This window comes from Streptomyces sp. NPDC099050, from assembly GCF_044759865.1.
In the GTDB taxonomy this organism is placed as follows: domain Bacteria; phylum Actinomycetota; class Actinomycetes; order Streptomycetales; family Streptomycetaceae; genus Streptomyces.
Genome location: NZ_JBIWAE010000004.1, coordinates 265695 through 323228, shown reverse-complemented (window position 1 = coordinate 323228; position 57534 = coordinate 265695). Strand labels below are relative to the sequence as shown.

Annotated in this window: 48 protein-coding genes and 5 pseudogenes (2 of these 53 running past the window's edge); 26 read left to right on the top strand and 27 right to left on the bottom strand. The window is 70.5% G+C overall.

Annotated features, from left to right (window positions below; translation table 11 throughout):
- The 5 genes from fabG to ACIQV3_RS09470 form a co-directional block, all read left to right on the top strand.
- Positions 1-305 carry the end of a 3-oxoacyl-ACP reductase FabG gene (gene fabG / locus ACIQV3_RS09490; protein WP_403711374.1) on the top strand. The gene continues 457 nt to the left of window position 1, outside the view, so 305 of the gene's 762 nt are visible here — the last part of the coding sequence; its start codon lies off the left edge, out of view; its stop codon occupies positions 303-305.
- Positions 306-324: 19 nt separating this feature from the next.
- Positions 325-1086 (top strand): SDR family oxidoreductase, encoded by a 762-nt coding sequence (locus tag ACIQV3_RS09485; RefSeq protein WP_389437169.1) that lies wholly within the window; start codon positions 325-327, stop codon positions 1084-1086.
- A gap of 152 nt (positions 1087-1238) precedes the next feature.
- The gene (locus ACIQV3_RS09480) at positions 1239-2822 is read left to right on the top strand and encodes an ABC transporter substrate-binding protein (RefSeq protein ID WP_403711371.1); all 1584 of its coding nucleotides are present in this window, start codon (positions 1239-1241) and stop codon (positions 2820-2822) included.
- A 244-nt stretch (positions 2823-3066) separates the two neighbouring features.
- Positions 3067-3735 (top strand): uracil-DNA glycosylase, encoded by a 669-nt coding sequence (locus tag ACIQV3_RS09475; RefSeq protein ID WP_403711646.1) that lies wholly within the window; start codon positions 3067-3069, stop codon positions 3733-3735.
- 96 nt (positions 3736-3831) lie between these two features.
- Positions 3832-4341 carry a hypothetical protein gene (locus ACIQV3_RS09470; RefSeq protein WP_403711368.1) on the top strand — a complete coding sequence of 170 codons (510 nt, stop codon included), beginning with the start codon at positions 3832-3834 and terminating at the stop codon, positions 4339-4341.
- A gap of 58 nt (positions 4342-4399) precedes the next feature.
- Here ACIQV3_RS09470 and ACIQV3_RS09465 read toward each other — a convergent pair whose 3' ends face one another.
- Together ACIQV3_RS09465 and ACIQV3_RS09460 are read right to left on the bottom strand one after the other, a co-directional pair.
- Positions 4400-5008, bottom strand: coding sequence for a hypothetical protein (locus tag ACIQV3_RS09465; protein ID WP_403711366.1), 609 nt, complete (start codon positions 5006-5008; stop codon positions 4400-4402).
- Positions 5009-5080: 72 nt separating this feature from the next.
- Complete coding sequence (locus tag ACIQV3_RS09460; RefSeq protein ID WP_403711365.1) at positions 5081-5605, bottom strand: DinB family protein; 525 nt, start codon at positions 5603-5605, stop codon at positions 5081-5083.
- An 82-nt stretch (positions 5606-5687) separates the two neighbouring features.
- Here ACIQV3_RS09460 and ACIQV3_RS09455 point away from each other — a divergent pair, with 82 nt between their 5' ends.
- Complete coding sequence (locus ACIQV3_RS09455; protein ID WP_403711363.1) at positions 5688-6593, top strand: Gfo/Idh/MocA family protein; 906 nt, start codon at positions 5688-5690, stop codon at positions 6591-6593.
- Here the strand turns inward: ACIQV3_RS09455 and lnt are convergent.
- From lnt to ACIQV3_RS09425, 6 genes and pseudogenes are all read right to left on the bottom strand, one after another.
- Positions 6517-8196: pseudogene (gene lnt, locus ACIQV3_RS09450) on the bottom strand (apolipoprotein N-acyltransferase). The gene ACIQV3_RS09455 and the pseudogene lnt overlap by 77 nt on opposite strands.
- A 45-nt stretch (positions 8197-8241) precedes the next feature.
- The gene (locus tag ACIQV3_RS09445; RefSeq protein ID WP_403711361.1) at positions 8242-8721 is read right to left on the bottom strand and encodes a nuclear transport factor 2 family protein; all 480 of its coding nucleotides are present in this window, start codon (positions 8719-8721) and stop codon (positions 8242-8244) included.
- 69 nt (positions 8722-8790) lie between these two features.
- Positions 8791-8967, bottom strand: coding sequence for a hypothetical protein (locus tag ACIQV3_RS09440; RefSeq protein WP_243339660.1), 177 nt, complete (start codon positions 8965-8967; stop codon positions 8791-8793).
- A 114-nt stretch (positions 8968-9081) separates the two neighbouring features.
- A pseudogene (locus tag ACIQV3_RS09435) lies at positions 9082-9213 on the bottom strand (undecaprenyl-diphosphatase); the annotation flags it as partial.
- A 501-nt stretch (positions 9214-9714) separates the two neighbouring features.
- A pseudogene (locus tag ACIQV3_RS09430) lies at positions 9715-9945 on the bottom strand (transposase family protein); the annotation flags it as partial.
- A 116-nt stretch (positions 9946-10061) separates the two neighbouring features.
- Positions 10062-10829, bottom strand: a complete 768-nt coding sequence (locus ACIQV3_RS09425) for a DUF4041 domain-containing protein (RefSeq protein WP_403711644.1) — start codon at positions 10827-10829, stop codon at positions 10062-10064.
- A gap of 664 nt (positions 10830-11493) precedes the next feature.
- On the opposite strand from ACIQV3_RS09425, the gene ACIQV3_RS09420 reads away from it, so the two are divergent.
- The gene (locus ACIQV3_RS09420) at positions 11494-12636 is read left to right on the top strand and encodes a Fic family protein (RefSeq protein ID WP_403711359.1); all 1143 of its coding nucleotides are present in this window, start codon (positions 11494-11496) and stop codon (positions 12634-12636) included.
- A gap of 39 nt (positions 12637-12675) precedes the next feature.
- Positions 12676-12816: a hypothetical protein gene (locus tag ACIQV3_RS09415; RefSeq protein WP_356653499.1), complete on the top strand. Its 141-nt coding sequence runs from the start codon at positions 12676-12678 to the stop codon at positions 12814-12816.
- Positions 12817-13133: 317 nt separating this feature from the next.
- On the opposite strand, the gene ACIQV3_RS09410 is transcribed toward ACIQV3_RS09415, so the two are convergent.
- Complete coding sequence (locus ACIQV3_RS09410; RefSeq protein WP_403711357.1) at positions 13134-14012, bottom strand: undecaprenyl-diphosphate phosphatase; 879 nt, start codon at positions 14010-14012, stop codon at positions 13134-13136.
- 48 nt (positions 14013-14060) lie between these two features.
- Entirely contained in the window at positions 14061-14798 is a 738-nt protein-coding gene (locus ACIQV3_RS09405; RefSeq protein ID WP_403711355.1) for a TVP38/TMEM64 family protein, read from the bottom strand.
- Between the two features lie 49 nt (positions 14799-14847).
- Here ACIQV3_RS09405 and ACIQV3_RS09400 point away from each other — a divergent pair, with 49 nt between their 5' ends.
- The 3 genes from ACIQV3_RS09400 (at position 14848) to ACIQV3_RS09390 (ending at position 17455) form a co-directional block, all read left to right on the top strand.
- Positions 14848-15606 carry a DNA alkylation repair protein gene (locus ACIQV3_RS09400; protein WP_403711353.1) on the top strand — a complete coding sequence of 253 codons (759 nt, stop codon included), beginning with the start codon at positions 14848-14850 and terminating at the stop codon, positions 15604-15606.
- 117 nt (positions 15607-15723) lie between these two features.
- The gene (locus tag ACIQV3_RS09395; protein WP_403711351.1) at positions 15724-16596 is read left to right on the top strand and encodes a patatin-like phospholipase family protein; all 873 of its coding nucleotides are present in this window, start codon (positions 15724-15726) and stop codon (positions 16594-16596) included.
- A gap of 67 nt (positions 16597-16663) precedes the next feature.
- Positions 16664-17455 carry a spermidine synthase gene (locus tag ACIQV3_RS09390; protein ID WP_403711642.1) on the top strand — a complete coding sequence of 264 codons (792 nt, stop codon included), beginning with the start codon at positions 16664-16666 and terminating at the stop codon, positions 17453-17455.
- A 211-nt stretch (positions 17456-17666) separates the two neighbouring features.
- On the opposite strand, the gene ACIQV3_RS09385 is transcribed toward ACIQV3_RS09390, so the two are convergent.
- Together ACIQV3_RS09385 and ACIQV3_RS09380 are read right to left on the bottom strand one after the other, a co-directional pair.
- Positions 17667-18986 carry an MFS transporter gene (locus ACIQV3_RS09385; RefSeq protein ID WP_403711349.1) on the bottom strand — a complete coding sequence of 440 codons (1320 nt, stop codon included), beginning with the start codon at positions 18984-18986 and terminating at the stop codon, positions 17667-17669.
- A 61-nt stretch (positions 18987-19047) separates the two neighbouring features.
- Positions 19048-20109 carry a hypothetical protein gene (locus ACIQV3_RS09380; RefSeq protein WP_403711347.1) on the bottom strand — a complete coding sequence of 354 codons (1062 nt, stop codon included), beginning with the start codon at positions 20107-20109 and terminating at the stop codon, positions 19048-19050.
- 95 nt (positions 20110-20204) lie between these two features.
- Between ACIQV3_RS09380 and ACIQV3_RS09375 the strand changes: the two genes are divergently transcribed.
- From ACIQV3_RS09375 to ACIQV3_RS09355, 5 genes are all read left to right on the top strand, one after another.
- Positions 20205-20657 carry a DUF4442 domain-containing protein gene (locus ACIQV3_RS09375; RefSeq protein ID WP_403711345.1) on the top strand — a complete coding sequence of 151 codons (453 nt, stop codon included), beginning with the start codon at positions 20205-20207 and terminating at the stop codon, positions 20655-20657.
- 254 nt (positions 20658-20911) lie between these two features.
- A complete protein-coding gene (locus ACIQV3_RS09370) occupies positions 20912-21139 on the top strand; it encodes a hypothetical protein (RefSeq protein WP_403711343.1) in 228 nt (75 codons plus the stop codon).
- Positions 21140-21569: 430 nt separating this feature from the next.
- Complete coding sequence (locus tag ACIQV3_RS09365; protein WP_403711640.1) at positions 21570-21722, top strand: DUF2191 domain-containing protein; 153 nt, start codon at positions 21570-21572, stop codon at positions 21720-21722.
- A 392-nt stretch (positions 21723-22114) separates the two neighbouring features.
- Entirely contained in the window at positions 22115-24640 is a 2526-nt protein-coding gene (locus ACIQV3_RS09360; RefSeq protein WP_403711341.1) for a beta-glucosidase, read from the top strand.
- Between the two features lie 61 nt (positions 24641-24701).
- The gene (locus ACIQV3_RS09355) at positions 24702-25427 is read left to right on the top strand and encodes a DedA family protein (protein WP_403711339.1); all 726 of its coding nucleotides are present in this window, start codon (positions 24702-24704) and stop codon (positions 25425-25427) included.
- A gap of 55 nt (positions 25428-25482) precedes the next feature.
- Here the strand turns inward: ACIQV3_RS09355 and ACIQV3_RS09350 are convergent, their stop codons facing one another.
- On the bottom strand, positions 25483-26028 hold the full coding sequence (locus tag ACIQV3_RS09350) for a gamma carbonic anhydrase family protein (protein WP_403711337.1): 546 nt from the start codon (positions 26026-26028) through the stop codon (positions 25483-25485).
- Positions 26029-26153: 125 nt separating this feature from the next.
- Here ACIQV3_RS09350 and ACIQV3_RS09345 point away from each other — a divergent pair, with 125 nt between their 5' ends.
- Complete coding sequence (locus tag ACIQV3_RS09345) at positions 26154-26930, top strand: acyltransferase (RefSeq protein WP_403711335.1); 777 nt, start codon at positions 26154-26156, stop codon at positions 26928-26930.
- Between the two features lie 45 nt (positions 26931-26975).
- On the opposite strand, the gene ACIQV3_RS09340 is transcribed toward ACIQV3_RS09345, so the two are convergent.
- Together ACIQV3_RS09340 and ACIQV3_RS09335 are read right to left on the bottom strand one after the other, a co-directional pair.
- Positions 26976-27494, bottom strand: a complete 519-nt coding sequence (locus ACIQV3_RS09340; RefSeq protein ID WP_403711638.1) for an HAD family hydrolase — start codon at positions 27492-27494, stop codon at positions 26976-26978.
- A 203-nt stretch (positions 27495-27697) separates the two neighbouring features.
- Positions 27698-28102, bottom strand: coding sequence for a CoA-binding protein (locus tag ACIQV3_RS09335; RefSeq protein ID WP_403711333.1), 405 nt, complete (start codon positions 28100-28102; stop codon positions 27698-27700).
- A 117-nt stretch (positions 28103-28219) separates the two neighbouring features.
- Here ACIQV3_RS09335 and ACIQV3_RS09330 point away from each other — a divergent pair, with 117 nt between their 5' ends.
- On the top strand, positions 28220-28846 hold the full coding sequence (locus ACIQV3_RS09330; protein WP_403711331.1) for a YigZ family protein: 627 nt from the start codon (positions 28220-28222) through the stop codon (positions 28844-28846).
- Positions 28847-30082: 1236 nt separating this feature from the next.
- Here ACIQV3_RS09330 and ACIQV3_RS09325 read toward each other — a convergent pair.
- A complete protein-coding gene (locus ACIQV3_RS09325) occupies positions 30083-30637 on the bottom strand; it encodes an ABATE domain-containing protein (protein WP_403711329.1) in 555 nt (184 codons plus the stop codon).
- 103 nt (positions 30638-30740) lie between these two features.
- Here ACIQV3_RS09325 and ACIQV3_RS09320 point away from each other — a divergent pair, with 103 nt between their 5' ends.
- The 6 genes and pseudogenes from ACIQV3_RS09320 (at position 30741) to ACIQV3_RS09295 (ending at position 38073) form a co-directional block, all read left to right on the top strand.
- Complete coding sequence (locus ACIQV3_RS09320) at positions 30741-31034, top strand: hypothetical protein (RefSeq protein ID WP_403711327.1); 294 nt, start codon at positions 30741-30743, stop codon at positions 31032-31034.
- A 26-nt stretch (positions 31035-31060) separates the two neighbouring features.
- The gene (locus ACIQV3_RS09315; RefSeq protein WP_403711325.1) at positions 31061-32146 is read left to right on the top strand and encodes a DNA alkylation repair protein; all 1086 of its coding nucleotides are present in this window, start codon (positions 31061-31063) and stop codon (positions 32144-32146) included.
- Between the two features lie 933 nt (positions 32147-33079).
- Positions 33080-33661 (top strand): RICIN domain-containing protein, encoded by a 582-nt coding sequence (locus tag ACIQV3_RS09310; protein ID WP_403711323.1) that lies wholly within the window; start codon positions 33080-33082, stop codon positions 33659-33661.
- A gap of 749 nt (positions 33662-34410) precedes the next feature.
- Positions 34411-34620 (top strand): annotated as a pseudogene (locus ACIQV3_RS09305) (L-arabinose isomerase); the annotation flags it as partial.
- 497 nt (positions 34621-35117) lie between these two features.
- Positions 35118-36584 (top strand): family 43 glycosylhydrolase, encoded by a 1467-nt coding sequence (locus ACIQV3_RS09300; RefSeq protein ID WP_403711321.1) that lies wholly within the window; start codon positions 35118-35120, stop codon positions 36582-36584.
- A 91-nt stretch (positions 36585-36675) separates the two neighbouring features.
- Positions 36676-38073, top strand: a complete 1398-nt coding sequence (locus tag ACIQV3_RS09295) for a family 43 glycosylhydrolase (protein ID WP_403711636.1) — start codon at positions 36676-36678, stop codon at positions 38071-38073.
- A gap of 42 nt (positions 38074-38115) precedes the next feature.
- On the opposite strand, the gene ACIQV3_RS09290 is transcribed toward ACIQV3_RS09295, so the two are convergent.
- Both ACIQV3_RS09290 and ACIQV3_RS09285 read right to left on the bottom strand, forming a co-directional pair.
- The gene (locus tag ACIQV3_RS09290; RefSeq protein ID WP_403711319.1) at positions 38116-40581 is read right to left on the bottom strand and encodes a SpoIIE family protein phosphatase; all 2466 of its coding nucleotides are present in this window, start codon (positions 40579-40581) and stop codon (positions 38116-38118) included.
- 75 nt (positions 40582-40656) lie between these two features.
- The gene (locus tag ACIQV3_RS09285; RefSeq protein WP_403711659.1) at positions 40657-41139 is read right to left on the bottom strand and encodes a hypothetical protein; all 483 of its coding nucleotides are present in this window, start codon (positions 41137-41139) and stop codon (positions 40657-40659) included.
- Positions 41140-41163: 24 nt separating this feature from the next.
- On the opposite strand from ACIQV3_RS09285, the pseudogene ACIQV3_RS09280 reads away from it, so the two are divergent.
- Positions 41164-41975 (top strand): annotated as a pseudogene (locus ACIQV3_RS09280) (extracellular solute-binding protein); the annotation flags it as partial.
- A gap of 1026 nt (positions 41976-43001) precedes the next feature.
- Here ACIQV3_RS09280 and mmsB read toward each other — a convergent pair.
- The 9 genes from mmsB to ACIQV3_RS09235 form a co-directional block, all read right to left on the bottom strand.
- On the bottom strand, positions 43002-44240 hold the full coding sequence (gene mmsB, locus ACIQV3_RS09275; RefSeq protein WP_403711317.1) for a multiple monosaccharide ABC transporter permease: 1239 nt from the start codon (positions 44238-44240) through the stop codon (positions 43002-43004).
- A 3-nt stretch (positions 44241-44243) separates the two neighbouring features.
- The gene (mmsA, locus tag ACIQV3_RS09270) at positions 44244-45791 is read right to left on the bottom strand and encodes a multiple monosaccharide ABC transporter ATP-binding protein (RefSeq protein ID WP_403711315.1); all 1548 of its coding nucleotides are present in this window, start codon (positions 45789-45791) and stop codon (positions 44244-44246) included.
- Between the two features lie 87 nt (positions 45792-45878).
- Positions 45879-46961 (bottom strand): multiple monosaccharide ABC transporter substrate-binding protein, encoded by a 1083-nt coding sequence (gene chvE / locus ACIQV3_RS09265; protein WP_403711635.1) that lies wholly within the window; start codon positions 46959-46961, stop codon positions 45879-45881.
- 1160 nt (positions 46962-48121) lie between these two features.
- Complete coding sequence (gene tal, locus ACIQV3_RS09260; RefSeq protein WP_403711313.1) at positions 48122-49282, bottom strand: transaldolase; 1161 nt, start codon at positions 49280-49282, stop codon at positions 48122-48124.
- Between the two features lie 14 nt (positions 49283-49296).
- On the bottom strand, positions 49297-51396 hold the full coding sequence (gene tkt, locus ACIQV3_RS09255) for a transketolase (protein WP_403711311.1): 2100 nt from the start codon (positions 51394-51396) through the stop codon (positions 49297-49299).
- A 191-nt stretch (positions 51397-51587) separates the two neighbouring features.
- The gene (araA, locus tag ACIQV3_RS09250; protein WP_403711309.1) at positions 51588-53093 is read right to left on the bottom strand and encodes an L-arabinose isomerase; all 1506 of its coding nucleotides are present in this window, start codon (positions 53091-53093) and stop codon (positions 51588-51590) included.
- A 20-nt stretch (positions 53094-53113) separates the two neighbouring features.
- The gene (locus tag ACIQV3_RS09245; protein WP_403711307.1) at positions 53114-53779 is read right to left on the bottom strand and encodes an L-ribulose-5-phosphate 4-epimerase; all 666 of its coding nucleotides are present in this window, start codon (positions 53777-53779) and stop codon (positions 53114-53116) included.
- The gene (araB, locus tag ACIQV3_RS09240; RefSeq protein WP_403711305.1) at positions 53780-55456 is read right to left on the bottom strand and encodes a ribulokinase; all 1677 of its coding nucleotides are present in this window, start codon (positions 55454-55456) and stop codon (positions 53780-53782) included.
- Between the two features lie 150 nt (positions 55457-55606).
- Positions 55607-56644, bottom strand: coding sequence for a LacI family DNA-binding transcriptional regulator (locus ACIQV3_RS09235; protein ID WP_403711303.1), 1038 nt, complete (start codon positions 56642-56644; stop codon positions 55607-55609).
- Positions 56645-56971: 327 nt separating this feature from the next.
- Between ACIQV3_RS09235 and ACIQV3_RS09230 the strand changes: the two genes are divergently transcribed.
- Positions 56972-57534, top strand: partial view of an ABC transporter substrate-binding protein gene (locus tag ACIQV3_RS09230; RefSeq protein ID WP_403711301.1) — the 5' portion only. The gene runs 412 nt beyond the window's last position; the window shows 563 of its 975 coding nt (coding positions 1-563); it begins with the start codon at positions 56972-56974; its stop codon lies beyond the right edge, outside the window.

The following is a 57534-nucleotide window of genomic DNA, read 5'->3' as shown; positions in this document are numbered from 1 at the left end:
ACTACTCGGCGGCCAAGGCCGGCCTGCAGGGCTTCACCAAGACCCTGGCCATCGAGTTCGGCAAGTTCGGCATCACCGCCAACGCCGTCGCCCCCGGGTTCATCGTCACCGAGATGACCGCGCACACGGCCGCCCGGGTCGGCATGGACTTCGAGGACTTCCAGGCCGCGGCGGCCACCCAGATCCCGGTGCAGCGCGTCGGGCGCCCGGACGACGTGGCCAACGCCATCGCCTTCTTCACCGGCGAGTCCGCCGGTTTCGTTTCCGGCCAGGTCATGTACGTGGCCGGCGGCCCCCTCAGCTGAGAGAAGGCAGGTGCACGTCATGACGTACGACGGAACGGACAGCGGCAAGGTCGCGCTGATCACCGGGGCGAGCCGGGGGATCGGCTACGGCATCGCGGAGGCCCTGGTGGCGCGCGGCGACCGGCTCTGCATCACCGGCCGCAACGAAGAGGCCCTCAAGGAGGCCGTCGAGCGGCTCGGCGCGGACCGGGTGATCGCGGTCGCGGGCAAGGCGCACGACGAGGCCCATCAGGCCGTCGCCGTGGAGCGCACGATGGAGGCCTTCGGCCGCGTCGACTTCCTGATCAACAACGCGGGCACCAACCCGGTCTTCGGGCCGATCGCGGACCTGGACCTCGGGGTCGCCCGCAAGGTCTTCGAGACCAACGTGATCTCGGCGCTCGGCTTCGCCCAGCGGACCTGGCACGCCTGGCAGAAGGAGAACGGCGGCGCGATCGTCAACATCGCCTCCATCGCCGGGGTCTCGGCCTCGCCCTTCATCGGGGCGTACGGGATGAGCAAGGCGGCCATGGTCAACCTGACGCTCCAGCTCGCCCACGAGATGGCGCCGGGGGTCCGGGTCAACGCCATCGCGCCGGCGGTGGTGAAGACCAGGTTCGCGCAGGCCCTCTACGAGGGCCGGGAGCAGGAGGCGGCGGCGGCCTACCCGCTGGGCCGGCTCGGGGTCCCGGAGGACATCGGAGGGGCCGCGGCCTTTCTCACATCTGCACAAGCGGAATGGATCACAGGGCAAACTCTCGTCGTTGACGGGGGAATGTTCCTCAATGCCGGGGTGCATTGACCGATAATCGGACGCATTTGCCTCCGAAGGGGAGGCAAATGCGTACCGAATGGGCACGTAATCGGTCAAGTGCCGCACGAAACCTACCCATTGGTTTCGTGATGCTCTGCGGTAGGGTCTGCCGCACCCCTGGCTGATCGAGGAGCGTGCACGTGTTCAACCGGACCAGATGCCTGCAGATCACTGCGGCCCTTGCGTCCATATCCCTGCTCTCCGGATGCGGCCTGTTCTCGGACGACGGCGGCAATGGCGACCAACGGATTGTCGTCGGAACGACGAGCGCCCCCACGACCCTCGATCCGGCCGCGGCCTGGGACGGCTCCTGGGAGCTCTACCGGAACGTCTACCAGACGCTGCTGGCGTTCCCCACGGGTGCCACCAAGCCCCAGCCGGACGCCGCCTCGAGCTGCGAGTTCACCGACGCCGGCAACGAGTCGTACCGCTGCACGGTGCGCAAGGGCCTGAAGTTCTCCGACGGCGAGCCGCTCGACGCCAAGGCCGTCAAGCACTCGCTGGACCGGATCAGGACCATCGACGCCCCGTCCGGCCCCAAGGCCCTCTTCGGCAGCCTCGACAAGATCGAGACCCCGGACGCGCAGACGGTGGTCTTCCACCTGAACACCCCGGACGCCACCTTCCCCTTCGTGCTGGGCTCCCCGGCCGCGTCGCTCGTCTCGCCGAAGCAGTACCCGGCCGACAAGCTGCGCGAGGGCGACGAGGTCACGGGCTCCGGCCCGTACACCCTGGAGTCGTACAAGGAGGCCGACGAGGCGGTCCTGAACCGCAACGAGAGCTACAACGGCTTCGCCAACCGCCGCAACGGCGGGGTCACCATCCGCTACTTCGCGGACTCCAAGAAGATGATCGCGGCCCTCAAGGGCAAGGAGGTCGACGCGACGTACCGCGGCCTCTCCGCCGACGAGGTCAAGGACCTCCAGGCCCCCGCGTCGCACGACGCGGGCGTCCAGGTCGTGGAGAACGTCGGCTCGGAGATCCGTTACCTGGTCTTCAACCCCTCGGACCCGCAGGCCGCGAAGACCGAGGTGCGCCGGGCCATCGCGCAGATCGTCGACCGCGGGGCGCTCGTCTCGAAGGTCTACCAGGGCACCGCCGAGCCGCTCTACTCGATGGTCCCCAAGGGCGTCGTCGGCCACAGGACGCCGTTCTACGACTCCTACGGCCAGCCGGACGTGGCCAAGGCCAAGAAGGCCCTCAAGGACGCCGGGATCCCGACGCCGGTGCCGCTGACCTTCTGGTACACCACCGACCGCTACGGCGCCTCCACGGCGGACGAGTTCACCGAGCTCAAGCGCCAGCTCGACGAGAGCGGGCTCTTCAAGATCACCCTGCGCGGGCAGCCCTGGAAGGCCTTCCAGGAGGGCTACAAGAAGGGCGAGTACCCGGTCTTCGGCCGCGGCTGGTTCCCCGACTTCCCGGACCCCGACAACTTCATCGCGCCGTTCGTCGGCAAGGAGAACGCGGTCGGCACCCCGTACGAGTCCAAGGAGATCGTGGACGTCGTCCTGCCCAAGTCCCGCCGCGAGAGCGACCGCTCGGCCGGCGTCCACGAGTTCGAGAAGGCCCAGCAGATCTTCGCCAGCGACGTCCGGCTGCTGCCCCTGTGGCAGGGCAAGCTGTACGTCGCCGCCCGCGACGACATCGCCGGCGCGGAGCGGGCGCTCGACCCGCAGACCGTCATGCAGGTGTGGGAGCTGTACCGCAAGACCAGCTGGTAGCAGGCCCGTACGCGACCCCGCCCGTCCGCACCGCCCACCCGGGCGGGGCGGGCGGGCGCCGCGTTGTCAGTGGCCACCGGTAAGTTCTGGAGCAGTCGCGCGAAGCAGTTGCGCGAGCGCCCGTGCGTGCGCACACGCAGGCGTGCAGAAGCGCAGACGTGCAGAAGCGCCGACGTGCAGAAGCACAGAAGCGCAGACGTGAAGTCTCGAACAACGTGTACCGGAGGTTGTCGCCGTGCCCCAGATGCTGCCCGATTCCTGGCTCCCCGTCCTCGGTGGAGAGCTGGAGCAGCCCTACTTCAAAGAGCTCACCGAGTTCGTCGAGAAGGAGCGGGCGAACGGGCCGGTCTACCCGCCCCGCGAGCAGGTCTTCGCGGCCCTGGAGGCCACCGCCTTCGACCAGGTGAAGGTGCTGGTCCTCGGCCAGGACCCGTACCACGGCGCGGGCCAGGGCCACGGGCTGTGCTTCTCCGTGCAGCCCGGCGTGAAGACCCCGCCCTCGCTGCGCAACATCTACAAGGAGATGCAGGCCGAGCTGGGCACCCCCGTTCCGGACAACGGCTACCTGATGCCGTGGGCCGAACAGGGCGTCCTGCTGCTCAACGCGGTGCTCACCGTCCGCGAGGCCGAGCCCAACTCGCACAAGGGCAAGGGCTGGGAGAAGTTCACCGACGCGGTGATCCGCGCGGTGGCCGAGCGTCCCGACCCGGCCGTCTTCGTGCTCTGGGGGGCGTACGCGCAGAAGAAGCTCCCGCTGATCGACGAGGAGCGGCACATCGTCGTCAAGGGCGCCCACCCCTCCCCGCTGTCGGCCAAGAAGTTCTTCGGCTCCCGCCCCTTCACCCAGATCAACGAGGCCGTCGCCGCCCAGGGGCATGCGCCGATCGACTGGCGGATCCCCGACCTGGGCTGATGGCCGACCGCGCCTAGGCGGCATTGCAGGTGCCTCCGGCTAGCGTCTTGATGATCGGACCGGAGCAGGTCTGACGGGAACGAGCCGGAGGCCGCGTTGACGGAGCAGCAGGAGGCGTCCGAGGACGCCGTCATGACCAGGATCGGCCAAGCGGTCATCCTGCTGCACGCCGGCGACCGCGAGGAGGCCCGCAACCGGCTCGGCGAGATCTGGTCCGAGATCGGCACGGAGGGCGACTCCCTGCACCGCTGCACGCTCGCGCACTACCTGGCCGACGCGCAGGACGACCCCGCCGAGGAGCTGGCCTGGGACCTGCGCGCCCTGACCGCCGCGCACGCCGACGCCGACGGCCCCGGTCCACCGGCGGCCGTACGGGTCTTCTACCCCTCGCTGCACCTGAGCCTGGCCGCCGACTACGTGAAGCTACGGCGTCCCGAGGCGGCCCGGATCCACCTGGCGCGGGCCCGCGCCGCCACCGGCGCCCTGGCCGACGACGGGTACGGGAACGGCGTACGGGCCGCCATCGCCCGGCTGGAGCGCCGGCTCGCGGCGGAACCGGCGCAGCCGGCGGAGCGGCGCCGGCCCTTCCCGGAGCAGAACCAGTAGCCGGGCGCGGGCCTGCCGGGCCGGGGCCTGCCAAGCGCGGGCCTGCCGGGCCGGGCGGTCAGCCGCCCTGGACGCCCGCGCAGATACGGGCCTCCGGGCTGTCCGGATGCCAGCGCCCCTGCCGGCGGCCCAGCGCGCACACGTCGGCCGGCCGCACCGGCAGCTCCCGCACCAGCTCGCGCGGCACCTCGCCGCCCTCGCCGCGCGCCCGCCCGGGGCGCTGTCCGGGGTGCTGCCCGCCAGAGCGCCCGTCGGCGTGCTCCCGCTGCCCGCCGGGCCGCCGGGGCTCCGGGATGTCCGGGACCGGAGCGGCGGCCGCCGGGGCTCCGGGGCCTGCCCGCCGGCCGGTCCCGGCGGCCTCCGCGGCCGGCACCGCCGCCCGGGGGACGGCGGCCCGGCCGGACGTGGAAGGGGCCGGCCCGGCCGGTCGTCCCGGGACGGCCTCCACGGCCTCCAGCGCCTCCAGGGCGGGTGCCCGGACGGTCACCGGCGCGGCCTGCTGCCCGCCGAGGGGCTCGTGCCGGGGCTGAGCCCCCGGGGCGCCGGGGCCGGGGGCGGTCGCCGGCCCCGGCCCCGGGGCCGGGGTCACGTTCACGCAGCCGGAGACGGCCGAGACCGCACAGGCGACGCCGAGCAGCAACTTTGTCGTGGTTCGGGTTGGATGCACTCACCCAACTCTGCTGTGCGAGGCCCCCGTCCGGAAAACCCGGAGCCCGAATTCACCCCGCACGGGTGACGGCTACTCGCCCGTGGCGCCGTCGAGGTGCTCGCGCAGCAGGTCGGCGTGGCCGTTGTGGCGCGCGTACTCCTCGATCATGTGGGTGTAGACCCAGCGCAGGCTGAACACCTCGCCCCGGCGGTGGCTCTCGGGCTTGGAGGCCAGCTCCAGGGAGCGGCCGGCCGCGGCCTGCCGGGCCAGTTCGATCTCGGTCTGCCACACCTTCTCGGCCGCGGCCCAGGTGTCCTCGTCGGTGAAGTGGAAGTCCCCGTCCGGGTCCTCGTGCGTGCTGTACAGCTCGGGCAGGTCCTCGTCCAGCATGATCTCCCGGAACCAGTACCGTTCCACCTCCGCCATGTGGCGCACCAGCCCCAGCAGACTCAGTGCGGACGGCAGCAGCGGGGTGGTGCGCAACTGCTCGTCGGACAGGCCCTCGCACTTCCAGGCCAGGGTGGAGCGGTGGTAGTCCAGCCAGCCGTCGAGCATCTCGCGCTCGTCGGCCGTGGTGGAGGGTTCGGAACGGTGGGATCCGTCACTGATAGTCATGGGGCCCATCCTGGTCGAACACGCCCGTGGTCACCAGCGATTAGGCTGCGTACTCCCACAAGGAACGAACCTGGAGGTCCCGGTGAAGGTCGGCTGTATCGGACTCGGCGACATCGCGCAGAAGGCGTACCTGCCCGTCCTGACCACCCGCCCGGGGCTCGAACTGCACCTGCAGACCCGGACCCCGGCCACCCTGGAACGCGTCGCCGCCCAGCACCGCGTTCCGGCCGAACGCCTGCACACCGACCTCGACTCGCTGCTCGCGCAGAAGCTCGACGCGGCCTTCGTGCACGCCCCGACCGCCGTTCACCCCGAGATCGTGGAACGGCTGCTGGAAGCGGGCGTGCCGACGTACGTCGACAAGCCGATCGCCTACGAGCTCGCCGAATCGCGCCGGCTGGTCGAACTGGCCGAGGAGCGCGGGGTCTCGCTCGCCGTCGGCTTCAACCGCCGCCACGCGCCCGGCTACGCGCAGTGCGCCGATCACGCGCGCGACCTGATCGTCATGCAGAAGAACCGGATCGGCCTGCCCGAGGACGTACGGACCTTCGTCCTGGACGACTTCATCCACGTCGTCGACACGCTGCGCTTCCTGCTGCCCGGCGAGGCCGACCAGATCGACGTGCGGGCCGTGGTGCGCGACGGCCTGATGAGCCAGGTCGTGCTCCAGCTGTCCGGTACGGGCTTCACCGCGCTCGGCATCATGAACCGCCTCTCCGGTTCCACGGAGGAGGTGCTGGAGGTCTCCGGGCAGGACACCAAGCGCCAGGTCGTCAACCTCGCGGAGGTCATCGACCACAAGGGCCAGCCCACGGTCCGGCGGCGCGGGGACTGGGTGCCGGTGGCCCGCCAGCGCGGCATCGAGCAGGTCGTCGACTCCTTCCTGGAGGCCGTCGCCACGGGTACGACCCTCAGCGCCCGCGACGCGCTGCTGACCCACGAGCTGTGCGAGCGGGTGGTGCGCTCGGCGCTGGAGCAGGCGTCCTGAGCGGCCGCGCCGCAGGCGGCTACGCGGTCGGCGTCCGGGGTGTCCCGAGGGGCGTCACGGCGGGTTTGCCGGGCCGCACGGAGCGGGCACCCGCAGCCGCGCAGTAGAGGGCCAGAGCGGTCAGCGAGGCGCCCACGGGCCAGTCCCCGAAGCGGACGTACAGGGTCGTGCCCCGCGCCAGCGGCACCTCGTACAGCCGCGCCGTGCTCGCCGAGGTGGACAGCGCCGGCCCGATCCGCTCGCCGGACGGGCCGCGCACCTCGCTGATGCCGGTGAGGGTGGAGTGGACCATGGGGCGGCCGGTCTCGGCGGCGCGCAGAGCGGACAGCGAGGCGTGCTGGGCCGGTGCCCAGCTGTCCTGGAAGCTGGACGTGGCCGACTGGTCGACCAGCAGGGCGGCGCCCTCGCGGGCGAGGTGGCGGCTCATGTCCGGGAACGCCGACTCGAAGCAGACCAGTGGGCCGACCCGCACGTCGGCCCGGCCGGGCAGGTCCATCAGGACCGGCGCGCTGCCCGGGACGCGGTTCTCCTCCGCCGCCTTGCCGACGGAGGTGGCCCAGCCCAGCAGTTCGCGGGCCGGAACGTACTCCCCGAAGGGGACCAGACGCATCTTGTCGTACCGGTCACCGGTCGGGCCCCCGGGGCCGACGAGGACCGCCGATTTGCGGATCCCCGGCCGGTCGGCGACCCGCGCGTCCACGTTGACCAGCAGCGGAGCCCCCACCCGCGCCGACAGGGCGGCGAGCCGCCGGGCCAGGTCCGGGCGGGCCGTGAGGTCCTCGCCGACACTGCTCTCCCCCCACACCACTAGGTCCGGTCGGAGCCCGGCAGAGGTCGCCGTCGGGCGCTGCCCGGCCAGGGTCCCGGTCAGCTGCTCCCCGACGGCGAACCGCCGTTCCGCGCTGTCCGGGCCGTCCTCCACCGGACCCGGCTGTACGACGGCCACGCGCAGCACGCCGGATACCTCCGGGCGGGGCGCCCACAGCCACACCACCCCCGTCAGCACCGCGCAGCCCGTCACCCCGGCCAGCGCCGGAACCCGCGCCCCCGGCACCGTCAGCAGCAGCACCACCGCGCAGTTCACCGCCACGACCAGCAGGCCGACCAGCCAGACCCCGCCCACCGAAGCGAGCCGCAGTGCGGGTGCCACCTGCCACTGACTGGCACCGAGCAGCCCCCACGGCCCGCCCAGCCCCTGCCAGGACCGGGCCAGCTCCGACAGCAGCCAGCCCGCCGGTACGAGGACCAGCGCGGCGCCCGCACGGCCCGCGCCGGGTGAGCCGCCGAGCAACTGCCGTACCAGCAGAGCCCACGGTATCCAGAGCAGGCCCACGAGCGCCGCCACGGCGAAGAGGAACACGTGCATGCTGGGCAGCAGCCAGTGGTGGACGGCGAAGATGAAGCCGGCGCCGCCGAGCCAGCCCTCCAGGGCGGCGCGCCGGCCGGTGGGGGCCGACCTCAGCAGCAGGATCCAGGGCACGAGGGCGACGTAGGCGAACCACCACAGCGCGGGGGCGGGGAAGGCGAGGCACGGCAGGGACCCCGAGGTGACGGCCGCCGGCGCACGCCACCACGGGACCCGCTTCGAGACGGTCGCCGCCATGAGGGGCCTCCGCTCCCAGTGTGGAACAGACCTGCCGGTCGAGCGTCAGAACGACATGTGCCGCCACTTCTCGTGGACGGTGACCCGCGAGAGCCGCCAGCCGGACCGGGCGGTACGGGCGACGGCGAAGGTGTAGCGGCCCGCGGCGACGAAGTTCGGCGCGGTCACGGGGGCCGCACCGTCGTCGGGCTCTTCTCCGGCCAGCCGCATGGGATTGAGGAAGTCGGCCCGGACCTCCGCCGTGTCACCGGGGGAGCCGCCCAGGTCCGGGATCCGGATCAGCCGGTTCACGATGAGGTGCTGGCGCACCGGGAACAGCTTCATCGTCTCCGCGAGCCAGTCCGCGACCTCCCCGGCCGGTCCCTCGATCCCGCCGGCCGAGGTGTAGTCGGCCCGCCCGCCCGGGGCGAACAGGGCTCGGTACGCGTCCCAGTCGCCGTCGTCCACGGCGATGGCGTACCCCGTGACCAGCTCGTCGATCGCCAGTCGGTCCATCACGCCCGCAAGGTCCACACGCTGCGTCATCGGGTCAGTGTGCGGGCGCGGGGCGCGGAGGCCAAGGGGCGTGCGCGCTCCGGATCTTCCGGCGGCGGATCAGTGACCGGAACGTGCCTCCCGGGGACGGACCACCACGAGGTAGGCGTCGCTGGCCAGATCCATCACCACCTCCGCCGGCACGCCCTCGCGCATCCGCTGCGCCGCGTACTCCTCGGCCGGCCAACTCCCCCTCGGACTTCCGGCCGGAAACCGCTCCAGCACCACTCGACCCATGGGACACCCCCTGCTGTTCGTCTTCAGGTCTCTCCCTCCACAACGACGCGGAGGCCGCCCGGGAACGTTCCCGGGCGGCCTCCGATTCACGCGAAGCGGTGAGCGGGCGCCGTACTAGCCGGCCGACTCGCCGGCGTGGGGGCTGAGGACGCCCATACCGATCAGGACGAACAGCAGGATGCCGAGCAGCACCCGGTAGATCACGAACGGCATGAAGCTCTTGCTGGAGATGAACTTAATGAACCAGTTCAAGTAGAGGTTCTGAGCGGCTCTGACCTGCTGTTTCCACCACTCACAAGGTTGAATGGGAGAGCAGTGGGATATGGCACTTTCCAATGCTCTCCCTCGCCAGCCACGAAGCGCAGCGGCGATCTCCTGCTCCATGGTCAGGGGAACGTGCGAGTAGAGACCTTCCACGTCGGCGACCTCGTGGCCCATGTGGGTCTCCACGGCTATGCGACTGTGCCGATCTTCGTCCAGCCACTCCTTGCCGCCGTGGCGAAGCAGGTACAGCCGCTTCCCTGCGTAGGCGGTCGCAGGGACCTCCGGAAGGGGACGGCGAGAGGTGACCAGCTGGGGCTGACCCAGGCGAACCCTCTCGAATTCCCCGGAGGCCGGTCGACCGCGCGAGACCGGCTGCCAGTAGGAGTAGCTGAAGTTTGCGTTGGCCGGCAGCCCGCCGCCGATGGCCGGAAACAGGTACTCGTGGTCATGGGTGGCGAAGAGCGCCGTGAGCCTTTTTCATCTTCAGCCTGAGCTGGCCAGATGCAGGGTGAGGACAGCCTGAACAAGGCTCGTGATGCGGGTGGTCGAGCAGCGGAGCTTGCGGAGAAGCCGCCAGGACTTGAGGGTGGCGACGGCCTGCTCGACCAGGGCCCGGATCTTCGCGTGGGACCGGTTGACGGCCTGCTGGCCTTCGATCTGGCCACCCGCGCCCGCCCCGCCCGCCCCGCCCGCCCCGCGCCGCCCCGTTCGGGCCAGGGGCGGGCCCGCTGAGACCCCCCCCCAGGTTTGGAGTGCGCCGGCAAGGTCAGTGCCGGCTCCGACCACGTAGTTGCCCCGTGCCCGCCGGCCCACGTCACCTGTGCGTGGCTTTACGGCGCTCCGCTGCCTTTCGTCGTGCTGCTGCGCCATTCGATCGCCTCGGCCACTTCGTTGAACTCGACGAGGTGCTCACCGGCGCTCCGTTCGAGGACGGCTTTGACCTCTGCCGGTGTGACGCGGAAGAACTCCTTGCGGCTGTTGACCCGATTGACCCGGCGTGACGCGAACTCTTGGTGAAGACGCGTTTCGAGGCCGACTGCGTCCTTGCTGAAGATCAGTGCGTGGACATCGAATCGGAAGGGCACAGCGGCGCCGCTCAGCTCATAGATGCGTTCCAGCGGTTCGAGGCGCCGCGTCATTCCGATCTTGACCATGTTGTCGCCGAAGGCGCCGACGTTGGAGATGACGTATACGTAGCCGGTGCGGATGTTGGCCGCTCGGGCCTCCACGTCGTCCAGAGCCCCCTCGATCTCCGCGAGTTTCGCCGCCATCTCGGCTGCGGCCGCGTGATCGCCTTGGGCCCGCAGCCTGTCCAGCGCGCTCTGGTAGTGGCTCATCTCCTTGTGCAGCTTCTCCCGCTCACGATCCAGTTCCCGCTGAGCGGTTGCCTCTTCACGCTCGCGGGCGCGGGCCTCGCGCTGGGCCTGCTTCTCCTCTTCCTTGCGCTGCAGGAAGTCAGCCGTCAGACGCAGTTCCTCCACTCGGGCATCGTGGTAGGCATCAGAGATCCGGATGTCCATGGTGGCGCCCAGCTTGGCGATCGTCTCCCTGCTCTTGTACAGACGGTCGACGAGCGAGGTGAGGCGGTGTGGACGCATGCTGCGCACGGCGTGCCCCCGATCGGGCTCCTGCCGTCGCGGCGTGTGGTTACGGCGGGCCGTTCATCAGACACGGGGCACCATTCGATCAGTAGGTCGGAGCGGATGCGGGAGGCATCGATGTTCAGCGCGGGTCCCTGCTCATGGGCCATGTGCCGCAACGCGTCCGCGGCGGGCGCGGGAAGACGTGCTCCCAACAGGTGGGGTGGGCCGCCCGAGGGGTGCGGGACCGCCAGAATCAGGTACTGCGGGGAGCCGTTGGGGTTGCGGATCGCACTGGCCGCGAGCGTGGTCAAGATCGCCGGAGACTGGGCGGACGCCTGTTGCGGGATTCTCCGTACGCGATCCATTACGCCCGCATGCCCCCGCGTACCGGATCCCACTCGCGGGCGGGGTCCAGGAAAACACACATCCTGCGCGAGCGTCTGGTCACCAAGGCCCCGGCGCGAGCACGGCCTGTCCTACGACGTGGCCCTCGACCGGTGCGCCGTCGGCGGCGGACACACCGGGCGACATGGTCCAAGAAGCTGTCCGAAGGTCTGCAGTCCTGGTAGCGGTGGTCGGTGGCTTGTGTGGCAGGCGGACCTGCCTGCGTCTCTGCAGGTTGGCGTGGTCAGCGCTCTCGACTCCTACCAGAATGATAGGTAGCTGGTATCATTGAGTCATGCTGTATAAGACTCCCGTGCTCGACGCCGCAGACCTCAAGGTTCTGCACGAGGTGGACGGCCTGCGCGAGCGCCTGCGTGACGCGGTGCAGCAGGCGCCGATGAAGTGGACTCAGGATCTGCGTAAGGCGCTGACCGCGAGCGCGATCGCGGCGTCGAACACGATCGAGGGCTATCAGGTTGACGTGAAGGATGTCGCCGACCTGATGGACGGGGAGCGTGAGGTCGACGCCAGCGAGGAGAACAAGGCGGAGACCCTCGCCTACCAGCAGGCGATGACCTACATCCAGTCACTCCACGACGTCGCCGACTTCCGGTACAGCAAGGAACTACTCAACGCGCTGCACTGGATGCTCCAGGGCCACCACCACCCGCTGCGCACCGCCGGGCAGTGGCGCAAGACCTCGATCCGGATCACCGCGCCCGGTGACGAGCTCGCCACCGACTACGACGGACCCGACCAGGAGCTCGTGCCCGGCCTGACGGCCGAGCTGGTGGACTGGCTCAATGACGGCGACATCGAAGCTCACGTCCTGATCCGGGCGGCGATGGCGCACCTGAACCTGGTGAAGATCCATCCGTGGTCCGACGGGAACGGCCGTATGTCCCGTTCCCTGCAGACCCTGCTGATTGCCCGCGGCGGCGTTCTCGCACCGGAGTTCTCCTCGATTGAGGAGTGGCTCGGGATGCCCGGCAACACCTGGGAGTACTACAAGGTGCTCCGGGAGGTCGGCGGGCCGGTGTACTCGCCCGAACGCGACACGCTGCCCTGGATCAAGTTCAACCTGCGCGCCTACCACGAGCAGGCTCAGCGGGTGCAGCATCGCGTCGACCGCTCGAACCAGGTCTGGATCGAGCTGATGGAGCACGCCGACGCCAACGGGATCAGCGAGCGGCAAGTGACTGCCCTCCACGAGGTCGCGATGGTGGGCCGGGTGCGCCGCTCGCGCTACGAGCGGCAGGAAGCGATCAACACCCAGCAGGCAACCCGGGACCTGCAGGCCCTCACGAAGGCCGACGTGCTCACCGCGATCGGGCAGACGAAGGGACGCCACTACGTGGCCGGCCCCCGCTTCCCGCAGAACGTCATGGCGACCTCCCGCCGACCGCACCGCATCATCAACCCCTACGCCACCGCATAGCACCAAGGCAGCTGGACTCGGGCTGATCGAACTGCGGCGGTGAGCGTCGCCGAACACCTCGGACTCGGCAACTGGACCAGCTCCGGCAAGCTCATGGGCCTGGCCGACTGCGGCAACCCCGACCGCTACACCCTCGACTTCCTCACCGCCCGCGCTGGCGGCTCGTCGAGAAGGAGCTGAGCGCCGTGATCGTGACGGCCGCAGTGGCACTTGCCACCATCAGCCCGGACCCCGAGAAGGCGCTCGCCGGCCGTGTCCAGGGCCTGCTGGCGCGCCTCAGCCTCGACTGACCCGGGCCGGCCGCCACGCAGAAGGGCCCGCACGGCCGTGCGGGCCTTTCCGCGTCATCCCCTACTTTGCGGACGCACGCGTCCTAGTGGGGTGTATCCCGGCTCCCCAGTGGGAGATGAGTGGGAGACAAGTGGGAGATGATCATGGCGTTGTGCTGCAATCAGGCGCTAGGAAATGCTCGATAGCGCTACCTGTACGGCCCTGGATCAGCCGGCCGACTCGCCGGCGTGGGGGCTGAGGACGCCCATGCCGATCAGGACGAACAGCAGGATGCCGAGCAGCACCCGGTAGATCACGAACGGCATGAAGCTCTTGCTGGAGATGAACTTCATGAACCACGCGATCACCGCGTAGCCGACGAGGAAGGCGACGACCGTGGCGAAGATCGTCTGAGGCCATTCGATGTGCCCCGGGTTCTCCATCACGTCCTTGATCTCGAACAGGCCGGAGGCCAGCACGGCCGGGATGGCGAGGAGGAAGGAGTAACGGGCCGCGGCCTCGCGGGTGAAGCCCAGCAGCAGACCGCCGGAGAGCGTGGCACCGGACCGGGACACACCCGGGATCAGGGCCATCGCCTGGCAGAGACCGAAGATGAGGCCGTCCTTGACGCCCAGTTCCTTCAGGGTCTTGCGCTCGCGGACGACCCGGTGCCGGCCGCCCTCCTCGTCGCGCGCCGCCAGCCGGTCGGCGAAGCCGAGCACGAGGCCCATCACGATGAGGGTGGTGGCGATCAGCCGCAGATCGCGGAACGGGCCCTCGATCTGGTCCTTGAAGGCGAGGCCGAGGACGCCGATCGGAATCGAGCCGACGATCACCAGCCAGCCCATCTTGGCTTCCTGCTCGGAGCGCAGCGCCTTGGTGTACAGCGAGCGGAACCAGGTGGAGATGATCTTCGCGATGTCCTTGCGGAAGTAGATCAGTACGGCGACCTCGGTGCCGATCTGCGTGATGGCGGTGAAGGCCGCTCCCGGATCGTGCCAGCCGGCGAACGCCGCGGTCAGCCGCAGGTGGGCGCTGGAGGAGATCGGGAGGAATTCCGTAAGTCCTTGGACGAGACCGAGGATGAGGGATTCGATCCAGTTCATGTCGGGGTGCGCTCGTCCTTGTGATCGTCGGGCAGTTCGGGTCCGATGCTAGGGCCCGTGCGGTGCAGCCGTGACCACAGGGGGGTGTACAGCCGTCAGTTCCCGCGCCGGCACGGGCCGCTCGGTCCTGCGTACGGGCGCCAGCCGGTGCCGCTTGCGCCAGGCGACGACCGCCGCCCCGACCGCGGAGAGGGCGATGAAGCCGAACGAGGCGAGGAACGCGGGAGAGGTCGGGGAGGAGGCGCTGGCCCCCGCGATCACGTACGCGGCGGTGTTGGGGACCACGCCGATCGCGGTGGCGAGGAGGAAGGGGAGCCAGCCGCAGCGGGACAGCGCGGCGGCGTAGTTGGCCATCGCGAAGGGCAGACCGGGGAAGATCCGGACCGCGAGCATCGAGCGGAAGCCGTGCCGGGCCAGCTGGTCGTCGGCCGCCTGCAGCCAGCGGCCGCGGATCAGCGGACGCAGGGCGTCACGGCCCATCATCCGGCCGAGGCCGAAGGCGATCCCCGCGCCGATCACCGAGCCGCCGACCGCGGCGACCAGGCCGAACTGGGAGCCGAAGAGGGCTCCGGCGGCCAGGTTCAGCAGGGGGCGCGGCACCAGGGCGGCCGTGCACACCCCGTACGCCGCGGCGAAGAGCAGGACGGCGGTGCCCACCGGGAGCCCCGGGGGCCAGCCCTCCGAGAGCAGGCGCTGGGGCTCGTACAGCACGACGCAGACGCCGGCCGCGAGGAGCAGCACGACGAGCAGCGAGAGCCGTGTCCACGGCGCGAGGAGGAGGGACATTCCGGGAGACTAACCGACCCCCCTGTCCGAGCGCCGTAATCTGGGCCTCATGCAGTCGAACGACCGGCGGCCTCAGACCGAAGCCGGGGGCCCGCGCAGCGACCTGGCCGAGCTGCTGGTGGCGCGGCTCACGGAGTCCTACGGCGCCGCCGCCGACGTGGAGCGGGCCGGGCCCATGACCGCGTACATGAAGGACGTCTCGCCCTTCCTCGGGATCCCCACCCCGCTGCGCCGCGAGCTGTCCCGAGCCGTGACCAAGAACACGCCGAAACCGTCCGAAGCGGACTGCGCGGCCCTCGCCCTGCGCTGCTGGGAGCTTCCGGAGCGTGAATACCGGTACTTCGCCGTCGACTACCTGCGCCGGCACGTCCCGCGCTGCTCCTCCGGCTTCCTGCCCGTGGTCCGGCACCTGATCGTGACCGACTCCTGGTGGGACACCGTCGACCTGCTCGCCGCGCACACCGTCGGCCCGCTCGTGGCGGCCGACCCGGCGCTCCCCGCCGTCATGGACGGGTGGATCGGGGACGAGAACCTGTGGGTGGCGCGCACCGCCCTGCTCCACCAGCTCCGGTACGAGGCCACGACCGACACGGACCGGCTCTTCGCGTACTGCCGGCGCCAGGCGGGCCACCCCGACTTCTTCATCCGCAAGGCCATCGGCTGGTGCCTGCGCGAGTACGCCAAGACGGACCCCGGCGCCGTACGCGCCTTCGTCACCGCCGAGCGGAACTCGCTGTCCCCGCTCTCGGTGCGCGAGGCACTGAAGAACATCGGCCCCATGGGTCACGTCGACCACGACAGGGCCTAGACGTACTCGACGCCGTGGACACGTACGTGCCCGCGCCCGTGCGGTACCCGCTGTGGTGGCGGTGGCCGGCTTGCGCCAGACTGCCGTCACCACAGGCATGCGGGGAGGGAGCGGCACATGGGTAGCGGCGGCTTGCAAGGCAAGGACACGGCTCTGGTGCTCGGCGGCGGCGGGCTGACCGGCGTCGGCTGGGAGGCCGGGATGCTCTACGGGCTCGCCCGCGCGGGCGTCGACCTGACCGGCGCCGACCTCGTCGTCGGGACCTCGGCCGGCTCGGTCGTCGGCGCGCAGCTCACCTCCGGACTGCTCACCCCGCAGGCGCTGTACGAGCGCCAGCTCGGCGACCCCGGCGGGGAGCTCCCCGCGAAGCTGGGGGCCTCCCTGATCGGGCGGTACGCCGTCGCGATGGTGCGCTCCCGCGACGCGAAGTCCTACCGGCGCCGGATCGGCGCCTTCGCGCTCGCCGCCGACACGGAGCCGGAGGGCGTGCGCCGCAAGGTGCTGGAAGCCCGGCTGGTCTCGCACGACTGGCCCGAGCGGCGCCTCGTCGTCACGGCGGTGGACGCGCTGACCGGCGAACTGGCCGCCTTCGAGCGCGGGAGCGAGGCCGGGCTGGTCGACGCCGTCTCGGCCAGCTGCGCCGTACCCGGGGTGTGGCCGCCCGTGACCGTCGCGGGCCGGCGGTTCGTCGACGGCGGGATCCGCTCCGCGACCAACGCCGACCTCGCCTCCGGCTACGGGCGCGTGGTGATCCTCGCGCCGATGGCCACGGGCGCCGGGCTGATCCCCTCGCCCGCCTCGCAGGCCGCCCGGCTGAGGGAGGCCGGGGCGAAGGTGCTGCTGATCACCCCGTCGCCGCAGGCCCGCAAGGTCTTCGGACGCAACGTACTGGACCCCGCGCGCCGCGATCCCGCCGCCCGGGCGGGGCTGGAGCAGGCTGCGGAGCACGTGGAGCAGGCGCGCGAGGTGTGGGCGGCTCCGGGGGCCTGACAATGGTCCGGTGAGTGACGAACAGATCCCGGTGATCCGGGACGTGGCCCAGGGCACCGCCAAACTGATGCCGGACATCGACCGGGAGCGGGCCTGGCTGCTCACCGTGGACGGGGCGCCGCAGTCCTACGTGGATCTCGACGACCCGGAGCACCTGGAGTTCGAGTACGTACGGCGCCTCGCGCACGTCCTGGACTGCGTGGGCGAGCCGGGGGCCGCGCTGGACCTGCTGCACCTGGGCGGCGGCGCGCTGACCCTGCCGCGGTACGCGGCGGCGGGCCGGCCGGGGTCGCGGCAGGACGTGGTCGAGTTCGACGCCGGGCTCGTCGCGCTGGTCGGGGAGTTCCTGCCGGTGGCCGCCGGGAGCGGGATCACGGTGCACGTCGCCGACGCGCGGGCCTGGCTGGCCGCGGCGCCGGACGCGAGCGCGGACGTGGTGGTGGGCGATGTGTTCGGGGGATCCCGGGTGCCCGCCTCGCTGGCCTCGGTGGAGTACGCGCGGGAGGTCGCGCGGGTACTGAGGCCCGGCGGGGTGTACGTGGCGAACCTCGCGGACGGGGCGCCGTTCGGCTTCCTGCGGGGGCAGCTCGCGAACTTCGGGGCGGTCTTCGGGGAGTTGGCGCTGATCGCGGAGCCGGGGGTGCTGCGGGGACGGCGGTTCGGGAACGCGGTGCTGCTGGCTTCGCGGCGGGAGCTGCCGGTGGCGGAGCTGACGCGGGTGTGCGCGGGGGACGCGTTTCCCGCGCGGGTGGAGGCGGGGGCGGCTCTCGCACGTCTGATGCGGGGGGCCGTGCCGGTGTCCGACACCGATGCGGTGGCTTCGCCCGAGCCGCCGGAGGGGGCGTTCAGCCTCGGCTGAGGGCCGCACCGCTCCGCGGGGCGAAGTTCCCGCATCGCCCTTCGCCGCTGCGCGGGGCGAAACCCCCGCATCGCCCTTCGCCGCTGCGCGGGGCGAAACCCCCGCATCGCCCTTCGCCGCTGCGCGGGGCGAAACCCCCGCATCGCCCTTCGCCGCTGAGCGGGGCGAAACCCCCAAGCCGCCCTGCGCCCGGCCCCCGGACCCCCGCGTCTCAAACGCCGGCGGGGCTGGGCTGGGCGGGGCTGGAGTCGGCCGGGCTGGGCTTGCTGAGGTCGGGGCCGATGGGGGCGGGGGGTTTGCGGGTCATGCGGCGTACGTCCGGGACCAGGAGGACGGCTGCCGTCACGACGATCACCAGGCCCGCGCAGCCCCAGAGGGCCGAGGTGCGGCCGACCGCTGATTCGACCGGGCCGGCCAGCGCGGTGGCCAGCGGGAGCATGGAGAGCGAGCCGAACCAGTCGTAGGCGGAGACCCGGGAGAACATCTCCTCGGGGATCTCCTGGTGCATCGTCGTCATCCAGTTCACGCCGAACACCTCGATGGCCGCGCCGCTCACGAACATCACCGCGCACAGCCCCCACACCGGAAGCGGCACCGCCAGCCCCGCCGCGGGGAGCGCCAGCGGGAACACGCACAGGGTGCCGGCCAGCAGCAGGCGGCGCGGTTTCCAGGTCATCATCAGGACGGCCCCGCCGATGGTGCCGAGGCCGAAGAAGGCCAGGGCCACGCCCCACGGAGCCGCCCCGCCCAGTCGTTCCAGGGCGACCAAAGGCCCGTAGACCGCTTCGGCGGCGCCGACGACGGCCACGACGACCGAGAACTGGAGCACGATGCTCCACAGCCAGGGACGGCTCTTGAACTCCACCCAGCCCTCGCGCAGATCGGTCAGCAGGCCGCCGCCGGGAGCGCGTTCGGCGAGGTCTCCGACGTCGAGGAAGGCCCGTAGGGCTCCGGCGACGGCGAAGGCGGCCGCGTCCACGGCGAGCACCCAACCGGGGCCCATGAAGGCGACCATGGCTCCGCCGAGGGCCGCTCCGCCGACGCCGGCGCCGTTCATCGCCATCCGGAAGAAGGCGAAGGCGCGGTTGGCCTGGGGGCCGGAGACGGTGGCCATGAGCATGCCCTCGGCGGCCGGGTTGAAGAAGGCCGTACCGGTGCCGCACAGCGCCGTGAGCAGCATCATCTGCCACAGCTTCGGTTCGCCGGTCAGGACGAGGAAGGCGAAGACGGCCTGCGAGAGGCAGTTGAGGGCGTTCGCCGCGACCATGACGTGGTGGCGGGGGATCCGGTCGGCGACGGCTCCGCCGATGAGGAGGAAGAGGACGAGCGGCAGCGTGCGGGCGGCGGCCACCAGGCCGACGTCACCGGGGGAGCCGCCCGACTCCACGACCGCCCAGGTGGTCGCGATGAGCGCTCCGTGGCTCCCGAGGTTCGTGATGACCGCGGCACCCGTCAGCAGGGTGTAGTTGCGGCCGGCCCACTCGGGCTTGCGGCCGGAGGGACGGGGCGAGAGGGAGGGGAGAGAGCGCACCTCCGGACTATCCCCGTCCCGGGCCGGGAATCCAAACGGATTTCCGGCCCGTGGGCGGAGGTCAGCCCGCGTTGAGGCGGATGCTGCTCAGGATCTTCTCGTAAGTCTCCTTGCTCACTTCGCCCGGGACGCCCGCGGCGCCGTAGAGGACCCAGGTGGAGAGGTCACCGTTGGCGGTCGTGAAGCTGAAGGCGACGGACTTGCCGTCCGAGGAGCACTTGTTCTCCTTGGGCAGGCCGCTGACGGTCGCGGTCGCCATGTGCCCCTTGAGCCCGGACGAGGTCGTGTACTCCTTGGCCTGGGCGACCTTGGTGGTGCCCTTCGGCGCCTTCTGCGCGTACGCGGCGAAGGCCCAGTTGCCCGCCTCGTTGTACGCGGCCTCGGCGGTGCTCTTCGCGCCCATGCCGCCCTTGGTGCCGGTGGCGGCCAGGGAGGTCGAATCCTCCTTGCCGTCCTTGTCGGCGTCGACCAGGCACCACTCCTCCTTGAGGATGGCGGGCGCCCCCATCATGACGAGGGCCGTGCCGTCGTTCTTGGCCTCGTCCCCGAAACCGATGGACAGGCCCGAGGACTGGACGTCCCAGTCCGGCGGGACGTCGAAGGCGGTGCCGCGCTTCGGGTTGAGGACGACCTTCCAGCCGGGGATCACCGGCTTGACCTCGGCGCCGCCGCGCGGGTTGCCGCTCGGGCTCGCGGACGCGGACGCGGGGGAGGAGGCCGGGGCGGAGGGGGAGGTGCTCGGCTTGCCGTCCGCCTGGTCGGAGCCCTTGTCGTCCCGGGTCAGGACGAACGCCCCGGTGGCGGCGGCCGCCACGACGACGGCCGAGGCCGCGACGATGGCCACGGTCCTGGTCGCGAACGGGCTCCCTCCGCGCGGGGGCGGGGGCGGCGGGGTGCCGCCCCACTGGGGTACGGGGACGGTCGGGGGCTGCTGGCCCCACCCCTGGGGAGCGGGGGGCTGCTGCGGGTACCCGTAGCCGGGCTGAGGCTGCTCCCCGTACGCCGCCGGGGGCGGCTGCTGCTGGTACGGGTTCGGCGTTCCCGGCTGCTGCTGGTACGGGTTCTGATGCGCGTCCTGGGGGTTGGGTTCTCCCCCGGGCGGCTGCTGCTGTCCTGGCCACATGGCCGGTAACGATAGTGGGAGTGCGGTCGGGGATCCACGGCCGCCCCCGGGCGGGTATGGCCAAGGCCTACTACTCGTGGGTAACATCGCGTGCCATGAGCGCTGAACAGATGAACGTGGGCGAACTGCTCGCCGCGACCGTGCCGATGGCCAAGACCCTGAACCTCCAGTTCCTGGAGACCACCCCCGAGCGTGCCGTCGTCCGGCTCCCGGACCAGCCGGACTTCCACAACCACCTCGGCGGCCCGCACGCCGGCGCCATGTTCACCCTCGCCGAGTCCGCGAGCGGCGCGATCGTCCTGGCCGCCTTCGGCGACCAGCTCTCGCGCGCGGTGCCCCTCGCGGTGAGCGCGGAGATCGGCTACAAGAAGCTCGCCAAGGGCGTCGTGACGGCCACCGCCACCCTCGGCCGCCCGGTCGCCGAGGTCGTCGCCGAACTCGACGCGGGCGGCCGCCCGGAGTTCCCCGTCACCATCGCGATCCAGCGCGAGGACGAGGCCGTGACGGGCGAGATGACGGTCCTGTGGACCCTGCGGCCCAACTCGTAGCCTCTGACCTGCGGCGGAGCGTGTCGCGGACATGTGCACGGCACATCCGCGGCACATCCGCGGCGCCTTCGGGGTGACGGCGCCGGCCTTCGGGTCCAGGTGGGTCGGCCGGCCGGCCGCTCCTCCACCTCGCGCACTTCGCGGTCTGGGCGGTGGTCCACGGGAGATCGGGGCGCCCGCCATCGTCCGGGGGCCTGGTCCGCGCCGCCTCGTAAGATCCAGGACGGCGCGACGATCAACCCCGAGGAGCCTCCATGACCGCGATATGCGGCCGCACCACCCCCAAGACCCCCGAACCCTGCCCGACCGCGCCCGCGTTCCTGGTCGCCGACGAACACGGCAACGTCACCTCCTGCTGCGGCCACCACATCGGCACGGCCATGCCGGACACGGACGTCACTTACACCGTCGTCCGCACCACCGACGACACCGCGGCCAGACTCCTCGGCCGACTCGTGACCCGCGCCGGCACACCCGCCTGACGGCTCCGAAGGAGCCCACCGGGCCCACGTCGGAGTGAGCCGACCGGAGCCCTTCACGTGTCCCTTCGCGTCTCGGCCTCGCAGGGTGCCGGGCTCTCGCCGGGTGGGTTCCACGAAGGAGGAGCGGATGCTCCGGACCTCGTCCGCACGCTCCGGCCGGGGGCGGAGGAAACCGTAAGACGGCCCACGGCTTACCGCGCGTTGCGTCGGCGGCGTCGGCGTTGGCGTCTTCAGCCTCGGGGCACTGCCGCACGTGCGGCCTGGTCCCGAGGACCCCGTCCACGCACGGAGGTGAAGGACCGTGGTCCGGGCGCTGCGCCCCGCGCGTGAGCCCGCTAGAGTCCCTGATCCGACGACGGATGGAGGGGGTCCCGTGCCGGGCCGAGCCAAGATCAGCATCAGCCTCGACGCCGAGCTCGTGGTGGAGGTGATGGTCCTCGCCGGGATCGGGTCGCCGCAGGACGCGGTCGAGGCCGTCGTACGGGACTACATCGAGCGCGGCCACCGCACCGAGGCGCGGGTCCAGCTCCAGGACGAGCCCCGGCGCGAGGCCGACCTCGGGGGCCAGTCGCCCCAGGGCTGAGCTTCGGCGCCCTGCGGCCTCGCGCGGCAGCCGCCGCAGGGTTGGGGTTCGGTTCCGTGGGCCTCCGGCCGTCGCCGCCGCAGGGCTGAGCGTCGGGTCCGTGGGCCTCGGGCGGTAGTCGCCGCAGGGTTGGGCTTCGGTCCGTGGGCCTCCGGCCGTCGCCGCCGCAGGGTTGAGCGTCGGGTCCGTGGGCCTCGGGCGGCAGCTGCCGCTGGGTTGGGCGTCGGGTCCGTAGGCCTCGGGCGGCAGCCGCCGCAGGGCTGAACATCCGGTTCGCGGTGGCGCGCCTGAAGCGGGCCCGCGCGGGGGGCGGCGCACAGTGGGGGCGGGAGCGGTCCGGCGCGGGCCGCTCCCGCCACCTGACGCCGATGCCCACGCCGCAGGGAGCGCCCATGAGCGAGGCCGTGTCCAGACGCCGTGCGATCCGCTTCCTCGGGGCGATGGGCGCCGCCCTCGGCGCGGCCGGCTGCGTACCGGCGCCGCCGCCCGGCACGCAGCCCCGTAAGGCCTCCGGCTCCGCGGGATCCCCCGCCGCCGCTCCCGCGGCCGGCAGCGCCGCCCGGATCGACGCCCTGCTGGAGCGGCTCACCCTGGAGGAGAAGACCGTCCTGCTGCACGGCGGCCCGGACCCGGCCCCGCTCGGCCAGGCCGGCTACGTGCCGGGCATCGCACGCCTGGGCATCCCGGCGCTGCGCCTCGCCGACGGTCCGGCGGGGGTCCGCGTCGCCAGGCCCGCCACCGCGCTGCCCGCGCCGGTCCTGCTCGCCTCGGCCTTCGACCCGGCGCTCGCCCGCGCCTACGGGCGCGTCATCGGCCGCGAGGGCCGCGCGCTCGGCGTCGACGTGCTCCTCTCGCCGATGGCCAACCTCATCCGCACCCCGTACGCCGGACGGAACTTCGAGACGTTCTCGGAGGACCCGAAGCTGACGGCCGACCTGGTCGCCGAGGTCGTCCGCGGCATCCAGGACGAGGGCCTCATCGCCACCGTCAAGCACTTCGCGCTCAACAACCAGGAGAAGGGCCGCGACACCGTCGACGTGATCGCCGCCGAACGGACCCTCCACGAGACGGAGCTACGGGGCTTCGAAGCCGCCGTGGCCGCCGGGGCCGGCGCCGTGATGGGCGCCTACAACAAGGTCAACGGGGTCTACGCCTGCGAGAACAAGCCGCTCCTCGACGGACTGCTCCGCGGACGCTGGGGGTTCGACGGCTGGGTGATGTCGGACTGGAACGCCACCCACAGCACCGTCGCCTCGATCGGCGCCGGCCTCGACATGGAGATGCCCGCGGGCACCCACTACGGCGCCCCGCTGCGCGAGGCGGTGCGCGGCGGCTCCGTCCACGAGGACACCGTCGACCTCGCCGTACGCCGGATCCTGAGCACGATGGACCGCTTCGGGCTCCTCGCCGCCCACCCCGCCGCCCGGCCCGCCCGGGACGCGGCCGCCGGGGCCCGTACGGCACGGCAGATCGCCACCGCCGGAGCGGTCCTGCTGCGCAACGAGCGGGCGACCCTGCCGCTGACCGGCCCCGCCGCCCGCTCCGTCGCGGTGATCGGCCCCACCGGGCGGACGCCCTTCGTCGGCGGCGGCGGCAGTGCCCACGTGGTGCCGGACGCGGCCGCGGCCCCCCTCGACGAGATCCGGCGGCGGGCCGGGAGCGGCTCCACGGTGACCTACGCGCTCGGCGAGGACCTCTACGGGCGCCCGCTGCCGGTGGCGCTGCTGACGCCCGGCGCGGGCCTCGAGGACCGGGCGGTGGCCCCCGGGCGCACCTGGGGCTACGAGGGGACGTTCCGGCTGGCCGCCGACGACGAGTGGACCCTGCTCGTCCACTACACCGGGAAACGGCCGGCCGTCCGGCTCGACGGGGAGGAACTGTTCCCCGTACGGCAGGGCGTGGCCGAGCAGTTCGCCGGTGGACTGCTGGGCGCCGCGCCCGACGGCCGCTCCGTGCGCCGCCGCACCCTCGCGCTCAAGGCCGGCGAACACCGCCTCGCCGTGTTCGCCGAGGGCGGGCCGAAGGGGCAGCGGCTGCGGCTGCGGCACACCACGAAGGCGACCCGGGCCGCCGACCTCGCCGAGGCCGTCAAGGCGGCGAAGGCGGCCCGCAGCGTGGTGCTGTTCGCCTACGAGGACGCCACCGAGGGCAGCGACCGCACCTCGCTGGCGCTCCCCGGCGGCCAGGCGGCGCTGATCGAGGCGGTCGCCGCCGCCAACCCCCGCACCACGGTGGTGCTCAACACCTCCTCCGGCACGGCCATGCCGTGGCTGCCGCGTACCGGAGCGGTCCTCCAGATGTACTACCCGGGTCAGGAGGGCGCGGCCGCCACCGCCGACGTGCTCTTCGGCGACGCGGACCCGGGCGGCCGCCTCACCCAGACCTTCCCGGCCGACGAGCGGGCGAGCCCGGTCGGCGCGGACCCGGTGCGCTATCCGGGGGTCGGCGGGCGGCAGGAGTACACCGAGGGCGTGCACGTCGGCCACCGCTGGTACGACCAGCAGCGGGTGGCTCCGCTGTTCGCCTTCGGGCACGGGCTCTCGTACACCACCTGGGCGTACGAGAAGCTGGCGGTCCGGCGGGGAGGCGCGCACGCGAAGCACGGCGGGCTGCGCGTGGAGTTCACCGTGCGCAACACCGGCCGGCGCACGGGCACCGAGGTGGCCCAGGTCTACGTGGGCCCGTCCCCGGACCTGAAACTGGACCAGCCGGTCCGGGCGCTGGCCGGGTACCGGCGCCTGAGCCTCGACCCCGGCGAGGCGCGGCGGATCGTCCTGGACATCGACGCGCGCACCCTGTCCTCCTGGGATCCGGAGCGGGACGCGTGGGTGGTGGGGACGGGCCGCCGCGAAGTCTTCGCGGGGCGTTCCTCGCGCGAACTGCCGCTGCGGGCAAAGGCTGTGGTGGCGACCGGATAGGCTGCCCGTTCGGTCCGCCACAGGGGGCGGGCCGGGCGGAGAATCTCGGGAGGACGTACCGGTGCACATCCAGGAATGGCTGGAGACGATTCCGGCAGTCAGCATCTACCTCCTGGTGGGGCTCGTCATCGGACTGGAAAGCCTCGGCATCCCGCTGCCGGGGGAGATCGTCCTGGTCAGCTCGGCGCTGCTGGCCTCGCAGCAGGGACACATCGACCCCGTGGTGCTGGGCATCTGCGCGACCACCGGTGCGATCGTGGGCGACTCGATCGGCTACGCGATCGGCCGCAGGGGCGGGAAGCCGATGCTGGAGCGGCTCGGCCGGCGCTTCCCCAAGCACTTCGGGCCGGACCAGGTGGCCATGGCGGAGCGGTCCTTCGACAAGTGGGGGATGTGGGCCGTCTTCTTCGGGAGGTTCGTGGCCCTGCTGCGGATCTTCGCCGGTCCGCTGGCGGGCGTCCTGCACATGCCCTACTGGCGGTTCCTCATCGCGAACGTCCTCGGCGGGATCCTGTGGGCGGGCGGGACGACGGCCGTCATCTACTCGATCGGGATCGTCGCCGAGCCGTGGCTGAAGGGGTTCTCGTGGGTGGCCCTCGCCCTGGCCGCCGTCTGCGGGATCGGCATGACCGTGGTGGTGCGCGGACGGATGAAGAAGGCGGCAGCGGAGGCGCGGGCCGAGGCCGGCGCGGATGCCGCCGCGGACGGGGCCACGGACACGGCTGCTCCGGTGCCGGTGCCGGAGCAGGCCGCTGCCGCGGCCGGCCCGACCGTACGCACCGACTGAGGGGCACGCCCCCCGCCCGGACCCCGGGCGGGGAGCGAAGGCCGGGCAGCGCCCCTTACGCGCCCGAGGCCACCGAGGCGCCGTGCTGCTTGGCCAGTTCGGTGTACATGAGGGCGTTGACCTTGATGCCCTCGCGCTCCTCAGCGGTCAGCTCGCGCCGCACCTTCGCCGGTACGCCCGCGACCAGCGAACCCGGCGGGACGATCATGCCCTGCGGGACCAGCGCCTGGGCGGCCACCAGCGATCCGGCCCCGATCACCGCGCCGTTGAGTACCGTCGCGCCCATCCCGATCAGGCAGTCGTCCTCGACCGTGCAGCCGTGCACGACGGCGTTGTGACCGATGGAGACGCGCTCGCCGATGGAGACCGGGAACCCGGGGTCCACGTGCACGGTGCAGTTGTCCTGCACGTTGCTGTCGGCGCCGAGGGTGATGGGACCGCAGTCCGCGCGCAGCACCGCCGAGTACCAGATGCTCGCGCCCGCGCCGAGCCGCACGTCCCCGACCACGACGGAGGTGGGAGCGGTGAACGCCGTCGGGTCGATCTCGGGGTTCTTCCCGCCGACACCCATCACTAGTGCCTGGGCCACCTGCTGCGTCATGTGATCTCTTCCTCTTCCGGTACGTCGCGTCGCGCTAACGGAACCGTAGGCCACGCCGCCGGGGCCCCGGGGATGGGGTGAAGATCACGGCGCGGCACGGGCTTCCGGCGCGCTACGGTGACCCGGTGGCGAAGAACCAGAACACGTTCTCTTCTCTCTCTCCTCTGATGGCGCTCTCCTCCCTCACGGGCCTGCGCCGCCGGCTCGCCGGGCGCGCGGTCCACGCGGGCTGGCGCTGGATGCAGCGGGCCGGCGCGGTCACCGCCCAGACCCCCGGGGGGCTGCGCTTCGGCGCGATCGGGCACGGAACCCGGCTCGCGTTCCCGCAGGGCACGGTCTTCGGCGAGCCCTGGATCAGGCTCGGGGACCACTGCATCATCGGGGAACAGGTCACGCTCACCGCCGGGATGATGCCGGACCTCGACCTCGGCGCGGAGCCGATGCTGGTCCTGGGCAACGGTGTGGTCATCGGCCGGGACAGCCACGTCATCGCCGACACCCGGATCACGATCGGCAACGACACCTTCTGCGGTCCCGGGGTGTACATCACCTCCACCAACCACAGCTACGACGACCCGCACGAGCCCGTCGGCAAGCAGTGGCCGCGCAGCGCCCCGGTGGAGATAGGCCCGGGCTGCTGGCTGGGGACCGGCGCGGTGATCCTGCCCGGGGCGCGGCTGGGCCGCAACGTCGTGGTGGCGGCGGGGGCCGTCGTACGGGGCGAGGTGCCGGACCACGCCGTGGTGGCGGGGGCGCCCGCGCGGATCGTCCGCCGCTGGGACCCCGAGACGGGCTGGCAGCCGCCCCTGCGCACCCCGGCGCCGGTCCCGATCCCCGACGGGGTGACACCGGAGCAGCTGCGGGCCCTCGGCGCCTTGGCGGACGTGTCGGAGCCGGAGTGAGGCGGGCGCCTGCCGTCCCGTCGCCGGGCAGCGGGAGCCGGTGGGTCAGGGGCAGGTCTCCTCGAGCTTGACCGTGTTGAACACGATCTTCGTGCTGGCGGCCCCCGCGTCCGCGCCACGGCTCGTCGCGCCCAGTACCGGGTGCGTCGCGATCAGGTCCTGGCAGACGGCCAGTACGTCGCGCCGGTCGGCCGTGATCCAGTCACGGTCCATCGCCCAGCCCCGCAGCACCGGGTCCGGTTCGAAGGCCAAGGCCAGTCCGACCTGCTCGAACACCTCGGCGTCGGAGGGGGAGTTCCCGATGGCGAAGGAGCTCCGGCGGTGCACGGGGCCGCCCCTGGTCGCGGTGCGCAGGGCCGCGCGCTTGCCGCCCGGCAGGGCCGGGGTGGTGGTGAGGGCTCCGGTGCAGCGGCCGCGCCGGAACTCGGCCCGCATGCCGTGGGCCTCGTCGATGCCCAGTTCCGCGGCGGCGCGCCGGACGATCTCGTAGGGGCTCCCCGAGATCAGTACCGTCCGCAGCCCGGCCGCGTGCAGGAGCCGCACGAGCTCGTCGGCGAAGGGCAGGATCCTCTTCCGGGCCGCCGGCCCCGGGAACGCGGGCCCCGGGGGCCGGATCCCCGGCCCCGGCGCCCTCGTCGTGGTAGCCCGCTATCGCGTCGAGCGCCGCCCGCCCCGCCCGCGGATCGCAGACGCCGCCGGCGATGAGGGACTCCACGACGAGGGCGCCAGCGATCCCTCGGCGGCGGGCCGGTGGAGGTCCCCCGGGGCTAGAGGGCGGGGATCTCGATCGCCGGGCAGCGGTCCATGATCATGTCCAGTCCGGCCGCGCGGGTGCGGGCGAAGGCGGCCTCGTCGATCACGTCCAGCTGGAACCAGACGGCCTTCGCCCCCTTCGCGACGGCCTCGTCGGCGACCGCGCCCGCCAGCGAGCCGTTCACGAAGACGTCCACCACGTCCACCTCGAACGGGATCGACTCGAGCGAGGGATAGCCCTGCTCGCCGTGGACCGTCTCGGCCTTGGGGTGCACGGGGATCACGCGCTTGCCGTACCGCTGGAGGATCTCGGCCACGCGGTACGCGGCCCGGTCCCGGTTGTTGGACAGGCCCACCACGGCCCAGGTGTCGCCGAGCTCGGTGAGGACCTTGCGGATGGTTGCCGGATCGCCGTACACGTGTGCCGCCTCCTGGTGCTGATGCTGATGTTCGCGCTGGTGCTGCGTCTGGCCGCTGGCCACCGCCAACCCGATCAACAGAAAAGACGCATGTCGGATTCCCCGTAGGGTGGACGGGTGAAGGCAGACCAGTACGTGACGGTGGCCCGTGAGGGTGTGCACGAGTCCGAGATCAACCGCTCCCGGTTCCTGTGCGCGCTCGCGCCCGCGGCGACCGAGCGGGAGGCGCAGGAGTTCGTCGCCCGGATCCGCAAGGAGCACCCCACCGCCTCGCACAACTGCTACGCCTACGTCATCGGCGCCGACGCCTCCGTGCAGAAGGCCAGCGACGACGGCGAGCCCGGCGGCACCGCCGGGGTGCCGATGCTGCAGATGCTCACGCGCCGGGACATCCGCTACGCCGCCGCCGTCGTCACCCGCTACTACGGCGGCGTGAAGCTCGGCGCCGGCGGGCTCATCCGCGCCTACGGCGGGGTGGTCGGAGAGGCGCTCGACGTGCTCGGCACCGTCACCCGGCACCGGTACCGGCTGGTCACCGTCACCGTCGAACACCAGCGGGCCGGCAAGACCGAGAACGACCTGCGCTCCACCGGCAGGACCGTGATCGACGTGCGCTACGGGGCGGCCGTGGAGATCGAGATCGCCCTGCCCGAGTCCGACCTGCCCGCCTTCGAGGCCTGGCTGGCCGACAGCACCGCCGGGAGCGCCACCCTCACCCCGGGCGGGGAGACGTACGCGCCCTAGCGGCGGGGGGACGGGGGGAGCGCGGGGGGCGAGGGGGACGAAGGGGGCGGGACGATGCCGGGGAGGCGTTAGCGTAGAGGGGTTCAGGGTCCGGCCGGTGCGGTCCGGCCGGCGGGGTCATCCAGCAGGGGGAGACGGTATGCACGGCGGCGGCGGCCAGTGAAGTTCCTGCACACCTTTTAGGCGCTTCTCTTAGCGTGATGATCTTCCCAGCGCAAACATGCAGGTCAAGGGCTTGGGCCTCGCCTATTGGCGGGGCCCTCCTGCATCCCGTGCTGGTCTGGTGCTGAGCTCTCGTCACCCGTCATCACCCCTATCAACCCCAACCGTGCTGGTCGGTGCTGACCCAGCACGAGCCCAGCCTGGACGCCTTCGGGGGCGTGTCGGCAAGCGGAGCGACCAAGATGAGACCGGCGAACTGGCGAGATCGGTCTGAGCGTTGACAGGCATGGGCGGTAGGAGTAAGTCAGCCACCGCAGACGGATGTGGTCTGATCGCTGCGGGAGCGGAATGCCTGAGTGGCACGATTCGGCCCGGCTTCCGGCCGCACATATTCCGAACTGGATTTGTGTAGTCGGTGCCCGGTTCCCTCCCGGACGCCGTCAGGGCATCCTTGGCCGATCCATTGCAGCACCCGTTGCTGTCGATCGCATAGCGGTTGCGGCACCTGAACTCCCTGTCGCGTGAAGGCCCGACCTGCATGCTCTCAGTCGTGTCCTCGCGGTCCGGGGCTGGAGGGATTGCAAGGGGTTGGCAGGCGGCGATCTGGATAGACGTAGGCATGGCTGCTCGGGGTAGCTACGCTCGCAGTCGTTCATCGGTGGCGCTTTTGGTTGCTTGCCGGTCGCAGTGCGACGGATGTCGGCCGCTTTGTGAACATCAGAGGAGGCGGCTGACGGGCGAACGGGCGTCCGTACTAGCCTGGGCATCCGTGCGGAGGTGCCATCCGGGCTGACCACCGGCCTTCCGAACCACAAGCCCAGCGGCAGAGCAGCTCGGCCGCCTTGCGCAGACGCCTGTTGTAGCCGGGCCTCGGAGGTGCGGCCGGGCATGGCCTGCATCATCGCGGGCGTGACCAGCTCGGCGTCGGTGGGTTTCGGGGCGATACCCACCGCCTGGCCGCCATGGAGCAAGCTGCGCCGAACCCTTCAGCAGGTCGTCGGTCTCCGCGTGGAGTGCGGTCGCGAGGAAATCCAAGCCAGGTGTCACAACCTGACTTTGGGTTCCCTTGTCTCATCAGCCGTGGGTTCCCGTTTCTCGTGGCTGGCGCCGGGTGGACCTCGCCCGGTTGCCGCAGCCGAGGGAACACCATGCCTGGTCACGGCGCCTGGCCAGGAAGAACATGCCGCAACTGGGGGCGTGGCAGCGCCGCACCCGCTGACGGTCTGGACCCGCGGCCAGGACGAGCGTCTCGCGGGCGACGACGGCGTCGGCGCCGCCACCCTGTTCCTGCTGTGCGAGCAGGCCGTCGCCGGTCATCCGGAAGGCGACGGGGGCGGACGAGGCGAGTTCGTTCAGGCGGGTCCGCAGGCTGTCGGTGAGCGGCCGCTGTCCGGCTGTCGCGTCCAGCGCGTCGCGGACCAACCCACGCAGCCGCTCCAGCTCCTCCAAGGGGAGGGCGGCCAATCTGCGGTCGGCGGCGCGGGCGCGCCATCGCCTGGTGAGTTCCCGATCGGCGAGGAAGTCGACGTCGCCGCGCCCCGGGCCTGCGCCGACGACGACGGTGTTGGCCAGGTCGAGGACCGGGTCCTCGCCGATCCACGGCATTTCCTGCAGGTCCCGGATGGTCATGCCCTCAATCTACTGGATTCAGGGCAGTGAACCCGTGATAACTTCATCTCACGGATTTGATCTACCAAATCCGTGAGTCATATGGTCGACGAAGGGTGATGCCATGAGTGCAACCATCGAGTACGTCAGGTTCGACACCGACGACCCCGCCGGCCTCACCGCCCACCGAGAGCAGCTCGTCGAACTGCTCAAGGAGCAGTACGGCGACGGCTTTCAGGGCGCCCACCTCGCCCAGTTCGACGACGGCACCGTCCTGGACTTCATCATCTGGTCGTCCGCCGCCGTCGCCGAGCGCGCGGCCAAGGAAATGCCCACCGACCCCCGGGCACAGGGCTTCTTCAGCCGAATCGGCACCGTGCACGAGATGCGGCACGCTCAGGTACTGCACACCGCATAGCCCACGAGATCAAGGAGAATGACGCCGTGCCCTCGGCAGACGAACTACTCGGCGCGGACACCGTCGCCGACCTCGCCCGATGCCTTACGCGAGCCGGTGACGGGATCACGGCGCATGAGACCCGGGGGTGCGGCGCCGCCCTGGACGGGCTGAGCTTCACCGAGCGTGTCGCCCTGATCAGAAATGCCGTCCTGGCTGATCTTCCGGCGGACTACCCGGCCTTCGCGAACGTGTTGCGCGCCGCACTGCGGGACGGCGATTTCACCGGATGGATGATCTTCCCCGTCACCGAGGCCGTCGCCGTACGGGGCCTGGTCGCCTTCGAGCCGGCGCTCGCCCTGCTGGCAGAACTCACCCCGCGCCTGACCGCGGAGATCGCCGTCCGGCCCTTCCTCCGTGCCGACCTGGAACACGCTCTCCGGGTCATGACGCCGTGGACCGCACATCCCGACCTCCACGTCCGCCGACTGGCCAGTGAGGGCACGCGGCCAAGACTGCCCTGGGCGCCCCAGCTTCCGGAGCTGATCGCGGATCCGACACCCGCACTGCCCCTGCTCGACGCGCTGTACCGGGATGACTCCGAGTACGTCCGCAGATCAGTGGCCAACCACCTCAACGACATCAGCCGTGACCACCCCGACATCGCCGCTGGTGTCGCGGCGCGCTGGCTGAGCGACCCGGAACCGACGACGACCCGGTTGGTACGCCACGGCCTGCGGACCCTGATCAAGTCCGGCCACGCCGGGGCCCTTACGCTGCTCGGCCACTCCCCGGACAGTCCCGTCGCTGCCGAGGGCCCGCACGTCCACGCCTCGGAGATCCGGGTCGGCGACCATCTGCTGTTCGACTACTCGGTGACCAACACGCACGATCAGACCGCTCACCTCGTCATCGACTACGTCATCCACCACATGAAAGCCAACGGGACCCGCACCCCCAAGGTCTTCAAACTCACCACGCGGTCCCTGGCTCCCGGCGAGACGTGGCACGCGACCCGCAGACACTCCTTCAAGCCGATCAGCACGCGGCGCTACCACCCGGGTGTCCATCTGGTGCAGCTCCAGGTCAACGGCCGATCCCACGGGGAAGCCTCGTTCACGCTGCACTGCTGAGGGCAACCGCCTCGCATCGGCGGCGTATCCGCCATCGCGCCGCCACCCCAATGGGGCTTCCGCCACCAGAAGCGGGAACCGGCATCCGCGCGCAGCTACCCCTTGGAAGCAGGCCCGGCCGGAGCCCGTGATCACCAGCTCGTCCGGGCCGGGCAGTCGAGGTCCCGAGGGCAGCGGGCGTACCCGCGCCGCGTCTGCGGCCGCTGCCGCGGCCCTTCCTGCTTCGAACCCGGGTATGACGCGGTGGATGGATCGTCCCGTCGTTCTGTCCGGGCAAGGTCAGTTCACCCGTCAGCTCTTGCTGCAGGATCTGCTGCCCGAGCCGCTGTTGGTAGACGTAGAGAGCGGGATGGGAATCACGGCACAGAATGCCTCGGTTCACCATCGGTCCCCTTGGTTGGCGGCGGCATCCCCGGCACGGGCAGGGAAGCCGCCAGGGTCGACCAGACCGCCCGCCGCCATGGCGGGGCGGCCCTGACGGAAACGTGTGAGGTGGGGCCCGGTCGGGACACTCCCCTCCACGGCGGCGGCAAGTACCTCTCGAGGCACCGGCCGACAGACCAATGTCGAGGCAACGATGCCCGCCGCAAATGGAGTCGGCCACGGCCTGGAGCGGTAGCGGAGCATCCTTGCAATCCCGGCTCGACCCGACGCGCCTCATGGGCCGTTGCATGCCGACGGCTGCCGAGCCACGTACGGTTCACCGGCACCGGCCGCCGAGGCGTCATCGGCACGGTGACGGCCCTGAGGGCGCCCCCGGGCGGACCACGCGCTGGTGGCCGAGGCTCTGGAACGCTTCGCGGTAAGGCAACTCGCCGCCCGAACGGGGTGGCCGGCCCCGCATGACTCGGCTTGCCTCTGGCAGGTGACTGCTGTTAACGCTAACATTCCCTGGTCGGCCGCAGTCGATTTGAGTCCCTGAGGGAGTATTTCGTGACCATACGCACCATCGCCTCCACCTGTCGGCGCTCCGTGCGCTTACTCGCCCTGATGTCTGTCGGCCTCACGGGGGGCGCGTTCCTGTCACCGGCCACCGCTCACGCGGACCCCGCCCCGATGTGTTATCGGGGCCCCGACGAGAACGCGTACTACAAGATCACCAATGTGGAATCCGGGGAGTCCCTCAACGTCAGCCACCGCTTGCAGCTCAACGGTGCACCCGTGATCCAGTGGGAGTATGCCGGAGCGGCCAACGAGCAGTGGCGTGCAGTCTGCGTCGCCCCGTTCTCCTACAAGCTGGTGGCACGGCACAGCGGCCTCGTGCTCGACGTGGCCGCCGGCTCGACGGTGGATGGCGCCAAGGTCGTCCAGTACCGCTACCACGGAGGCGCGAACCAGCAGTGGGGCATCGGCCGGGTGGGCTCGGCCGGCGCGCTGATGACGTTCGAAGTGAGCAACAAGCACAGCTCAAAGGTGCTCGATGTGGCCGAAGACGGGCGGGGCATCCAGCAGTCCTACGCCTCCGCCGGCGACCCCGGCAGGCTGTGGACGTTCGAGCAGGTGGGTACGGTCTGAGCGGCGCGGCCTGAACTCCCTTCTCGGTGACCCTCGCCGAGAAGGCAGGAGCGATGGCACAGAGCTCTGGTCGGCGGGAGGGGACCAGGTTGCGGTGGCCTGGCCTCTGTTCCTCCGGCGAGGTGTCCGTGCGCGCAGCGGACTCCTGCGCGGAGGAGGGCGATGAGGTAGGGGTGTGATGATCGCTCGCCTGCGGACCGGGGCGGACTCGACGAGCTTGAAGGCCATCGCGAGGGCGGAGGCCGGGCTGCCGGCGCCTCGGGTGACCTTGGGCGGCTCCGCACTTTCGCGACTCGTAGTGGCCGGACGATCGGTTCGGTGCCCGGGAGCTGGACGTCAACAGCGAGTCGCATGCCAGTGAGTCCGTAAGGTCCAGCCAGCCCACGGCTGGCGGAGGAGTGATGTCATGCGCCGGGGCAGCGTGATGAGCTGAAGCGGCCGCGGAAGCAGGCCGTGAGGCGGGAGCCGGAGAGCGGCTTCTCCGCAAGGCTGTCCAGTAACGCGTAGGAGATGGGTGGGGTCGTTGCCCTGCTGCTGACGGATCATCTCCGACCGCCATCTGAAGTACGGGTTAGAGCGCTGGTGAACAGTCCTGCGGGTCTCCCGGTCGGGTTCCGTCGTCAGCGCCTGGCTGAGCCGGCCACCAGGACCAGGTGGCGACGAGGCGGCGCTCGCGAAGCGGATTCGGACCATTCACGGCACCACGCGGGGCGCCCACCGGCTCCCTGGATCGCCGGTGAGCGCCGGGCATTGGCGGCCGGGAGGATCCGGTACGGCTGGTCCTTGACGTACACCGGCCCGTCGGTCGTCCTGGGCTGGCCGACAGGGGCGACCGCTTCCGGCTGGTCGCCAACGAGATCCAGGTCATCGAGCCGCTGCCCAACCTGCCAGTAGCCCGCTCCGTGCGGCAGTCGCGCCGCGATCCGCGGACGTCCACGGAGGTCTGGCTGAGGCCGGGCCGCACCGCACTGTGCGGGTGCGGCAAGGCCCAGTAACTGGCCGGCCGCGCGGAAATCCTGGGCGCCAAACTACTGACGCCCGACACACGCCAGGATCCGCGAGCTCGCCAGAGCAAGCCGTTGATATCGGGCCTACTAGCCTCTGCCGCGAGGTTTCTGATCTTCCGTCACGACAGTGCGGCGCATCGAATTGCCTCCGGGTCCAGGGCCACTGTCGTCGTGCGCCGATTCTGTCGGAGACCTTGACCCGCCGTGGTGTGAGCGTTAACAATCTGCTAACGCCGTGGCAACGTGGCCTCGATTTCCGTCGTGCTCCAGCAGGTCGGGTTGCATTCCACGTGTATCCGCCGCGAGCGTTCTCGGGCTCCCCCGTCGTTCGGCCGGTGCGCTCAGCAGCGCCGGCCTGCGCGGAACACCGCCGCCCTGAAGGGACAACCGTGACCCGCTATTCCCCCCGTTCCCGTTCCCGCTCCCGCCGCCCCGGAGCTTGGCTCGCTTTGACGCTCGCGCTCCTAGGACTGCTGTCCACCGCTCTCACGGGCGGCAGTACCGCCGCGGCGGCCCAGCAGGCCGCCGTTACGACATTCACCAACCCGGTGAAGACGCAGAAGGGCGCCGACCCGTGGATCGAGTACCACGACGGTAACTACTACCTGGCCGCCAGCTCGTTCACCGGTGAGCTGACCATGCGCAAGTCACCGACGCTGGACGGCCTGTCGAGCGCGCCGAGCGTGCAGGTGTGGGCCGACAGCACGCCCTCGCGCGGCACCAACATGTGGGCCCCCGAGATGCACCTCGTGGACGGCCGCTGGTACCTGTACTACTCCGCCGGAAACACCGGTGACCCGTGCTGCGACTCCCAGCGCACCCACGTGCTCCAGAGCGCCGGCAGCGACCCCCTGGGCCCGTACACCCACAAGAGCACCCTGACCGGCCCCGGGCTGGACCCCGGGGGGTGGCTGATCGACGCGAGTCTGCTGCGCGTGGGCGGCCGCCTCTACCTGCTCGGCAGCGGGTTCATGAACGGCAGCCGGCAGAGCCTGGTCATCGCGCCGCTCAGCAACCCCTACACCCTCAGCGGCGGCTTCCGGATCATCTCCTCTCCCACCCACGGCTGGGAGACGCAGAGCGGCAACCACGTCAACGAGGGTCCCGCGCCGCTGTACCGGGGCGGCCGGACCTTCCTCACCTTCTCGGCCTCCGGATGCCAGACCCCCGACTACAAGCTGGGTCTGCTGGAACTGACCGGAAGCGACCCGCTGAGCGCGTCGTCGTGGACGAAGAAGCCGACGCCGGTCTTCCAGCGCAATGACGCGGCAGGCGTGTTCGGGCCCGGCCACAACGGTTTCTTCACCTCGCCGGACGGCACCGAGAGCTGGATCGTCTACCACGCCAACGACAGCGCCGCGGGCGGCTGCGACAACCGCCGTACCACCCGCGCGCAGAAGTTCACCTGGAACGCGGACGGTACGCCCAATTTCGGCACCCCGGTGGCCACCGGCACCCGGCTGCCCGCCCCATCCGGTGAGTCCGGGACGCCGTCCGACTCCTTCACCCTGGTCAACCGCAACAGCGGCAAGTGCCTGGATCTCGCCAACGGTTCGGCAGCCGACGGGGCCAACGTACGCCAGTGGGCCTGCAACGGCGCCACCGCGCAGAAGTGGCGCATCGAGGACCAGGCCGATGACACCAGCCGGCTGGTCAGCGTGGCGACCGGCAAGGTCCTCGACGTCGCGGACTGCTCCACCGCCGACGGCGCCGACCTGCGCCAGTGGCAGTGGCTGAACAACGCCTGCCAGCGGTTCCGTCTGATCGCCGGCGACAGCGGCTGGATCCGCCTCGCCAATGCCCACACCGGCAAGGTCGCCGACGTCGCCAACTGCTCGAAGGAGGACGGTGGCGACGTACGGCAGTGGAAGTGGCTGGGCAATGCCTGCCAGCAGTGGCAGCTCCGGGTCGGCTGACCCCGCCCGCCCCGCCACTCCGCCAGAGAAGAGGAAGAACATGCACGTACCGCGCACGCTCCCGGGTGCCCTCACCGCCGGTGTCGCCCTCATGGCCGGTTTCCTGCTCCCGCTGCCTGCCCAGGCCGCCGCCCCCGCCGACCCGGCCGTCTCGTACACCAACTCACTCGCCGAACGGCGCGCCGACGGCCAGATCCACAAACACACCGACGGCTACTACTACTTCACCGCGACGGCCCCCGAGTACGACCGCATCATCCTGCGCCGGGCCACCACGATCCAGGGCCTGTCCACCGCCCCCGAGACCGTCATCTGGACCAAGCACGCGACCGGCGAGATGGGCGCGCACATCTGGGCACCGGAGATCCACTTCATCGACGGCAAGTGGTACGTGTACTTCGCCGCCGGCCGGGCCGACGACATCTGGAAGATCCGGATGTACGCCCTGGAAAGCTCCGCCGCCAACCCGATGACGGGCAGCTGGGCCGAGAAGGGCAGGATCGCCACCCCGATGGACAGCTTCGCGCTGGATGCCACCACCTTCACAGTGGGCGGCACCCGGTACCTCAGCTGGGCCCAGCACGACCCGGCCATCGCGACCAACTCCAACGTCTACATCGCCAAGATGGCAAGCCCCACGACGATCTCCGGCACACCGGTCCGGCTGACGGTCCCCACGTACGGCTGGGAGACGGCCGGCTTCAAGGTCAACGAGGGCCCGGCTTTCATCCGGCGCGGCGACAAGGTGTTCCTCAGCTACTCGGCCTCCGCGACCGACAGCAACTACTGCCTCGGCCTGCTCTCCGCGTCCGCCTCCGCCAACCTGTTGGACCCGGCGGCCTGGACGAAGAGCCCGACTCCCGTGTTCAAGAGCAACGAGGCCACCGGCCAGTACGGGCCGGGACACAACTTCTTCACCAAATCCGAGGACGGCCGGAGCGACATCCTCGTCTACCACGACCGCGGCTACAAGGACATCAGCGGCGACCCGCTCAACGACCCCAACCGCCGTACCCGCGTGCAGAAGCTGTACTGGAACGCCGACGACACGCCCAACTTCGGGATCCCGGTCGCCGACGGTGCCACCCCCAAGCGGCTGGCCTCGCACAACTACCCCGACCGCTACATCCGGCACTGGGAGTTCCGGGGAAAGCTGGAGCCGAACGTCACCAACCTCGCCGACTCGCAGTTCCGGACGGTGCCGGGCCTGTCCGGCGGCGGCGCCGTCTCGCTGGAATCCGCGAACTACCCCGGCTATTACCTCCACGACAAGAACGGCGAGGTATGGGTCGAGAAGAATGACGGCAGCGCGGCCTTCAAGGAAAGCGCCACTTTCCACCAGCGGCCCGGCCTGGCCGACTCCGCAGGCGTTTCCTACGAGTCGTACAGCCGGCCGGGGCGCTTCGTGCGCCACTTCGACTTCGGGCTGTACGTCCAGCCGGTCGGCTCCACGCTCGCCCGGGCGGACGCCACCTTCCACCTGCAGTGACCGCCGGGCCGCGCCCCCGAAACCGGGGCGCGGCCCTCGGCCTCATGTCAGGTCGACATCCAGGTCAAGGTCACCGAAGTCGAGTTCCATGCCTTCGAGCAACTGCTCGGTCCAGATGGTCTTTCCCGTCCCGGTGTATCGGCTGCCCCAGCGGTGAGTCACCTGCGCCACCAGGAACAGCCCCCGCCCGCCCTCGTCGGTGAGCTGGGCACGCCGCAGATGCGGCTGGGTCTGGCTGGGGTCGGACACCTCGCAGATCAGCCGGTTGTCCTTGATCAGGCGCAGCCCCACTGGAGCCCCGGCGTAGCGGATGGCGTTGGTGACCAATTCGCTGACGATCAGCTCGGTGCTGAAGACCAGATGATCGAGATCCCACCGGGCCAGCTGCCGGGACACCGCCGCGCGGCTCTCCGAGACGATGCTGGGGTCCGCCGGGAACTCCCAGGACGCCACCGACTCCTCCGCGACCGCACGCAACCTGGCCAGCAGCAGCGTCGAGTCGTCCTCCGGCGGATCGGCCAGCAGCGGAGCGAGGATGCCCCGCCCCAGCTCGGTCAGAGGGCGGCCGTCCCGCGCCCCGGACTGCGCTGTCTCCCGCAGGTGCCCGAGCAGCGGGTCGGACTCGCTCCTCGTACGCTCGGCCAGCGCCCCCGCGGTGAACGCAAGCAGGTCGCCGGCGGCCAGCTCCAGCTCGACCGGTTCGAACGGTGCGCCGCCCGTGCCGAGCGCTGGTCCGGGGGCCAGTTTCACCACGTCGGTGCCGCCGTCCACCGGGGCCAGCACCGGGGCGGGGTGTCCGGCGCTCGCCATCAGGCACCGCCCGGCCACCGGATCGTAGACCGCGTAGAGACAGCTGGCCCCCCGTACGGCCCCGTCGACGTCGTCGGGTTTCTGGTCGTCCTCCAGCCGTACGACGAGGTCGTCCAGGTGGGTCAGCAGCTCCTCCGGCGCCGGGTCGAGGTCCGCGAGCGTACGCACCGCCGTGCGCAGCCGTCCCATGGCCGCCGCCGCGTTCAGCCCGTGACCGGTGACGCATCCGACGACGAAGGCCACCCGTGTCGAGGGCAGCGTGATGACGTCGAACCAGCTTCCTCCGGTCCGCTCCGCCGTGCTGCCCGGGACGTAGATCCCGGCGGTCTCCGCCGCGGTCACCTCCATCACCGGCCGGGGCAGCAGGCTGCGCTGAAGGGTCTCCGCCATCCGGCGTTCGCGCAGGTAGCGGCGGGCGTTGTCGATGGCCAGCGCCGCGCGGGAGCCGATGTCCTCGGCGAGCAGCGCGTCGTCCCGGGTGAAAGGAGCCCGCTCGGCCGTACGCCACAGTCCTACCGCCCCCAGGACGTGGCCCCGGGCGTGCAGCGGCAGCACCATGAAGGACGCGGCGCCGGGCGCCAGCACCAGCCGGGACCTCTCCGCGTCACCCGCCAGCCTGCTCCGCATGTCCCGGAGGTCTACGGCGAAGACGGCGGCGCCCCGACGTAGGTGCTCGCTCTCGATGTCCTGGATCCGGATGGTGGCGCCGAGCGGGTACAGCTCGCAGGGCCACTCGCCGTCGGCGGCCGCCACGGCGAGGCGGCGCAGCGGGGCGCCCGTCAGGAAGTCGCTCGGCTCGGTGCCGCCGAGCACCGACTCGGTGAGATCCACGGCAGCGAGGTCGGCGAACTCGGGAACCAGCAGCTCCGCCAGCAGCTGAGCGTTGTTCCCGATGTCGAGGGACCGGCCGAGCCGCGAGGACGCCCCCGCGACCAGTGCGGAACGCCATCGCGAGCGCTCCTCCTCGGTCACGTCGGTGTACGTCACGGCCACACCGCGCAGGGTCCCGTCGGCGGCCTGCATCCGCAGCGCCGTCACCTTCACCGTGCGTTCGCGGTCGGGCAGGTGCGCCAGCCGCGCGGACCGCACGTCGTCGATCAGCGGCACACCGGTATCGGCGACCCTGCGCAGCTGCGCCTCCAGCGGCCTGGCGTCCTCGGGCACCAGGAGCTCCGACAGCCGCGCGCCCTGCGGATCGAAGGCGCCGGCGCCGGGCGGAGGACCGGCGGCCAGGTCGAGGGGGAGCGGATTCATCCTGGTCAGACGCATGTCGCTGTCGTGAATGACGAGCCCGAGTCCGCTCTGGGTGAACATGGCGCGCAGCAGCGCATCGTCGTCCTCCAGCTCGTCGGCGACACCGGCGGGGAGAAGGCGCAGCAGGTACCCGGCGCCGGGCCCCCCGTCCAGGTCGAGCAGATCGATACGTACGGCGACGCTCTCCGCGCCGTCGGTGCTGTTCAGCTTGGTCCGGACACAACAGGAGGTGGCGGCCGAGGCCGTCGTGAGCGCCTGCCAGACGTGCGGGTCGGTGAGCAGGGCGCGGATGTCCGTGCCGCGCCGCCGGGTCGCGGGGATGCCCAGCAGCGTCTCGGCCTCGCCCGCGGAGGCTGTGATCAGGCCCCGCGCGTCGAGCATCAAGACGATGCCGTCCGCCGCGACGGCACAGGCGGCGCCGAGGATGTGACTCTCTGCGCTCACATGATCCTCGATTCGGGAGGGGCTCCGACCGCGGACTCCGTGTTCCCATTCAACGCCGACCCCGCCGCCCGCGCATCAAGGGCGGCGCCGCGTGCCCCTCAGCCTCACCAGCATCGCACTCGGCGCGCGGGGGAGCGAGACGCCGAGCACCGACCGACTGGGATCCCAGGTCGCGGTGGCTCCCGCCGGGACGTGCGGATGGAGGATGTCCACCCGTACGTCCCGGCCCGCCAGGTGCGTCACCGGCAGCTCGTGGTGGTCGGCTGCGCCGGCGTCCCGGCGCCAGACGGTCAGATAGGTGACCCCCGGCGCTCGCAAGCCGAGGGCGAGCCAGCGGGCGGTCCAGCCGGGCAGGCCCAGCGGCCAGAAGGCCGTGGCGTGGCGGAGGTCCGGTCTGACCTCCTTGTAGACGGCCACGGCGCCGCGCACCAGCGCCCGCTGCGCGTCGGTCATGCGGTCGAGGTGGCCGGAGAGGGGGATCCGGCCCAGCAGGGCGCCGGCCAGCGCGAAGGAGATCAGCCCCGCCGCCCGAAGGGCACGCGGCCCAGTCCCCGCCACCACACCACTGACCCCGACTTTCCGTCAGAGAGGCACGAGCCCATGCACAGATACGAGGAGCTGCTGGCCCTCGGACGCACGATCAAGGAGAAGGTGCCCGCAGCGGCTCCCTTCTACGAGGCCGGCGGGGACAAATGGCCGATGCAGTGGCAAGTCCAGGTTCAGCTCACCGACCTTGACGAGCAGTGGTGGGCGGACCTCAACCGCAACAAGGAGAGGTGGACCGACCCGGTCGTCGTCAAGGCCGTCGCCACCTACAAGGACAAGCTGCTCGACGCGGGGCTCGCGCAGAACAACTACCGGACCGGCACCTTCACCGGCTCGGCTGATGCCCTGTGGAAGGGCGAGGCGGGCATGGTCCTCAACGCCACCTCCTTCCAGTCCCAGCTCCAGGCCAAGCACTCGACCGCCGAGATCGACCGGAAGCTCGGCTGGTTCCCGGTTTCGAACTCCTCGGCCACCGCCCTGTACTCGCCGGACCAGACCAACGGTGTGGTCGCCTTCAGGCCAGGTGACGAGAAGCGGCAGAACGCCGCCCGGCAGTTCCTGGCCTTCTGGCTGGACACCGACTACGCGGCGTACATCAAGGCGATGAAGATCCCGTCGGTCCAGCCCGGCGTGCCCTCGCCGGAGGCCTCCCCGCCACCTCCAAGCGCCAGACCGCTGCCCTGCCCACCGCGAACGGCGTCTTCCAGGCCAAGGCGATCGTCGCCCCCGATCTGCACCTCGGCCTCGCCGACATGATCTACGGGAAGAAGACCCCGGAGCAGGTTGCCCAGGGGGCCCAGGACCAGTTCGCGCAGATCGCGAAGGCGCAGGGCGCGGCCGGTTTCTAGGCGAGATTCCCGACCCGAGGGGTACTTCCACCGTGGCCAGCACCATCACCCCCGCCCGAGTGTTCGCCCGCCGCACGTCCCGGCTGGTCTCAGCGGCGTACGCCCTGACCATCAGCGGGCTGCTGCTGCCGGTACCCGGCCCGGCATGATCGCCGTATATACCTCACACCCGTCACCACCTACGAGGCTACGCTCGCCCATATCAGCGGCCGTCCCGCCTTCGATTACACCAGGACGGGCGCCACCGGCACCGGCACGCTGACACTCCGTGGGGGCGACCGCGCGGTCTTCGACGTGTACGCGCCGCGCGACGGCTACTACACGGTGCGGCCGAGCGCCGGCCGGGCGGTCGACCTTTCGCTGCACGGGGCGTCGGTGACCGTCAGCCACAACACCTCCGCGCGGCTGTTCCTCATCCAGGGCAACAACCGGATCGCCGTGAACGCGGCTGGTGAGGTGGAGGCTCCGCTGCGCTCCCTGGACGTGTCGGGGACCGGAGACACGGACGGGGCCGCCGTCCACGAGGGAACGAGCGCCGCGCTGACCGGCGCGGCCAGGCTGGTGAACTCCCCGCACGCCAGCGAGGGCAGCTACGTCGGCTGGCTGGGCAACGGTGGCGGCAACACCGCGACCTTCACCGTCCGCGCCGCCGAGGCGGGCCGCCACCTGCTGACCCTGCACTACTCCAACAACGACCGGCGCGACAACGGCCACGCGTACAACACCGACATCATGTCCCGCACGGCCGACCTCACGGTCGGCGGCGGCTCGGCCCGGCGGGTCACCTTCAAGAACACCTGGAGCTGGGACGACTTCTGGACGATCGGTGTCCCGGTCGACCTGAAGCCGGGCGCCAACACCGTGACACTCACCAACCCGGAAGGGTACGCCCCCAACATCGACCGGCTCGACGCGGCGCCAGTGGTCTCCCGTCGACGCTGGACAGCAGATAGCTCGCGAGAACGGCGGCCGCCCCATCGAGGAAGGGGAGCGCCGCCGTTCTCGGAGCGAGGGGCAGGGCCAGGGTCAGGAACCGATCTTGCGCTTGTTGTAGACGTCGAAGCCGACCGCCGCGAGCAGCACCAGGCCCTTGATGACCTGCTGGAAGTCGGTGCCGATGCCGACCAGCGACATGCCGTTGTTCAGCACGCCGAGCACCAGACCGCCGATGATCGCGCCGAATACGGTGCCCACGCCCCCGGAGGCCGAGGCGCCCCCGATGAAGGCCGCCGCGATCGCCTCCAGTTCGAAGTTGATACCGGCCTGCGGTGTGCCCGCGTTGAGCCGGGCGGCGAAAACCAGACCGGCCAGTGCGGCCAGGACACCCATGTTGACGAAGGCCAGGAAGACGACCCGCTTGCTCTTGACGCCTGACAGCCGGGCCGCGCCGGCGTTCCCGCCGACCGCGTAGGTGTGCCGGCCGAGGATGGAGTTGCGCATGACGTAGCCGAAGGCGACCAGCAGGCCGCCGAGGATGAGCAGCACGATCGGGAAGCCGTGGTAGCTCGCCAGCAGCAGCGTGAAGACCGTCACGGCTGCCGCTATCGCGGTGAGCTTGACGACAAAGAGGCCCTTGGGCAGCAGCTCCAGCCCGAACTTCGCGGCCTGCCGGCGGCCCCGGAACTCCTGGAAGACGGCCACGGCGAGCACGGCGGCGCCCAGCAGCAGCGTCAGATTGTGGTAGTTCGTCTCAGGTCCGGCCTCGGGCAGGAAGCCGCTGCTGAGCTGCCGGAATCCCTTGGGGAACGGTGCCACCGACTGGCCCTGCAGCAGGATCTGGGTGCCACCGCGGAAGAGCAGCATGCCGGCCAGCGTCACGATGAACGAGGGGATGCCGACGTACGCGATCCAAAAGCCCTGCCACGCCCCCGCCGCCGCCCCGATGAGCAGCGCGACCGCGAGCGCCATGGGCCAGGAGATGCCGTGCTGCACCATCATCACCGCCCCGGCCGCACCCACGAAGGCGGCCAGCGAACCGACCGACAGGTCGATGTGCCCCGATATGATGACGATCATCATGCCGATCGCCAGGATGAGGATGTAGCCGTTCTGCTGGATCAGGTTGGTGACGTTGAGCGGCTTGAGCAGCGTCCCGTCGGTCCATACCTGGAACAGCACGATGATCAGTCCCAGCGCGACGAGCATGCCGTACTGCCGTATGTTGCTGCGCATCGCCGCGGCCAGCATCCGGCCCACGCCGCCGTTCTCGGGCCTCTTTTCAGGCGCGGTGCCCGTCTCGGCATGGGAGGTCTGTGTCTGGGCCATGCGTCACACCTGCTCGTTGTCGGTTGCCGCGCTCACGGTCATGAGGCGCATGAGGGATTCCTGGGTGGCGTCCGCGCGGTCCACCTCACCGGTGATCCGGCCGTCGGCCATCGTGTAGATGCGGTCGCACATGCCGAGCAGCTCCGGGAGCTCCGAAGAGATCACCAGGACTGCCTTGCCCTGGGCGGCCAGGTCGGCGATCACCGTGTAGATCTCGGCCTTAGCGCCGACATCGATGCCCCGTGTCGGTTCGTCGAGGATGAGGACCTCCGGCTCGGAGAAGATCCACTTGCTGAGGACGACCTTCTGCTGGTTGCCACCGCTGAGCTTGCCGGTCTCCACGAATACCGACGGCGTCTTGATGTTCATGGAGCGCCGGAACCGCTCCGCGACCCGCGTCTCCTCGTGCTCGCTGACCCAGCCGCGCCGGGAGACCTTGCCGAGAGCGCTCAGCGAGATGTTGCGGCTGATGTCCTCGCTCAGGTTCAGCCCGAGGTGCTTGCGGTCCTCGGTGACGTACGCGATGCCGTGACCGATGGCCTCCGACACCGTGCGCGTGCGGATCTCCCGGCCGTCGAGCAGCACCCGGCCGCCGGTGCACCGCCCGTAACTGCGGCCGAAGACGCTCATCGCGAGTTCGGTGCGGCCCGCGCCCATCAGGCCCGCCATGCCGACGATCTCGCCGCGCCGGACGTTGACCGAAACCCCGTCGACCACCTTGCGGTGCAGGTCGATCGGGTGGTGCACGGTCCAGTCCTCGACCGCGAGGGCGACCTCTCCTATGTCGGGCGTGCGCTCCGGGTAGCGGTGCTCCAGGTCGCGGCCGACCATGCCCCGGATGATGCGGTCCTCCGAGATGCCGTCGGCGCCGACCGCGAGGGTCTCGACGGTGCGGCCGTCGCGCAGGATCGTGACAGAGTCGGCGACCCGGGCGATCTCGTTCAGCTTGTGCGAAATGATGATGCAGGCAACGCCTTGGGCCTTGAGCTCAAGGATGAGGTCGAGCAGTTTGCGGCTGTCCTCGTCGTTCAGCGCGGCCGTCGGCTCGTCGAGGATCAGCAGCTTGACCTGCTTGGCCAGGGCCTTGGCGATCTCCACCAGTTGCTGCTTGCCCACCCCGATGTCGGCGATCCTAGTCTGCGGGTTCTCCGGCAGCCCGACGCGGGCGAGCAGCGCCTTGGCCTGACGGAGCGTCGTGTTCCAGCTGATGAAACCTGCCCGCGCGGGCTCGTTGCCGAGGAAGATGTTCTCCGCGATGGACAGATAGGGGATCAGGGCGAGCTCCTGATGGATGATGACGATGCCGTGCTGCTCGCTGGACCTGATGTCCTTGAACGCGACCGGCTGACCCTGGAAGAGGATCTCGCCCCCGTAGGTGCCGTGCGGATGGACGCCGCTGAGGACCTTCATCAGGGTGGACTTGCCGGCGCCGTTCTCGCCGCAGACCGCGTGGACCTCGCCGGAGGCCACGGTCAGGTTGACGTCGGACAGGGCCTTGACGCCGGGAAAGGACTTGCTGATCGAACGCATCTCAAGGACAGGTCCGGCCATGTTGGTGCATCCGTTCGGTCGGGGATGGTACGGCCGTCTGGCCGGCCTGGCCGTTCGGCCGTACCACCAACACTGCGAGGGCTTGCGCTACTTGAGCTGACCTGCCGTGTACTGCCCGGAGTCGACCAGCACCTTCTCGTAGTTGTCCTTGTCCACGCTGACCGGGTCGAGCAGGTAGGACGGGACGACCTTGGCGCCGTTGTCGTACTGCTTGGTGTCGTTCACCTCGGGCTTGCCGCCGGTCAGGACGGCGTCGGCCATCTGGACGGTCACCCTGGCCAGTTCCCGGGTGTCCTTGTAGACCGTCTGCGTCTGTTCGCCCGCGAGGATGGACTTGACCGAGGCCAGCTCGGCGTCCTGGCCGGTCACGATGGGCAGCGGCTTGCCGGCGTCGCCGTACCCCACTCCCTTGAGGGAGGACAGGATGCCGATCGAGATGCCGTCGTACGGAGAGAGCACCGCGTCGACCCGGTTCGACGTGTAGGCCTTGCTGAGCAGGTTGTCCATCCGGGACTGAGCGACACCGCCGTCCCAGCGCAGTGTGGCGACCTGGCTGAAACCGGTCTGCTTGCTGCGGACGACCAGCTTGTTGTCGTCGATGTACGGCTTCAGGACGCTCATCGCGCCCTGGAAGAAGAAGGTGGCGTTGTTGTCGTCCGGCGAGCCCGCGAAGAGCTCGATGCTGAACGGACCCTTGCCGTTCTTGAGGCCGAGCTTGTCGGCTATGTACGTGCCCTGGAGGACGCCGACCTTGAAGTTGTCGAAGGTTGCGTAGTAGTCGACGTTCTCCGTGCCACGGATCAGACGGTCGTAGGAGATCACCTTGATGCCGGCGTCGGTGGCCTTCTGCAGTACGTCGGTGAGCGAGGAGCCGTCGATCGCGCCGACCACCAGCAGCTTGGCGCCCTTGGTGATCATGTTCTCGATCTGGGCGACCTGGTTCTCGACGACGTTGTCTCCGTACTGGAGATCGGTCCTGTACCCCTTGGCGCGGAACTGCTTCTCCATGTTGTTGCCGTCGTTGATCCAGCGCTCGGACGACTTGGTGGGCATGGCGATGCCGATCAGGCCCCCCTTTGCGTCCTTGCCGTCCGCGTCCCCGCCGACGCCGTTGGAGCTCTGGCCGCAGGCGGCCAGAGCCATCGTGAGAGCGGCCGCGGTGAGACCCATAGGAACTCTGCGCACGTTTCCTCCAGTGGTGTGGCCATGACCGGCGCGACCCTGGTAACGCCTCTGGCCTGATGTTCCAAGATTGTTAACGCTAACAGTATTTGGGGTCAAGGCTCTTGAGGTCACCGTTGCGTATCGCGCCCGCGTCGTTGCGGTGCGGGTACACCGGGTCGTTTCGCGATACGGCACCGTGCGCCGGGTCGATCCCATGGATGAGGGCATCGAGATCATTTCGCCCTGAAATCACAGCTCCCAGGCCTGTGGGTGCCGCTCACGGGGCATCGGCGTCGCGCGACTGTCCGCCGGTCCGTACGCGAGGCCGTCGAAGTCCTGGCTGCTCTCGCGCCGACCCTGGCCGAAGCGATGGAGAATACTCAGCAGAGGAGTTCTTGCCCCCTGTGCGGTCACCCTGCTGCTTGCCGGCCGGGTTCATGGTCTACTTCACGGCTCGCCCTGGACCTGTTCCGGCAGGACTCCTTCACCGTCCTGGGAGGCTGCAACAGCTTCCGCGAGGCAGGCCAATGGGCGGTCACCGTGAGGTGCAGTTCGCACCGGCGCAGTGTGCGCCCTTCGCGATCGCGCTGGGCGTGCTGGGCATCGAGCTCTCGCCCGCACACGATCTGGTGACCGGCCCCGTGCTCAGCACGACGCCGGCGCTGGCCGCGCTGACGATGGGCCCCATCGGCACGCTGTCCGTGCGCACCGCGCTACTCAGGATGACCCTGGCTACCGACACCACGATGATCCCCAGGAAGTTGCCGATGATCAGCGGGGTCTGGGTTCTCCACGACCGGTTAGCCGCGGCAGCCCTCGCCGCGGGTGTGAACGCGAAGGCCGTACAGACGCGCTACGGCGTCCGCCTGATCGGGGGACGTCCGGGGGGAAGGGCTGCCCGCCATACGCGCGGTCGCGGTGGCATTGGGCGCGTGCCGGGAGGTCGTCCATTACGAGGAGGAACTGCAGGAGGTCATGAACCATCGCGGGGCCGCGCTGCGGCGGGAGGCCGAAGCGCCGGGCACGTACTCGCAGGACCACCGCACTCATCGCCCAGGTGCCGGACGAACAGGTGGTGCACCTGGTAAACCGCGGCCATCCGCCTCCGCTGCTTCTCGTTCTGCTTCTGGGCAAGGCGCCGTCACGACGGCGAATCCGCCACCGCATCACGGTGTGCCAGAGCCGGCCCGGGTGAGACGCGCGATGCGTTCGAGCTCAAGAAAAGTGGAGTCCAGCAGGTCGTTCCAGGACACCGCGAACTTCTCGACGCCCTCTTCCTCGAGCAGCTGCACCACATCGTCGTACGAAATGCCCAGCTTCGCGACCGCGGCGAGCTCGGCGCGCGCCTGCTCGTACGTGCCGCGGATGGTGTCGCCCGAGACCTCGCCGTGGTCGGCGGTGGCTTCGAGGGTGCCCTCGGGCATGGTGTTCACGGTGCCGGGGGCGACCAGGTCCACCACGTACAGGGTGTCCTTGTACGCCGGGTCCTTGACGCCGGTCGAGGCCCAGAGCGGACGCTGCTTGTTGGCGTGCGCCTTGTCCAGGGCGGCCCAGCGCTCGGTGGTCTGTGCGGACTTGTCGGCAGAGCCGAACACCTCTTCGTAGGCCTCGTAGGCCAGACGGGCGTTCGCGAGCGCCGCCTTGCCCTTGAGGGCCTTGGCCTCGTCGGTGCCGACGGCGTCCAGGCGCTTGTCGATCTCGGAGTCCACGCGGGACACGAAGAAGGAGGCGACCGAGTGGATCTTGGAGAGGTCCAGGCCCGCGGCCTTCGCCTTCTCCAGGCCCGCCAGGTACGCGTCCATGACCTCGCGGTAGCGCTCCAGCGAGAAGATCAGCGTGACGTTGACGCTGATGCCCTTGCCGATGACCTCGGTGATCGCCGGCAGGCCGGCCTTGGTCGCCGGGATCTTGATGAGCGTGTTCGGGCGGTCCACCAGCCACGCGAGCTGCTTGGCCTCGGCGATGGTCGCCGCGGTGTTGTGGGCCAGGCGCGGGTCGACCTCGATCGAGACCCGGCCGTCCTGGCCCTCGGTCGCGTCGTACACCGGGCGCAGGATGTCGGCGGCGTCGCGGACGTCCGCCGTGGTGATCATGCGGATGGCCTCTTCGACGGTGACCTTGCGGGCGGCCAGGTCCGCGAGCTGCTGGTCGTAGCCGTGGCCCTCGGAGATGGCCTTCTGGAAGATCGACGGGTTGGTGGTGACGCCGACCACGTGGCTGTGGTCGATCAGCTCGGCCAGATTCCCGGACGCGATCCGGGAGCGGGACAGGTCGTCCAGCCAGATCGCGACGCCTTCGTCGGAGAGGCGCTTGAGAGCGTCTGTCATGAGAGTCGTATCTCCTACTTGTCGGACACCGGCGTCAGCGCGGCGGTTTCGATCGATTCCCGGGCCGCGACGGCGATCGTCTCGGGCGTGAACCCGAACGCTCGGAAGAGGACCTTGGCGTCCGCCGAGGCACCGAAGTGCTCCAGCGACACGATCCGTCCGGCGTCTCCCACGTATTTGTGCCAGGTCAGGCCGATGCCGGCCTCGACCGCGACCCGGGCCCGGACCGACGGCGGCAGAACGGATTCCCTGTACGCCTGGTCCTGCTCCTCGAACCACTCCACGCACGGCATCGAGACCACCCGGGTCGGGGTGCCGGCGGCCTGGAGCCGCTCACGGGCCTCGACGGCCAGGTGTACCTCGGAACCGGTCGCGATCAGAACGGCCTTGGGCTCGCCGCCTTCGGCCTCGAAGAGCACGTACCCGCCCTTGGCGGCGTCCTCGTTGCGCTCGTAGGTCGGCACGCCCTGGCGGGTCAGCGCCAGACCGTGCGGGGCGCCCTTGCCGAAGACCTTCGTGTGGCGGCGCAGGATCTCGCGCCAGGCGATGGCCGTCTCGTTCGCGTCGGCCGGGCGGACCACGTTCAGGCCCGGGATGGCGCGCAGCGCGGCGACGTGCTCCACCGGCTGGTGGGTCGGGCCGTCCTCGCCGAGGCCGATGGAGTCGTGCGTCCACACGTAGGTGACGGGCACGTGCATCAGCGCGGAGAGGCGCACGGCGTTGCGCATGTAGTCGGAGAACACCAGGAAGGTGCCGCCGTAGACGCGGGTGTGGCCGTGCAGGGCGATGCCGTTCATGGCCGCGGCCATGGCGTGCTCGCGGATGCCGAAGTGGATGGTGCGGCCGTACGGGTCGGCCTCCGGCAGCGGGTTGCCCACCGGCAGGAACGAGGAGTTCTTGTCGATGGTGGTGTTGTTGGAGCCGGCCAGGTCGGCCGAGCCGCCCCACAGCTCCGGGATGACCGCGCCGAGCGCCTCGAGGACCTTGCCCGAGGCGGCGCGGGTGGCGACGCCCTTGCCGGCCTCGAAGACGGGGAGCTCGTCCTCCCAGCCCGCGGGCAGCTCGTTGGCGTTGATCCGGTCGAACTCGGCGGCGCGCTCCGCGTTGGCGGTGCGCCAGGCGGAGAACTCCTTCTCCCACGCGGCGCGGGCCTCGCGGCCGCGGTCGCCCAGCGCGCGGGTGTGCGCGATGACCTCGTCGGAGACCTCGAAGGTCTGCTCCGGGTCGAAGCCGAGGACGCGCTTGGTGGCGGCGACCTCGTCGTTGCCGAGGGCCGAGCCGTGCGAGGCCTCGGTGCCCTGGGCGTGCGGGGCCGGCCAGGCGATGATCGAGCGGGCCGCGATGAAGGAGGGGCGCTCCGTCTCGGCCTTGGCGGCCTGCAGCGCGGCGAACAGCGCCTTCGGGTCGAGGTCGCCGTTCGCCTGCTGCGCGACGCGCTGGACGTGCCAGCCGTACGCCTCGTAGCGCTTCAGGGTGTCCTCGGAGACAGCCGTCTCCGTGTCGCCCTCGATGGAGATGTGGTTGTCGTCCCACAGCAGCACCAGGTTGCCGAGCTTCTGGTGGCCGGCCAGCGCGGAGGCCTCGTGGGAGATGCCCTCCTGGAGGCAGCCGTCGCCCGCGATCGCGTAGATCATGTGGTCGAACGGGGAGGCGCCCGCGGGGGCCTCGGGGTCGAACAGGCCGCGCTCGTAGCGGGCGGCCATGGCCATGCCCACCGCGTTGGCGAGGCCCTGGCCCAGCGGGCCGGTGGTGGTCTCGACGCCCGCGGTGTGGCCGTACTCCGGGTGGCCCGGGGTCTTCGAACCCCAGGTGCGGAAGGCCTTCAGGTCGTCCAGTTCCAGGCCGAACCCACCGAGGTACAGCTGGGTGTAGAGGGTCAGCGAGGAGTGACCCGCGGAGAGCACGAAACGGTCGCGGCCGACCCACTCCGGGTCCGCCGGGTCGTGCCGCATCACCTTCTGGAAGAGGGTGTACGCGGCGGGGGCCAGGCTCATCGCCGTACCGGGGTGGCCGTTACCGACCTTCTGGACCGCGTCGGCGGCCAGGATCCGGGCGGTGTCGACAGCACGCTGGTCCAGTTCGGTCCAGTCGGACGTGTTCGTCCCGGCTCTCACGCTATCCACATGATTCCTTCCGTAAGGCGCGCTCGGGGGCCGGGTGCCCGGGGTGTCCTGTCCCCTCGGCAGGCCATCGAACAATGGGTTTGATATGCCTGCTCAGGCAGGGCGGCAGCCCCTGTGGGACCGCCGCCCAGTCGTGTCCGCGCCGTCCATCCGGCACGAGCGCAGCACTGTGTGAATCCTGATCAGAACCCTCGAGCAAGCCGGTAGTACGCCTGGTTCCAGCGCAGGCGGTCATCGAAGTCTTCCGGGCTGGTGCGATCGCCGATCGTCACGAGTTCGGTGCCGGTCATGCGTGCGAAGTCGCGCAGAGCTCCCGTTCCGGCCGTCGTGAGGACCGTGTGATGAGGACCGCCGGCGATCAGCCAGCACTCCGCCGAGGCCGAAAGCGACGGTCGCGGCTGCCAGACCGCCCGTGCGACCGGGAGGTGGGGAAGCGGCTCGTCGGGCACCACGACGTCGATCTCGTTGGCCACCAGGCGGAAACGGTCGCCGAGGTCCGCCAGTCCGATGACCGTCGCCGGTCCCGCAGCGGCGTCGAAGACGAGCCGTACGGGATCCTCGCGGCCGCCGATGGACAGGGGATGGATCTCGCACGAGGGGCGGTCTGCGGCTATGGAGGGGCATACCTCCAGCATGTGCGCGCCGAGGACCTTCGCCTCACCGGGGCCGAAGTGGTAGGTGTAGTCCTCCATGAAGGACGACCGGGGGTCGATCGCCTTGACCGCGGCGAGCAGGGCGGCGGTCTTCCAGTCTCCTTCGCCGCCGAAACCGTATCCGTCCACCATGAGGCGCTGGACGGCCAGTCCGGGCAGCTGGCGCAGGCCGCCCAGGTCCTGGAAGTTGGTGGTGAAGGCCCCGAATCCTTGGGCGTCGAGGAACTGGCGCAAGCCGGCTTCGATGCGGGCGGCGTAGCGGAGGGATGCGTGGCGGTCGCCTGCGTGGGCCAGTTCGGGTGCCAGGTGATAGATGTCGGCGTACTCGACGACGAGCTGGTCCACGTCCTTGTCCGACACGGCATCGACGACTTCGACCAGGTCGTTGACGCCGTAGGTGTTGACGCTGACTCCGAAGCGCAGCTCGGCTTCGACCTTGTCGCCCTCGGTCACCGCGACCTCGCGCATGTTGTCACCGAAGCGGGCCAGCCGCAGGTGGCGCATGCGGTGATGGCCCATCGCCGCTCGGGCCCAGTCATCGATCCGCTGGACCACGGCGGGGTCGGACACGTGCCCCACGACTGTTTTGCGGGCGACGCCCATGCGGGTCTGTATGTACCCGAACTCCCTGTCCCCATGGGCTGCTTGATTGAGGTTCATGAAGTCCATGTCGATGGACGACCACGGGAGTTCCCGGTTGAGTTGGGTGTGCAGGTGCAGCAGGGGCTTGCGCAGCGCATCCAGACCCGTGATCCACATCTTGGCGGGGGAGAACGTGTGCATCCATGCGATCACCCCCACGCACGCGGGATCCGTATTGGCCGCTTCCAGGGTCTGACGGATGGCCGAGGTGTCCGTCAGTACCGGTTGGCGCACGATGTCCGCACTGATACGGCCTGAGTCGGCGAGCATCTGCTGGATCTTGTGGGACTGGTCCGCCACCTGCGCCAGTGTCTGAGGACCGTAGAGGTGTTGGCTGCCCGTCAGGAACCAGATCTGCGGCCTGGCGGTGGAAGTGGAAGCCGTGGAAGTCATGGATGTCCCCCCTCGTGGGCTCACTGCCCGTAGACGTTCTGGTAGCGCTCGTAGAGCCGGTCCACTGCGGCACCGTCGATCGAGGACGGCGGGGTCCCGAGCTGGTGGGCGAAGTGGACGGTGCGGGCGACGTCCTCGACCATCACGGCGGCCTTCACGGCCGAGCGGGCGTCACGGCCGACGGTGAACGGGCCGTGGTTGCGCATGAGGACGGCCGGCGAGCGGCTGGTGCGCAAGGTTTCGACGATGCCCCGGCCGATGGAGTCGTCGCCTATGAGAGCGAAGGGGCCGACGGGTATCTCACCGCCGAACTCGTCCGCGATCATGGTGAGGACACAGGGAATGGGTTCGCCCCTGGCGGCCCACGCCGTGGCGTAGGGGGAGTGGGTGTGCACCACTCCGCCCACTTCGGGCATGTGCCGGTACACGTAGGCGTGGGCGGCGGTGTCGGAGGACGGGGCCAGGTCTCCCTCGACGAGTTCGCCGTGCAGATCGGTGACCACCATCGACTCCGGTCCCAGGTCGTCGTAGGAGACCCCCGAAGGCTTGATGACCATGAGGTCTTCCCCGGGAACCCGTGCGGAGACGTTGCCCGCGGTCCAGATCACCAGTTCGTAGCGCGTGAGTTCGCGGTGCAGATCGGCCACCGTGCGCCGGAGCCGCGAGACCGTCTCGCTGAGCGCCATCTACTTGTCCTTTCTGTCGGAGGCGATGCGGCGCATCGCGCGAAGACGGTGCATGACGTTCGTGCCGCCGCGGCCGAAGTGGTCGTGAAGTGCCGAGTACTCGGCAAACAGGAGGTCGTACGCCTCCACGCCGCGAGGGTCCGGTCGGTACACGGCGCGATCGACGGAGCCCATCGCCGCGGCCGCGGCACGGATGTCTTCGTACGCCCCGGCCGCGACCGCCGCGTGCAGCGCCGATCCCAGCGCCGGGCCCTGCCGGGAACCGATCACGGACAGCGGCAGGTTCAAGACGTCCGCGTAGATCTGCATCAGCAGCGGATTGCGCATCAGGCCGCCGGCGATGATCAGTTCGGTGACGGGAACACCAGCTGTGGTGAACGCGTCCACGATGACGCGGGTGCCGAAGGCGGTGGCCTCCAGCAGCGCCCGGTAGACGTCTTCGGCGCGGGTGGACAACGTCTGGCCCACGACCAGGCCGGACAGCTCGTGGTCGACGAGGACCGACCGGTTGCCGCTGTGCCAGTCCAGTGCGACCAGACCGTGTTCGCCGACAGCCTGGGCGGAAGCCAGTTCGGTCAGCAGCTCGTGGACGGACAGACCGCGTTCACGAGCGCGTTCGTGGTAGGCGGGCGGGACCTGGTTGTCGACGTACCAGGCGAAGATGTCACCGACCCCGCTCTGGCCGGCCTCGTAGCCCCACAGTCCCGGCACGATGCCCCCGTCGACCACCCCGCACATGCCGGGCACCTCGCGCAGCTCGTCACTGCTCATCACGTGGCAGGTCGAGGTGCCCATGATGGCCACCATCTGGCCCGGCTCGACGGCGCCTGCCGCAGGCGCCGTCACGTGGGCGTCCACGTTGCCGACCGAGACGGCTATTCCCTCGGGAAGCCCGGTCCAGGCCGCGGCCTCGGCGCTCAGGGTGCCCGCCTTGTCGCCCAGGGCGCCGATGGGCTGGTCGAGCTTGGTCGCCACGAAGTCGGCGAACGCCGGGTTGAGCTCCGCCAGGAAGTCTTCCGCGGGGTAGCCGCCCTGCTGGTGGATGCCCTTGTAGCCGGCGCTGCAGGCATTGCGCACGTACTGACCGGTGAGCTGCCAGACGATCCAGTCCGCCGCCTCGACCCATCGGTCCATGGCGGCGTACACATCGGGTGCTTCCTCCAGCATGTGCAGGGCCTTCGCGAACTCCCATTCCGAGGAGATCAGACCTCCGTAGCGCGGCAGCCACTTCTCGCCGCGACGGCGCGCCAACTCGTTGATCCGGTCAGCCTGGGGCTGGGCAGCGTGGTGCCGCCAGAGCTTCGCGTAGGCGTGAGGGGCATCGGCGAACGCGGGAAGCGTGCACAGAGGGGTGCCGTCGTCCGTCGTCGGCACCATGGTGCAGGCGGTGAAGTCCGTGCCGATCCCGATCACACGCGCCGGATCCACGCCCGCGTCCGCGATCGCCGCCGGTACCGCGGTGCGCAGTAGGTCGATGTAGTCCTGGGGTACCTGCAGGGCCCAGTCCGGCGGGAGGGGAGCGCCGGTCGTCGGCAGAACCCGGTCGAGTACGCCGTGCTCGTAGGCGTGCGTTCCCGTCCCCAACTCCGCACCGTCACGCACGCGCACCACGATGGCGCGGCCGGAGAGGGTGCCGAAGTCCACGCCGACGACGAGCGCCTCTGATTCGTCTTGCATTGGGCTCCACCTCTTGAGATCAGCGCTCCGGTAACCGTTTTAGTGAGCGCTAACAATTCAGATTGTGCTTGACCTAACTCTGTTCTTGGTTAAGTGAGTGCGAGCGTGAACAATCTCGGATCCACATCCAGCCGGGGTCGCGTCCGGACCTCAGTTCGCCGGGGGTGCCACGCTCTGCCTCTGGATGAGGGTCGGTGTGAGGATCCGCTGCGTGGGGTCCGTGTCGCCCGTGGAGATGCGGGAGAGCAGCAGGCTCAGGGTTTCGGTGGCCACGGCGTCGAAGTCGGGGCGCACGGTGGTCAGTGGGGTCGAGAAGTAGGCGGATTCGGGAACGTCGTCGAAGCCGACGAGGCTCACCTCGTGCGGGACCGACCGGCCGCGTTCCGTCATGGCGCGCAGGATGCCGAGGGCGAGGTGGTCGTTCGCCGCGAAGATTGCCGTCACATCGGGCATCCGGGACAGCATCTGCCCCGCGCGGTATCCCGAAGCGGCGCTCCAGTCGGCCGGGCTGACCGGGGGCACTTCGGCATCGGCCTCCTGCAGGGCCTTCTGCCACCCGCGGATTCGCCCGGCCGCATCGAACCAGTCGACCGGGCCGGAGACGTGCCACACGGTCTCGTGCCCGGCGTCGAGCAGGTGGCGGGTGGCGGCGAAGGCGCCGGCCTCCTGGTCCACCGTCACCAGTGCGCCGCCCCGCTTCGGGTCGCCGTCCACAGTGACCAGAGGAAGGTCGGCCGGCACCTCGGCGAGGGCTTCGTCGGCGGATGCGGTGGGGGCGATGACGACGATGCCGGCCACGCGCTGGTCCCGGTGGTGCTCCACCGCCGCCGCGATCGACGATCGGTCCAGTACGCGCACGCGGCGCACACTGACCGTGAAGCCCTGTGCCGCAGCCGCCAGTTCGAAGGCGGCGAGCAGTGATGTGGGTCCGTAAAGCGTGGAGTTCTGCGCCACCACGCCGATCAGCTGTGAGCGTCCGGTCACGAGCGCCCGGGCGGCGCGGTTGGGCCGGTAGCCGAGCTCCTCGATGGCGGCGCGCACGCGCAACCGTGTCTGCTCCCGAACGTTCGGGTGTCCGTTGAGGACGCGGGAGACCGTTTGATGAGACACGCCGGCGAGGCGAGCGACGTCCGTCATCGCCGGATCGCGCGTCGCACCGACGGTCGCTGAGCTGTCCTCCACCCGCATCTCCTTGACTTCGTATGGCGGCCTGTCTCGTCACCTGTCGGTGATCACCAGGCTGGGTCGGTAGACGATATCCAGGCTACGCGGCGAACGGACGAGGTGACCCCGGGTGGCAGGTGTGCGGCCCGGGAATCGAGCGGGTCAATCCCGGTGGGCGGGTTGATATTAGCGCTAACATAGCTCACTTCCTCTGGCGCTACAACGGTGCTAAATCACTGTGTTCCAAGGGTTGACGGGTGTGTTGTTAGCGCCCACTCTGAACGCCCAGTAGGACCTGTCACGCGACCTCGCCGCACAGAGCGGGCGCGGTTGACCACCGGAGGAGTACCAGTGCTCAAGAAGATCACCACGACCGCCACCGCGCTCCTGCTGGCCACCTTGACCGCCTGCGGTTCGGCGGATTCGGGAGCGTCGGGAGGCGCCGGAGGCAAGACGGACAAGATCACGATGGGCTTCGCGCAGGTCGGCGCCGAGAGTGGCTGGCGGACCGCCAACACCACATCCGTCCAGCGGTCGGCGGCGACCGCTGGCGTGGAGCTGAAGTTCTCCGATGCTCAGCAGAAGCAGGAGAACCAGATCAAGGCCATCCGTTCGTACATCCAGCAGAAGGTCGACGTCATCGCCTTCAGCCCCGTGGTGGAGACCGGCTGGGACGCGGTCCTCCTGGAGGCCAAGCGCGCCAAGATCCCCGTGATCCTGACCGACCGCGCCGTCGACTCCAAGGACGACTCGCTCTACGAGACCTTCCTCGGCTCCGACTTCGTCCTCGAGGGCGAGAAGGCCGGCAAGTGGCTCACGGAGAACAGCCAGGGCCCGGTCAACGTCGTCGAACTGCAGGGCACGACCGGCGCGGCGCCCGCCATCGACCGGAAGAAGGGGTTCGAGAAGGCGGT

Bases quoted from the DNA above. Each gene is read 5' to 3' on its own strand.
- ACIQV3_RS09445 (WP_403711361.1), bottom strand. From the start codon at position 8,721: ATGACGCAGCGTGTGGACCTTGCGGGCGTGATGGACCGACTGGCGATC.
- ACIQV3_RS09235 (WP_403711303.1), bottom strand. From the start codon at position 56,644: ATGCGGGTGGAGGACAGCTCAGCGACCGTCGGTGCGACGCGCGATCCG.
- ACIQV3_RS09405 (WP_403711355.1), bottom strand. From the start codon at position 14,798: ATGTCCCTCCTCCTCGCGCCGTGGACACGGCTCTCGCTGCTCGTCGTG.
- ACIQV3_RS09485 (WP_389437169.1), top strand. From the start codon at position 325: ATGACGTACGACGGAACGGACAGCGGCAAGGTCGCGCTGATCACCGGG.
- ACIQV3_RS09375 (WP_403711345.1), top strand. From the start codon at position 20,205: ATGAGCGCTGAACAGATGAACGTGGGCGAACTGCTCGCCGCGACCGTG.
- ACIQV3_RS09370 (WP_403711343.1), top strand. From the start codon at position 20,912: ATGACCGCGATATGCGGCCGCACCACCCCCAAGACCCCCGAACCCTGC.
- ACIQV3_RS09395 (WP_403711351.1), top strand. From the start codon at position 15,724: ATGGGTAGCGGCGGCTTGCAAGGCAAGGACACGGCTCTGGTGCTCGGC.
- chvE (WP_403711635.1), bottom strand. From the start codon at position 46,961: ATGGGTCTCACCGCGGCCGCTCTCACGATGGCTCTGGCCGCCTGCGGC.
- ACIQV3_RS09440 (WP_243339660.1), bottom strand. From the start codon at position 8,967: ATGGGTCGAGTGGTGCTGGAGCGGTTTCCGGCCGGAAGTCCGAGGGGG.
- ACIQV3_RS09365 (WP_403711640.1), top strand. From the start codon at position 21,570: ATGGTCCTCGCCGGGATCGGGTCGCCGCAGGACGCGGTCGAGGCCGTC.
- ACIQV3_RS09350 (WP_403711337.1), bottom strand. From the start codon at position 26,028: ATGACGCAGCAGGTGGCCCAGGCACTAGTGATGGGTGTCGGCGGGAAG.
- ACIQV3_RS09320 (WP_403711327.1), top strand. From the start codon at position 30,741: ATGAGTGCAACCATCGAGTACGTCAGGTTCGACACCGACGACCCCGCC.
- ACIQV3_RS09295 (WP_403711636.1), top strand. From the start codon at position 36,676: ATGGCCGGTTTCCTGCTCCCGCTGCCTGCCCAGGCCGCCGCCCCCGCC.
- ACIQV3_RS09245 (WP_403711307.1), bottom strand. From the start codon at position 53,779: ATGGCGCTCAGCGAGACGGTCTCGCGGCTCCGGCGCACGGTGGCCGAT.
- araB (WP_403711305.1), bottom strand. From the start codon at position 55,456: ATGCAAGACGAATCAGAGGCGCTCGTCGTCGGCGTGGACTTCGGCACC.
- ACIQV3_RS09420 (WP_403711359.1), top strand. From the start codon at position 11,494: ATGCTGTATAAGACTCCCGTGCTCGACGCCGCAGACCTCAAGGTTCTG.
- araA (WP_403711309.1), bottom strand. From the start codon at position 53,093: ATGACTTCCACGGCTTCCACTTCCACCGCCAGGCCGCAGATCTGGTTC.
- ACIQV3_RS09475 (WP_403711646.1), top strand. From the start codon at position 3,067: ATGCTGCCCGATTCCTGGCTCCCCGTCCTCGGTGGAGAGCTGGAGCAG.
- ACIQV3_RS09410 (WP_403711357.1), bottom strand. From the start codon at position 14,012: ATGAACTGGATCGAATCCCTCATCCTCGGTCTCGTCCAAGGACTTACG.
- tal (WP_403711313.1), bottom strand. From the start codon at position 49,282: ATGACAGACGCTCTCAAGCGCCTCTCCGACGAAGGCGTCGCGATCTGG.
- mmsA (WP_403711315.1), bottom strand. From the start codon at position 45,791: ATGGCCGGACCTGTCCTTGAGATGCGTTCGATCAGCAAGTCCTTTCCC.
- mmsB (WP_403711317.1), bottom strand. From the start codon at position 44,240: ATGGCCCAGACACAGACCTCCCATGCCGAGACGGGCACCGCGCCTGAA.
- ACIQV3_RS09460 (WP_403711365.1), bottom strand. From the start codon at position 5,605: ATGACTATCAGTGACGGATCCCACCGTTCCGAACCCTCCACCACGGCC.
- ACIQV3_RS09400 (WP_403711353.1), top strand. From the start codon at position 14,848: ATGCAGTCGAACGACCGGCGGCCTCAGACCGAAGCCGGGGGCCCGCGC.
- ACIQV3_RS09390 (WP_403711642.1), top strand. From the start codon at position 16,664: ATGCCGGACATCGACCGGGAGCGGGCCTGGCTGCTCACCGTGGACGGG.
- ACIQV3_RS09425 (WP_403711644.1), bottom strand. From the start codon at position 10,829: ATGCGTCCACACCGCCTCACCTCGCTCGTCGACCGTCTGTACAAGAGC.
- ACIQV3_RS09325 (WP_403711329.1), bottom strand. From the start codon at position 30,637: ATGACCATCCGGGACCTGCAGGAAATGCCGTGGATCGGCGAGGACCCG.
- ACIQV3_RS09380 (WP_403711347.1), bottom strand. From the start codon at position 20,109: ATGTGGCCAGGACAGCAGCAGCCGCCCGGGGGAGAACCCAACCCCCAG.
- ACIQV3_RS09360 (WP_403711341.1), top strand. From the start codon at position 22,115: ATGAGCGAGGCCGTGTCCAGACGCCGTGCGATCCGCTTCCTCGGGGCG.